Here is a 56,823-nt window from a genome sequence, read left to right as displayed (position 1 = left end):
GAGCTGGTGAAGGTGATGTCACGGACGTGGCTGAAGTTCGACCACAGTAGCCGACCACCCCTGAGGAATCGCATCGGGCGTACCCGCCGCCGTACTTGCGCGAGTTCCAAATCTGTTGCCGGACGGAGAGTTCCCGCTGTTCCGTAGAGCCGCACGCCGGGGGCCGCAGCGAACCGGCCGACCAGCAAAGATCGGAACCAGAACAACGTGCCACGATCGACTGCCATCAGGCAGACGCGAGGGTTCGTATCGAGATTGCGCGCGAGCGCGGATGTGTACTGGTCGAAGTAGAACGCGGTGCGATCTTCGCGGAGGAAGACCGTGCCGACCGGTGTGATGTTCGGAACGCCATCGCTGTCTACCGATGCGATCGCGAAATGCCCAGTCGCTTTGCGACCCCGGTCCAAGATGTCACGGATCTCGCGCCACTGCTCGTATAGATCAGTCACAGTACAGTCGCTCCGGAACTGATCTCACACTCGGCACGACGACAGTCTTTCCCCCACCGCATCATGCTCTGGACGCTAACAGCCCTGATCTACTGCTGCCACAGAACCGCACTGAATTCGGCAGATACGGACGTTCGTGACCGCGCGCCCAGCAGCATGACACTGCGTTGGGTCGTCAGCTATTCCGGTCCGCCCAGCACGATCGGCCGGTAGGCCAGTGCCTTGTCCACGATCTGTTCAGGAGTCAGCGGAGGATCAGAGAAGTCCCAGAAGATATGGTCGGAGATGTTCGGGTCCGCCACTGAATCTTGTAGCCGAGTAAGCCATTCATTCAGCTGCTCTTCGCTACCTTCGGCGCTTGCGATGCGTGCGACTAGTTCGATGAGTTGCTCGCGCTCGAGCTTGGCCATCCCGACTCCTGTCTCGGTGTGTGTAGCGGACATCTCACCCCGGTGAGCAGGGCCGACTCTGCACTCCCAGGGTCCTGGGCAGCTTGCGCGATCAGCGGCAGAAGAGGATGTTCGGGGTTGTGTGGAGGGACGTCCTGAGTGTCACATCCAAGGTGTGGACGACCAGCCGGTTCGGGTCACGGCCATTACCGAAGGCAACCTGGCTTCTCGATTAGGGTCCCGTCGAACCTCCGCGCGAGTGAGCCGCTGTTGAGAGCGCCTCGCATACGGCCGGAAAGCTCGTCGTGTGCAGGCTGCTGCCGCGGCGATTCAGACCGGGCCGATTCCATACCGCGTCCCAGGCATGCTCGGTGACGAAGCGCTGAAGATCAGCCGATTCGCTGCCCGAGGTGAGGGGCAAGAGCATGGGCAACGTACCCCTCGCCCATGACTTCTTCGCGAGTACGCAGGCCGTTGGTATAGGCAGAGGGCTGCAGGGGTTCGGGATCGGTCATTCGCTACCTGTTCGTCGCGGGAAATCGGAGGAGTCATGGGCTGTAGCTCGTTCGGGCGGATCGGACTGCAACGCGCGGATCACCCGGATGACGTGCTGGTCGACGAATCGTTGGTCCATCGGTTCGCGGGTGAGGAAGTGGCGGAAGTGTATTGGCGCGATGAGGGTTTCGATGACGGTTCGGGTGTCGGTGCCGGCGGGTAGTTCGCCGCGTTCGACCGCCCGGGCGACCATTGCCCGGTTGGCGTCGTAGCGGGTTTCCCAGAAGGTGTTTCGTGCTTGGGCGATGTGTTCGGAGTCGCTGATGAATGCCAGGGCGCGCGCAAGACCTGCACCCAGAGGGGTATCGAGGTAGTTGATGAGCGCGGTGGCGAAGACGGAGAGATCTCCGCACAACGACCCGGTATCCGGTAGCGGCAGGGTGCGCTCGCTCGCACTGAGCATCACATCGAGCACCAGGTTCTCCCGCGTTCCCCAACGCCGGTAGATGGAGCTGTCGCGGACACCGGCGCGGCGGCTGATATCGGGGATGCCGACCTTGTGCACGCCGTGTTCCTCGACAGCTTCGAGCACGGCGCTATGCACGGCTTCGCGGACCTTCGCCGCCCGTCCTCCAGGTCGGCGCAGCGGCTCGACGTTCGCGGCTTCGGGCATAGTTCAATACTAAAGCAGAGATTCTTGCTTTTGGCTATCGCTTGTGCCTACGCTCACAAAAGCAGAAACATCTGCGATTTTTGACGAGAGGCGCAACGATGACATCAGTGCGGGAGATCGGCAAACGAGTTCTCATCAGCGCTCGCGCGATGACTCACACCACCGAGCGTGCGGCCCGGCAGGTCGGCGTAGCGGGATTCCTGCCCCGGTTGTTCGCCGAGCGGTTCACCCACCTCGGCGGGATCGGCACCGAGGAATTTCAGCGTCAGCTGCAGGGTTGCCGGTCCTTCGACGACACCCGCTGGACCGGGTACTGGCAAGACTTCGCCCGCCAACACCTCGCGCGGGCCGACGCAGCGTTGCTGCGCCTCGGCGGGCCGTCGACCGACCAACTGCTCGACCCCGCCGCGTCGTCGGAGCTGCGTGCTCTGGGCGAGTTGCTCACACCCGCGGTGACGATCCTGGCCGACCGAGGACCGGTGGCCGATCCCGAGGCAGTCGACCGATTCTGCGCGGCTCATCCCGACGCCGCCGATGCCGCGATCGCGATCGACGGGCTGATCAAGGCATTGGTGTACGAGTTCATCGCTGCCTGGCCAGGATTCAGCCCGGCCAGGCTCGCTGCCTACGAGCGCTCCCACCGGCTGTGCGAAGTGCTGCTGGGCTCGCTCGACACCGCGATGGGTGTGCGTATCGAAGTGGTGCGAATTCCGGTCGGCGCGCAGACTGTCCGCGGATTGCTGATGCTCCCAGCCGGTGTGGAGTCGGTACCGGCGATCCTGGTCACCAACGGGCTGGAAGGCACCATCGCCGAAGCGCTACTGCCGCTGCTGTCGCGACGCGACGCCGGTATGGGCGTATTCGTGATGGAAATGCCCGGCACCTACTCCTATACCGAACCGCTGAGCATCGACGCCGAGACCATCTACTCGACCGTTATCGATCACCTGTGCGCTGACCCGCGACTGGATGCGCAACGGATCGGCATGCTGGGCTTCAGTTTCGGAGCGTACTGGTCGACGCGGATGGCCGCCGTCGACCCGAGGCTGACGGTAGCGGTATCCAACGGTCCGCTCGCCGACCGCAGTTTCGGGCTGCTCAACTCGATCGGCATGCCCGAGATCATGGTCTCCGCGCTGGTTTCGACCCTCGGTGCTCGAGGCCCCGCCGACTTGTCGAGGAAATTGACGACATTCTCACTAGCCCAGCACTATCGCCAGATCGACATCCCGCTGTTGGTGATCAACGGCGCACGCGACACCCTTGCCTCCACTCAGGACTCGATCGACATCGCCGTCGCCGCACCGGACGCGCAATTGGTGCTTTATGCCGACGACGACCACTGTGCCATGGGCCACGCCGAGGAGTGGACGGCACTGTCGACGAAATTCCTTCGCGATCACCTACGCGTAGGCGTCGAGGTCGCCGCATGACCCACCCACACGATCGGGCCACCGCTGCGTTCCCTCGGATGCGGCGCATCCTCGATCGCAACGCACACCGTATCGATACCCAGATCGACACCGGCACGGGATGGCGCATCGACATCGAATCCGATGGTAGCCAGGGGTTCCCGAGGATCGAGCCCGCCTTCACCCTCGATTTCGAGATAGCGCGCTACGACGCCCTCGGGCTGGGCGACGAGGCCCTCGTCCTGCCGGTGTGTCCGGCCTCGTTCCGCGATTTCATGATCTTCGAAAGGCACGCCGTCGACGCCGCGCGCGGTCTGGCCCGCCGGTTCTTGCCTGTGGGCTCCCGCGTCGCCACCGCTTACGAGACACTGACCCGGCGCGTCTTTCCGCCGTTCCGGCCGCATGCGCTGTGGTATCGGCAGCCGATCTACTACATGTCCAACGCCTTGACCATCGTCCCCTCCGGGGTGCCGGTTGCTGCCCCGAACTACACGCGGGCATTGGATTTCGAACTCGAACTCGGCGTCGTACTCGGCGCTCCGCTGCGCGACGCCACCGTCGAACAGGCGGCCGCCGCGATCGCCGCAGTGGTGGTGATCAACGACTTCTCCGCCCGCGACGTCCAACTGGCCGAAATGCGTTCGGGGTTCGGCCCGCAACGATCCAAACATTTCCTCACCTCGATGTCGGCGACCGCGGCCGCCGGGCCCGCGCTCATCGATCGGCTCGACCGGTTGACCGCCACGGTCACGATCAACGGAGAGACTGTGGCACGCACCGGAACACACAATGCCCGGTACTCGATGGCCCAAGCCATCGCGCACGTGTCCTGCGGCGAACAGCTCTATCCCGGCGAACTGCTGTCGACCGGCACCTTGCCCGGTGGAAGTGGGATGGAACTGGGCCGCTGGCTCGCCCCCGGCGACCATCTGCGTCTGGAAATCGACGGCATCGGGATCATCGAACACGACATCCAGAAGTAGGTCCGAGATGAAAATCGATCAGGTTTCCGACTCCGTCCATGTCGTAGCCGGCACCAACGTCAACTGGGCACTGATCAGCGACGGTTCCGGGATAACCGTGATAGACGCCGGATACCCCGCTGACGCCGCCGACGTGCTCGGCTCTATCCGCCAGATCGGCGGTCGGCTTGCCGATGTTCGGGCCGTGCTGATCACCCATGCCCATCTCGACCACATCGGCGCGATCCCGGCGCTCATCGAGCAGGTCGGCATGCCGGTCTACACCGGCACCGAGGAAGTGCGCCACGCCAAACGCGAATACCTGCAACAGATCACGCCGACCGGAATGCTCAAACAACTCACCACCGAACGCGGCCGCCGCTGGGTCGCACACACCCTGCGCGCGGTCCACGGCCACATCGGCACAGCCATCCCCCAGGTTGAGGCGGTCGAGCCCGCCATCCTGGCGGCACTGCCCGGCGGACTCGTCGCGATACCTACCCCCGGGCACACCAGCGGCCACACTGCGTACCTGCATCCCACCGAAGGCGTGCTGTTCTCCGGAGACGCACTTGTCACCGGGCATCCGCTGCTGCCTCACGTCGGCCCCCAGTTGCTACCGGCGGTGTTCAATCACGACGAAGCGCTCACCTTCGACACCGCTACGAATCTCGCAAGGGTGCACGCCCACACCCTGGTTCCAGGACATGGAGTGCCGAGCAGTTTCGACGGACCATCCATCGCCGCAGCCTTGGCCGCGACCACCGAATAGATGGAACCGATGAGGCACCTGCGCAGCACCGTGTACAGATCTTTCCGCCCTCTGGCCCTGGCAGCAGCGTCCATCGCGATCGTCAGTTGCTCCATGCCCGGACAGGAGAGCGACACGCTCGACCGCTCGACCGAGATCACCGCGGACTTCGAGAACATCGCGGGTATGTACGAAGGCAACGAGGTCATGGTCCTGGGCCTGGCTGTGGGCACGGTCGACAAGATCGTGCCCAAGGGCACCTACGTCGAGGTCCACATGACCATCGACGCCGACGTCAAGATCCCGAAAGACGCGATCGCCGCGATCATTTCGCCCTCGATCGTCACCGACCGCCACATCGAGATCACCCCGCCCTACACCGGCGGCGACGCCATGGAGTCCGGCCGACATCTGACCAAGGCCAACACCAGGACCCCGATCGAACTGGACACGATGATCAAAACCATCGACCAGTTCGCCGCCGCACTCGAGCCCGAACCCGGCCAGGAAGGCCTCGGCCCGCTCTCGGGCCGGGTGTCTTACCCGGTGGTCAACGGCAACGGCCAGAAGATCCGCGAAACCCTCGACGCGCTGTCATCGGTGCTCGAGGTCGGTGTCGACAACAAGGACGCCATCGCCGTCATCATCATCAAGCTCAACGAGCTCATGACGATGCTGGCCGACAACGACCAGTCGGTACGCGATTTCAGCAACCGGATGACCGCGACGTCGGAGTTGCTGGCTGAGCAGGGCCCCGGCCTGCAGGCCACCCTCGATCAGCTCAACGCGTTCCTGGCCAACACCTCAACAACGTTCGGTGAGCACGCGGACACCCTGTCGGAGTCGCTGACGGGACTGACCACCGTCACCAACCAGCTGCGCGCCAACTCCGGTGCGATGGTCGAGATCATCGACATCCTGCCGCTACTGATGCAGAACGTCGACGGCGCGATGAACAAGGAGGACGGCTTCGTCCGCATACACGCCCTGATCGGCACCGTCCTTTCCGGCGAGATCGTCAGCGTGTTCTGTGAGCGGATCCAGATGAAGTCCGATGGCTGCCGCTCCGGAAATATGCAGGACTTCGGCCCCGACTACGGGCTCACCGCCGCACTGCTCGGACTGACGAAATGACCGAACGAAGAATCTACCGTTCTCGACGGGGACCGACTCGGTCAGCGTGGCATCCGGCGTTGTGGCGCCGAGGCACGGCAAAGGATTGCGGCAGAGCAACTCTCGTTGCGGGACTGTCCGTCCCCGCCGCTACTCCTCCGCTCGAGTCTGCGGCGGCCAGTTTCGTTGCCGAATTGGTACGGTCGTGCCTGGAATCCCTGGATACTCGAAGGGGTCACCCGCGGATCGCGTGCGGGAGAGCAGGGGAGAGGACTCGGGATGGCCCTGGTTGTGCAGAAATTCGGCGGTTCGTCGGTCGCCACCGCGGAGCGGATTCGGCGGGTCGCCGAGCGGATCGTGGAGACGAAGAAGCAGGGGCACGATGTCGTGGTGGTCTGCTCGGCGATGGGCGACACCACCGATGAGCTCCTCGAATTGGCGGGGCAGATCGCCCCGGCGCCGGAACCGCGCGAGCTGGATATGCTGCTCACCGCGGGGGAGCGTATCTCGAATGCCTTGGTAGCCATGGCGATTCATGCGCTCGGCGCGGAGGCTAGATCGCTGACCGGCTCCCAAGCCGGCGTGATCACCACTGGCGCGCACGGCCGCGCCAAGATCATCGAGGTCGATCCGGGCCGGGTGCGCCGCGCGCTCGACGACGGCGAGGTGGTGCTGGTCGCCGGGTTTCAGGGCGTGAGCCAGGACAACGACGATGTGACCACGCTCGGGCGTGGTGGTTCCGACACCACTGCCGTCGCGTTGGCCGCGGCACTGCGTGCCGACGTCTGCGAGATCTACACCGATGTCGACGGGGTCTTCACCGCCGACCCGCGCATCGTGGCCGACGCCCAGAAACTCGACCAGATCTCCTACGAGGAGATGCTGGAAATGGCGGCCTGTGGTTCGAAGGTGCTCATGCTGCGGTGCGTCGAATACGCGCGCCGCTACCAGGTTCCGGTGCATGTGCGCTCGTCCTACACCGACACGATCGGTACGACCGTCTTCGGCTCGATGGCCGACATCCCCGCCGACCAGGCGGTGCTCACCGGTGTCGCGCACGACCGCGACGAGGCCAAGGTGACCGTCGTCGGTCTGCCCGACGAGCCGGGCTACGCGGCGAAAGTGTTCCGCGCGGTCGCCGACGCTGAGATCGGCATCGACATGGTCGTGCAGAACACCGGTACCGGCCGCACCGATATCACCTTCACCCTGCCCGCCGCCGACGGCGCGCGTGCGGTCGAGTTGTTGCGTGAGCGCCGTGCCGAGATCGGCTTCGCCGATGTCCGCTACGACGACCGCGTGGGCAAGGTCTCGTTGATCGGCGCGGGGATGCGCAACAATCCGGGGGTCACCGCGAGCTTCTGTGAGGCGCTGGCGGCGGCGAATATCAATCTCGACCTGATCGCCACTTCGGAGATCCGCATCTCGGTGCTGGTCCGCGACACCGACCTCGACGAAGCCGTGCGTATCCTGCATCGGGCCTTCGATCTCGGTGGCACGGAAGTCGCCGTCGTGCACGGTGGCACAGGGCGATGAGCGGTGTTGACGCCGCGCGCGAGCCCGGAGTAATTTACCGGTAAGTAAGTTACCGGATCGGAGGGGTTCGTTGACCACGCAGTTGACCACCTTCACCCGGGCGGGACTGGAGTTCGACGTCGTCGACTCCGGTCCGTCCGACGGGCCCGTCATCGTTGCGCTGCACGGCTTTCCGCAAACCGCCACCTCGCTACAGCCGCTCACCGCGTTGCTCAACGCCCGCGGCTACCGCACCGTCACCCCGAATCAGCGCGGCTACTCACCGGGCGCCCGACCGGCCGGTCGCCTGGCCTATCGGGTGCCCGAACTCGTCGACGACGTAGTCGCGCTGATCGCTGATATCGACCGCGGCCCGGTACATCTGGTCGGGCACGACTGGGGCGCGATGGTCGCCTGGTCGCTGGCCGCGGCCCGCCCCGAGCTGGTGCGCACACTGGTGACGGTGTCGGTGCCGCACCCCGGCGCCCTGGCGCGGTCGATGGTCAGCAGCGATCAGCTCCTTCGCTCGTACTACATGGCCTTGTTCCAGCTTCCCGTGTTGCCCGAACGCGTACTTCGCGCCCGACCCGCGCGGCTCGACGCAGCGCTGGCGAAGACTGGCATGAGCGCCGAAGCCATCGCCCGGGTACACAGCGAGATCGTCGACTCCGGCGCGCTCACCAGCGCGCTGAACTGGTATCGCGCGCTGGCGTTCACCACCCGGCGGACGGTGACAAAGCGGGTCACGGTTCCGGTGACACATGTGTGGAGCACCGGTGATACCGCCCTGAATCGGCGGGGCGCCGAATTGACCGGCGATTACGTCACCGGCGATTACCGGCTGGCCGTGCTCGACGGCTCGCACTGGCTCCCCGAGGAGCGCCCGGACGAACTCGCCACACTGATCGCCGACCGCGTCGAATCGCTGCCGGGCTGAGTCCTCAACCGATCGGCGAGGAGGCCAACGGCCGCAGCGCCGCCACGGTCGCCGGAATCAACGGCGCTCGTCGCAAGGCTGCGCGAGCGGCCAGTTGCTCGATGATCCGCCCGCGCACCCCCGGCCATTCGTCGCGCAGGATCGAATAGAACGCGGTATCGCGCACCGCGCCGTCGAGCCCACGCGAATGTGCCCGGCGCACACCGTCACTCACCGCGCCGAGGCGCTCGATCGCCGCCCGGGAACGCAGGTTGCGGGCGTCGGCGCGCAGGGTCACCCGGCGCACGCCCCAGCTGTCGAAGGCGTGGGTGAGCAACAGCAATTTGGCGTCGAGATTCACCTGACCGCCCCGGACCGCGGGGGTGAGCCAGGTGTTGCCGATCTCGACGGCGTCGGGGATGGCCCCGCCCGGCAACGAGGTGACCGGTTCGGCGGACAACGGCCAGTTCAGCGGGCCCTGCCAGTAGTCGAGCCGGGTGAATCTGGTCGCCCCGACCACGCATTCGTCGGCGATGGTGACGATCGCGAAGGCCAGTGCTGTGCCTGCCAGTTGCGCCGCCTCGGCCTGGAAGACATAGGTGCGCGCCTCCTGTTCGCCGTGCGGGACGACCGTGAAACCGGCCGGTCCGTCGAGCGCGGCGGACGCCGCGCTCAGCCCGGGGACGTGGTGAGGTGCGAGCGGTTCCAGCCGTGCGATGCGGCCGTGGAGGATAACGGGTGCGGGCATGGTGACCGGCGTCCCTTCGTCTGAGAGGGTCGCCGACAGCGCGAGGGCGTGGATCTCACGCGGCACGCGATTTCGGCGAAGCGACACGAACGATCCAGCAGCATCGAAAAACTAGCTCAAGATAGCCGACGCGGCGCGTTCCCCCGGTTCGAACGCCGCGGATGTCGCGGGCCGGAAATTTCGGGTCGCGACGCGGTGATTCGGGGCGTGGACGATGGTGGGAGAACGTCCGCGTCACGGCACGGTTTCCGCGCGGCGTCGGCGCCGAAGCGGTGCGGAGCGTGGCCGTCCAGGGCGTCGTGGGGGTTCGTCGAGCGGATTCCGTCTCGGTGCCGTGTCGGTGGCTCAGGCAGGTACCAACTGGATCGCGGTACGTGCCATGGCCTGTTCTCCCACGTCAGGGCCATAACGGTTCGATAAATGACACGTATGTCGAATTCTTGGTCGAATGTCCAGTTAAGCGGAGGTTTCGCCAGTTCCGGCCGTGGTTCTTCCCGTGATCTCAGGCGTGTTATGAATCCGTGTCGTACATGTGTTCTATGTGATGCAGATCACATCGCCTGTCTCCCCACTGCCCTTCCTGGCAAGCTCTTAGTAGCTGAACGTTAACCGTTCGTGATCATCGACCGGGTCGATACGGATCCGGAGTCACGAATGGCCCGCATGTCCGCCGGTGCGACGGCCATCGGTAGATCCGGTATGGATCGTTGATAGGCCGTTTCGGGGCGGCCGTCCGGAAGGGGAGTGATCGCTATGAGCAGCATCTACTTCGAATCAAACGGCAAACAATCAGTTACTGGTCGTGGTCGACGCGCCACCGCGGCCCCGGTTACCGAATCGGACATCGCACCGCTGGCGACGCCAGGTCTGATCCTGGGTCTGATTCTGCTCGGCCTCGGTGTGACCGCGCTGCTGCGCCTCGGTGACTGGGCGGGCAACTACGGGTCCGTTCTGGTCGTGCTCGCGTACGTCCTGTACATGGCCGCGGCCCTGCGGCTCGTGCTCTGGGGTGCGACGACTGTCTGGTCACTGCACAGGCGATAGTCGTGCGGCGGCCCTACCGGCGACGCGGAGAGTCGAAGAGTTACGCCAAGCCGAGTAGTCCGAGGGCGAAATCCGCGTAGGTGGTGGCTATCTGTTCGGGGGAAGACGGTCCGTCGAGCCGGAACCATTGGGGCAGTGCGGTACACATCGTCGCGATCGCGCGCCCCGCGTCGCGCGCGTGGGCGGTCGAGCGGTTCGACTCGGTGAGCGCGGTGTCGATATCGGCGTCGAGAATGTATTGGATCTCGTTGCGGGAGCGCGTGATTCGATCGCGATCGGTCGGGTTCAGGCTGCGCATCTCGCTGGCGCCGATGAAGGCGAGTTCGCGGTGGTGTGTGTGGAACAGGGCGAGCGCTTCGACGACGCGGGTCACTCGCTCGCGGCCGTTCGCGCCGTCCAGGCGTGCCGCGCGGATCCGCCGGTGCAATTCGTCCATGGTCAGGTCCAGTGCGCGGACCAGCAGGTCCTGTTTGTCGCGGTAGTGGTGGTAGACGCCGGGCACGCTCATGCCCGCCCGCGCCGCGATCGAGCGCATCGTGGCGCCGTGATAGCCGGTTTCGACGAAGGAGTCGATGGCTGCGGCGAGTACGGGATCGATATCGAGCGGCGGGAACTCGCGCCAGGCATCTGGTGCGTCGGCGCCGGGTGCGGGGCTCTTGGTGGGGAGTGAAGCGGTCGCGCGGAGTTCGCTGGAGGCGGTGGTGCGCTGGTCGCCGATCAGCCAGGCCACTGTCGTGCCCAGTTCGGCGGCGAGGGATCGCAGGCGCGCGACCGAGGCGCCGGTCTTGCCCGTCTCGATGGCGCTGAGCGTGGCGGCGCTGACGCCGATCCGCTGCGCGGTCGTCCGCAGCGACATTCCGGCCGCGGTCCTCGCCTGGCGTACCCGTGCCCCCATCGCGCGCTGTTCGGCTACCGTCGATTCCATGTTGTTCAGAATAGCTGAACAAACTTGGTGGATCGACCAGGGCTGTTGACAGCATGAATCCGCGCGTGCCACTGTCGTAACAGTCAATGTGCCGAACGATCGTTCGGCAACCGAGCCGAGGAGTGCGATCCGTGCCGATCGACCTGTCCTATCCGTCCGAGGTGCAGAGCCTGGCCGACCGCACCCGCGCCTTCGTCCGCGAACATGTGCTCGCGGTCGAGGACGCGCACGATGGTGACATCGCCGCTGCCGGCGGTGAGAAGCTGCGCATCGAGCTTCAGCAGGCCGCCCGTGATGCCGGTGTCTTCGCCCCGCACGCGCCGCTGGAATACGGTGGCCACGGTCTCGACATGTCGAACCGCGCGCCGGTGTTCGAGGAAGCGGGCTACTCGCTGTTCGGTCCGACCGCCCTCAATATCGCCGCCCCCGACGAGGGCAATGTGCACATGCTCGCCCACATCGCCGACCCGGAGCAGAAGCAGCAGTTTCTCGCCCCGCTCGCTCGCGGCGAGGTGCGCTCGGCCTTCGCCATGACCGAACCGGCCCCTGGTGCGGGGTCGGACCCCTCCGCGCTGAGTACCCGCGCGGTCCGCGCCGACGGTGGTTGGCGGATCAACGGACGTAAATGGTTCATCACCGGTGCCGACGGCGCGGGTTTCTTCATCATCATGGCCCGCACCTCCGGCGAGCCGGGCGAACGCGGCGGCGCCACGATGTTCCTGGCACCCGCCGACAGCCCGGGCATTCGCGTCGGTCGCCATCTCGACACTCTCGACAAGTCGATGATCGGCGGTCACTGCGAGGTCTTCTTCGACGACCTGCTCGTTCCGGAGTCGGCGATCCTCGGTGAGGTCGACCGCGGTTTCGAATACGCCCAGGTGCGGCTGGGCCCGGCCCGCATGACGCATGTGATGCGGTGGCTCGGCGCCGCCCGTCGCGGCCATGACGTCGCGGTCGCACACGTGGCGGATCGCGCGGGCTTCGGTTCGCGCCTCGGCGACCTCGGCATGGTTCAGAAGATGATCGCCGACAACGAGATCGACATCGCGGCCACCCGCGCACTGCTGACCCGTGCCTGCTGGGAACTCGACCAGGGCGAGCCCGCCGCGAACGCCACCTCCATCGCGAAAACCTATGCCGCCGAGGCGATCTTCCGCATCGTCGACCGGAGTATGCAGATGTGCGGTGGTCTCGGTGTCTCCGCCGATCTGCCGCTGGCGCGACTCTCGCGCGAGGTGCGCCCCTTCCGGATCTACGACGGCCCCTCCGAGGTGCATCGCTGGGCCATCGCCAAGCGTGCGGTGGGCGCCGCCAAGCGTGCGAAGCGAGACTCCGAATGACATTGCCCGGCATGGATATCGCCGCACTCGAACAGTTCCTGCGCGCCAACGGCGTCGAGGTGCGGGGCGAGCTGCGTGTCGAACTGATCAGTGGCGGCCGGTCGAATCTGACCTTCGCCGCCGCCGATGACGTCTCGCGCTGGGTGGTGCGCCGGCCGCCGGTTGCCGGGCTCACTCCGTCCGCGCACGATATGGCCCGCGAGTACACCGTCACCAGCGCGCTGCAGGGATCGGCTGTGCCCGTGGCGAAAACGATCGCCTTCGACGCGACCGGATCCGCGCTCGGCGCGCCGATGACTGTCGTCGAATTCGTCGAAGGGACGGTGTTCCGGGACCAGGACGAGCTGGCGGCGCTCACCGATGAGCAGGTGAATTCGAGTGCGCGCGAACTGGTCCGCGTCCTCGCGGACCTGCATGCGGTGGAGCCGGTCGCCGTCGGGCTCGGATCATTCGGCAGGCCGGCCGGTTTCGTGACCCGGCAGGTCGATCTCTGGGCCTCCCAGTGGGAGCGGGTCAAAACCCGCGAGCTCGCGGATGTGGCGGCCCTGCACGCCGCGCTGTCCGCCGCGATTCCGCCGGAGGCCTCGGCCTCGATCGTGCACGGCGACTTCCGGATCGACAACACGATCCTCGACAGCGCCGACCCGGAAAGGGTTCGTGCCGTGGTCGATTGGGAGCTGTCGACCCTCGGTGACCCGCTCACCGACGTCGCCCTGATGTGCGTCTACCGGTCGCCGAGTTTCGACATGATCCTCGGGGCCCGTGCCGCGTGGACCAGCCCGCGCCTGCCGAGCGCCGATACCCTCGCGCAGGCCTACGCCACCGCATCCGGGCGTGAGCTCGACAACTGGGGCTTCTACCTCGCGCTGGCCAACTTCAAACTCGGCGTCATCGGCGAGGGCATCACCCACCGCGCCCGCCAGGGTTCCGACTCCGGTTCGGCCGCCGATCGGGCCGCCGAGGCCACGCCGGAATTCATGGCGGCCGGCTTGCGCGCGCTGAAAGGTTCGGTGTAGTCCGGGGGAGCGGGCTATCCGATGATCTCCGGGGGTAGGAACGTCGCGCCGAGTTGCATCGCGATCGCGGTGCTGTGCTCGGCGATCCGCTCGGGTTCCACATCGAGCACACCGGTACGCCACGCGGACAGCAGCTCGATGAAACCGCCGATGCCTGCCAGTGTGCTCATGCGCATGGCGGTTTCGTCGATGCCGGGACGCAGATAGGGCCAGGCGAGGGCGATGAGTCCGTCGGTCGCGTCGGTGAGCATGGTCTTGCGTCGCTGTTCGAGTACGGCGCTGCCCGCGTGATCGGCCAGCAGAATCCTGGCCCGCCCGCGCAGATCGGTCTGTAACTCGACCGCCCGGGCGATGGTCGCGCGGGTGATCTCGAGTGGGGTGCGGTCGGCTTGCTCGACGACAACGCTCGCCAGCTCGGCGAACACCTCGGTGCACACCTCATCCCAGACCGCGGCGAGCAGCTCGTCGCGGTCGGCGAAGTGCTCGTAGAAGTAGCGGTCGTTGAGTGAGGCACGCTGGCAGACCCCGCGCATGGTCACCGCGGCCCAGCCGTGGTCGAGCCAGATATCGAGGGCGGCGTCGACCAGGTCGGTCCGCCGCCGCGCCCTGCGCTCCTCGGCGGTCCGACCGCCCCAGGTCCGTGCCGGTGCGCGCACATCCATGGTTGACAAAGTACTCCTTCGCGCGCCTAATTGGTGTCAGGTGCGGCCAATGGTGGCAGATGCCACCAGTTTGAGTCTCGCCGGGTCGATCCGGGAGTTGCCATGCGATTGTTCCCCTTCGGCGGACACCGCCGAACCACTGCGGCCGACGCCGTGGTGACCGGCGCGGGTAGCGGAATCGGACGTGCGTTCGCTGTCGAGTTGGGTCGTCGGGGCGGGCGCGTGGTGTGCTCCGATATCGACCCCGACCGTGCGGCCGAGACCACCCAACTGGTCGAGGCGGCGGGCGGTGCGGCGCTCGGCACCCGCTGCGATGTCACCGTGATCGACGAGGTGCGACAACTGGCGGCCACCGCGCGGGACTGGTTCGGCGGCTCGCCGACTGTAGTCGTCAACAACGCGGGTATCGGCGCGGGCGGCCCGGTGGTCGGTGAGTTCGCCATGGATGACTGGCATCGCACGCTCGGGGTGAATCTCTGGGGCGTCATCCACGGCTGCCATGTCTTCGCGCCGATCCTGCGCGCGGCCGGGCGCGGGTCGCTGGTGAACGTCGCCTCGGCGGCCGCGTTCGGCGCGGCGCCGCGGATGGCCGCCTACAACGTCAGTAAAGCGGGGGTGTTGGCGCTGTCGGAGACGATGTCGGCCGAACTGGCCGGCACCGGCGTCGGCGTGACGGTGCTGTGCCCGACCGGCGTGAAAACCAATATCATGGCCGCGGATTCGCCGATGGACGACACCGCCGAGCACCTCGGCGGGCTGCTGCTGCGCTGGACCGGCCGTTCGCCCGCTGCCATCGCCCGCACCACGCTGGACGCGGTGGACCGGGGCGACCTGTATGTGGTCCCGCAGCTGGAGGCCAAAGTGCTGTGGCAGGCCAAACGCTGGCTGCCCGCGACCTACACCCGTTCGGCGGGCCTGCTGGAGCGGGTCGTGCGCTGATCCATCCCGAAGGAGATCGAACAATGACGTTCGCCTACCCCGATATGCTCGCCACGATTCGCGCCAAGCAGTGGGCACTGGCCGATATCGAGTGGGACGCGCCCGGCGCCGACACCATCACCGACGAGCAGCGCCCGCGATTGGCCACTTTCATGGCCGATCTGGTGTGGATCGAACACGTCGGCGCCCGAGGTTTCGCCGCCCTGACCCGCCAGGCGCCGCCCGGTCCGTTGCGCGAGATCTACCGGTACTTCCACGCCGAGGAACAAAAGCACGCCAATGCCGAACTGGCGTTGATGCGCCGCTGGGGCATGCTCCCCGATGGCGAGGCGATGCCGTTGCCCAACAAGAACATTCGCCTCGTCATCAGCTGGCTCGATCGCTACGCCGATCAGCTCACGCTGCCCGTGCTCGGCACCGTCATCCCGTCGCTGGAGACCGCCCTGGACGGCGCGCTGGTGAAGTTTCTGCTCGACGAGGTCGAGGACCCGGTATGCCATGAGGTGTTCCGGCATATCAACAGCGACGAATCGCGGCACCTGGCCGTCGGTTTCCAGGTTCTCGAACAACTCGGTGCGGGACCGATACGCCGAACCGTGATCGAGACCGCCGGTTTCGCGGTGCGCCCCTCGTTCGTGCTCGGCGCGTTGCTCTACGCGCCGCTGCTGTCGCGGATGTCGACCAACATCATGGCGCTCGGCCTGGACGAGGAGAAGCTGTGGCAGGCGGTGCGCCGTTTCGAGAATGTGGGCGAGCGCAGCCCGGCCATCCGCAGGCTCCCGCTCTATCACGTGGTGAAGATGCACGGAAAGGCCACTATTCACCGCCATCAGCCGTTCCAGCTGCTGGCCGACGTATCGAATGCCTGCATCGATCGGTTCCCGATCCGGGTGCTGGGCCGCAGGCCGTCCTGGTCGGACGAGCTCACCTACGAACCGGTGGCGAAATGACGACGCCACGGTTCGCCGAGACTTTCAGCGGCCCTCAGGTGCACCACACGGCCTTCGTGCCCCGGCACGAATTCACCGGTCAGCGGGTCGCGATCATCGGCGGTGGGGCGGCGGTTGCGCGGCTGCTGCCGGGCATCGCCGCCGAGGCAGCTCGGGTGACGGTGTTCCAGACCGAAGCGGTGTGGGTCCTGCCGCGTGTTCGACTGCTCGCCGCGACGACAGCTCGTCGGGCGCCACAGCGGCTCCTCGGGCTCGTCGCTCGGGCCAATCTCTATGTCCAGGTGCATGATTCGTGGCTGCGACATCGTCTGACGCCGGATGACACCGCGGGTGTCGCGGTGCACAACAGCTATTACCGCACCCTGCGGAAACCGCACTGCACCCTGGTGACCTGGCCGATCGCTCGGCTGTCGCCGATGGGGGTGCGCACTGTCGACGGGATCGAGCATCAGGTGGACAGCATCGTCTACGCCGACGACGCGGGCCACGTGGTGCGCACCCTCGCCCGGCCCCGCCGCCTGCATCGGTCGGCGGCACTTGTGAAGGAGATCGCGTGAGCACCAAGGGAATCGACCACGAGATCGTGATCGTGGGCGCCGGTTTCTCCGGCATCGGCGTGGCGATCGAGTTGCGCAAGGCCGGGTTCGACGACTTCGTGATCATCGACGAGGCCGACGGTGTGGGCGGCACGTGGCACTGGAACACCTATCCCGGTGTCGCCGTGGATATCCCGTCGTTCAGCTATCAGTTCTCCTTCGAACAGCGCACCGACTGGTCGCGGGTCTACGCGCCCGGTCGTGAACTCAAGGCCTACGCCGAATCGTGCGTGGACAAATACCGGCTCCGCTCGCGCATCCGCTTCGGCACCACGGTGGTCGGCGCCGATTTCGACGAGCGCGCCGACCGCTGGGTATTGCACACCACCGACGGCGACGACCTGACCGCGCGGTTCGTGATCAGCGCGACCGGTGTGCTCACCCGACCCAAACTGCCCGAAATACCCGGGATCGAAAGCTTCTCGGGTATGACCATGCATACCTCGCGCTGGGATCATCGCCAGGACCTTCGGGGTAAACGCGTGGCGATCATCGGCACCGGCGCCTCCGCGGTTCAGGTGATTCCGGAGATCGCGTCGCGGGTGCATCATCTGACGGTGTTCCAGCGCACGCCGATCTGGTGCCTGCCGCGGCCCGATCTGCCACTGCCACCGGTGGCGCGGCTGGCGCTGAAGGTTCCCGGCGGACGGGCGGTGACCCGGCTGGTGAGTCAGACCTATGTCGAGGTGACTTTCCCGCTCGCCGCCCACTATCACCGCTCGCTGCCCACCGCGGCGATCGGGGAACGCGCCGGCCTGGCCCACCTGCGGCGTCAGGTGAAAGATCCCACGGTCCGGGCCGCGCTGACCCCGCGCTACGCCCTCGGGTGCAAGCGGCCCAGCTTCTCCAACGACTATCTGTCGACCTTCAACCGTGCGAACGTCACCCTGGAGACCGCGGCGATCAGCGAGATCACCGCCACCGGCGTTCGCACCGCCGCGGGCGCCGAACATCTCGCCGATGTGCTGATCCTGGCCACCGGATTCAAGGTCATGGAATCGGGCAATATGCCCACCTACGACCTGCGCGGCGTCGGTGGCCGCGACCTGGAGACCTGGTGGGACGAGAACCGGCTGCAAGCCTACGAGGGTGTCAGCGTCCCTGGGTTCCCGAACTTCTTCTCCATCATCGGACCCTACGGCTACAACGGCGCCTCCTACTTCACGCTGATCGAGAACCAGGCGCGCCACATCCTGCGCTGCCTGCACCACGCCAGGACCAGCGACGCGGACCGCATCGAGGTCACCGAGGAGGCCAACGACCGCTACTTCCGGGAGATGCTGGCCCGGCGCGGCGGCCAGGTGTTCTGGGACGACAGCTGCGCCACCGCCAACAGCTACTACTTCGACAAACACGGCGACGTGCCGCTGCGGCCCGCCTCGACACTCGAATCCGCCTGGCGCAGCGGGCATTTCCCACTGACCGACTACGTCTTCACCTGACCGGCGATCGCAGCAGCGCCGCGTCGAGGTCATCGAGGTGGGCGCGAACCGGGCCGATGCTGAGAAGTCCGCTCTGCGCGGTGGTTTCGGCCGCGGCCGGGGCCAGCTGGGTCCGGGCTCGACGCATGGTCTCCCGATCGCCGACGGCCACGGCCGCGTGCGCCACGATGGCCCACAGTGCTTCGAACAGCAGGTCGCGCGGCGGGGACGTGATGGTGCGCAGGGCCTCTCGCGCACCATCGAGCTCGTCCCGGGCGACGAGCAGGGTGGGTTCGACCCAGGATCTGTAGGGACCCCAGTCGGTCTCGGGGTCGAACGCGGCGATCGTCGCGGTCTCGTGCTCGCGCAGCGCCAGACTCAGCTGGGCCAACGGCAACAGACCACCGTCGAGTCCCGGCATGCCCGCTCCGGTGAGCACGTCGGCGGCCGCCGTATAGGCGGCTCGCGCGGCCGCGAGGTCTGGCGTCGCGGCGGTGCGCATGGCGCGATACCAGGTGGTGAATACCTCGACCAGCGGCAATTCGTACCGCCGCGCGAGCGCGTCCGCGACGTCGGCGTGCTGGTCGGCGCCCGGGTAATCGGCGCGGGCACAGCATGTTTGGATGAGGATAAGGTGGCCGAGGACCTGGTAGGTCGCGAGTTTTGCGTTCGTCGCGACGGTGAGGATCTCGGTGGCTACGGCCTCGCGCCGGGGCGCCAGACCTGCTCGTCGGAAGCTCTGCATGAACACACCGTTGAGGGCGAAAGCCAGCAGCGCAGGGTCGTGTAGCCGTCGCGCGATTTCCTCGGCCGCGCCGGCGGCGCGCAGCGGGCGTAGTCCGGCCTCGGTCACAGTGTGCACCGGAAGGGCGCCGCGCGATTCGACCGCGATGGTCGCGAGCAGCCTGGCGCGGTCGGCGTCATCGTGGGTGGGTAGGCGCAGGAGTGTCCGCTCGGCGATTTCCACAAGCCGTCGATCTTGCACCGGGTCGTCGGAGCGGGTCCAGATCGCGGGGACGTCGTAGATCCCGATCACCCGCGCGGTCAATTCGGCGTCGCCGAGATCGTCGGCGGCGATGACTGCCGAAATGCGATGCGCGCGTGCGGCTGTGAGGCCGCCGCCGCCGGTCACCGCGAGGTCGCGCATGAGGCCCGCGGTCGACTCCAGCCGCGTCCTGGTGCGCGGCGCGACGGCGCTGTCGTAGGCGGCGCGCGCCTGTTCCCAGACCCGGACCGTGGGGTCGGTCGCGTCCGGGTCGAGGTACTCGGCCTGGCGGAGCAGGTCGTGTTCGAGGCGGCGCAGCGCCGGTCCTGGATCGATGCCCAGATCCTCGGCGAGCATCCGCCGGGCTCTGGCGAGGACGGCGAGCGCGTCGGCTTGGCGGCCCGAGCGGTACAGGGCGGTGGCCAGCAGCCCCCACGCGTCCTCGCGCCATGGATGCTCGGCGACGTGCGCGTCGAGGCCGGGAACCGCTGCCGCGGCGGCACCCAGTGCCAGCTGCGCCGTGGCGCGGCGTTCGACGGCCAACAGCCGCTGCTCGGTGAGCCGCGCCCGTTCGGCGCGCGCCCACCCCGCGTCGGCGACATCGGTGTAAGCAGGACCTTGCCACCAGCTCAGTGCTTCGGTGAGCAGGGAGAATGCCTGTTCCGGTGGAAGGCTCGCGGCCGATCGCACCGCGTCATCGAACCGCCACGCGTCGACATCGGCCTGGTCGGGTCGCAGCGCGTAACCGAGCCCTTCGGTGACGAGCAGACGTGGCGGTGTGCGAGGCGCGCGATCGGGTTCGAGCGCGCGGCGCAATCCGGCGACGAAGGTGCGGACCGCACCCACCGCGTTCGGGGGCGGCTCGTCCCACAGATCCTCGACCAGACGGCCGACCGGAACGACCCGCCGGTGCGCGAGGATCAGCCGTGCGAGGACTTCGCGGTGGCGCGGACCGCGCAGCGCCACCGGGGTGCCCCGGTCGTCGTGCGCGAGGATCGGTCCGAGCACCTGAAACCGCATCATGCCAATGTAGTGCGCGTTCATCGGTTGCTCATCGCTACACCGCAGGCTCGAACTCGCTCCGCACGGACCCCGCGGAACAACCCACGAACGAGAGAGCCACCGCGATGACCCGCACCATTTCCGGTTTCGACTACCACCGCGTCCCAGTCGCCGACGATGTCGCGCTCCATGTCGCCGTCGGCGGTACGGGAACCCCGATCGTGCTGCTGCACGGGTTCCCACAGACCCACCTGATGTGGCGTCACGTGGCCGCCGACCTGGCCGCCGACCACACGGTGATCGTCCCTGATCTGCGCGGCTACGGCGCCAGCGACAAACCCGCGGACACCGGGGCCGACACCTATTCCAAGCGGCGAATGGCCGCCGACATCGTCGCCGCGGCGGCTGCCTTCGGTCACGACCGCTTCGCGCTGGCCGGTCACGACCGCGGCGCGCTGGTGGCCTTCCGCGCCGGGCTCGACCACCCCGACGCGGTCACCCACCTCGCGTGCTTGGACGTGTTGCCCACCCTGGACATGTGGGAAGCGCTGCGCGGCGCCACCGCCGCTGTCGGATTCCACCTGTATCTGATGGCGCAGCCGCCCGGACTGCCCGAACAGATGATCTGCGCCAGTGCCGACGCGTTCTTCGCCCACTTCCTCGACCAGTGGGCGAAAGATCCGGCCGCGATCCCCCCGCCCGTGCGCGCCGCGTACCTCGACGCCTGCCGCGACGCCGTCCCATCGATTGTGGCCGACTATCGCGCCTCGGCGACCGTCGATATCGACCACGACCGCGCCGACCGGGCGGCCGGCGCCGGCCTGTCCATGCCTGTCACCGTCATACAGCAGAACTGGGGCGCCGCCCTCGGATTCGACGCGGCGGCACTGTGGTCGAGCTGGGCGCGCGACCTCGACCACCGCATCGTCGACGTGGGTCATTTCATGGCCGAAGAGGACCCCGAGACCGTCGCCACCGCCCTTCGCGAGCTGGTCCAGCGCTGAATCGGCGCCGCCCGACCGGGGTCGAGGAGGCGGACGGAGGCGCCCGGGATGCGCGGCCACCGTCGCTGTGACAGTGGGTAGGGGCGCCTCGCGAGACCATCGCCCGATGCCGCGGGGAGTCAGGTTTCGCAGGCTCGCTGTGCGGCGCGGTGGATGAGCGCGTCGACAATGCGCTGCCAGGCGGGGGAGGACTCCGCGATGCGGGAAGCTACGAGTGCGGTCGAGCGGGTGGTGTCGCGGGTGTGGGCGATTTCCCACGCATCGAGGTCGTCGATGAGGCGGTCGAGGCGGGGGTCGTTCGGATGCCAGTCGACCGAAGCATCGACCGCGCGGTACAGGCGGGTGGTCTCCGGATCGTCGAATTCGGCGTTCTTCTCCTCGATCCGCCGTGGGATCGCCTCCGCGTCCAGTGCACGCAACAGGACCCAGGCGTCCCGCTCGAGCCGCACGCGCTGTTCGCTGATGCCCAGACCGCGCATCCGGTCCAGTAGGGCGACGACCTCCGCGGGTAGGAAAAGACTTTCGCCGCTTGCCAATTCGGCGATCCGGTGGCGGTACTCGGCGAGCTGATCGATCTTGCGCTCGAGCTCTGCGTCGATATCGCCGATGGCCGTGGCGAATTCGGCCGGTTGAGCGTGGAGCAGCGCATCGACGCGCGACAAGGGAACGCCCGCGTCGGCGAGGGTCTTGATCCGGATGAGATCGACCGCCGCCTGCGCGGGGTAGCGGCGATAACCGGAGGCGTCGCGCTCGGGCTCGGGCAACAGCCCGACCTGGTGATAGTGGCGCACAGCACGCACGGTCACGCCCGCGGTCGCCGCGAGTTGGCCGATGGTGAGCACCGCGCCGATCCTAGCGGTGACGAACCCGCTCGATGACGTCGCGGATAGCCTCGACCACGGCATCGGGGCGGTCGAAGCACAGCCGGTGGTGCGCGGTGTCGGTGAGAATGCGCTGTTCCCCTCGCGAAACCCCCTTCGCCACGGCAGCGTCCATTCGCCGCCTGCCGTGATGGACCTCGGCCAGCGCCTCGGGTGGCAGGTCGGGGTCGGCGCCGAGCACACTGAGCACCACCAGCGCGACGTCGGGAATATTCGCCCCGGCGTGCAGCTCGGCGGCCAGTTCGGGTAGCCGGTCGCGCTCGGCGAAGCCCGCCCGGATCCATTCGTCGCTCGCCTTGGCCTCCGTCAGTGCGCGCCGCATCGGTGCCGGGTAGTTCGCGAGCAGTTCGTCGCGCAGCCCACGAAGGGCTGTACGCAGGTGTTCGAGCTGCTCGGCGTCGGGTGCGGGCGCCGCGGCCGCGGCCAGGCGCATCGCCGGTGGCATGTACTCGTCCCAGTCGCGGTGTAAGCCGTCCATCCAGACCAGTCCGGCCACGTCGCCGGGATACAGCTGCGCGAACCGGTGCGCGTAGAGGCATCCCAGTGAGTGAGCCGCGAGAACATAGGGGCCGCAGAGGTTGTCGACGGACTCCAGTAGTGCGTGCAATTCTGTCGCGACGGCTGTGGCGGTGCGGGGCAGGGGTAGTCGATCGCTGTAGCCGGTGCCGCCGCGGTCGTACACCACGGCACTGGTGAACTTCGAAACCTGTTGCTGTACGAGGAAATAGTCGAGTCCGACCGCGCTCGCGCCGGGCAGGAAGACCACGGTCGGTCCACCACTGCCCATCCGGTGCGCGTAAAGACGATTGCCGTCGACTTGGATGAACCCGCCGACCGGCGGCGCGTGCCTCGTCGAGGGTGTGGTGTGGTTGGTCATGCGACAAGGGTGCAACCCTGACGCTGCGTCAAGGTCAACCTGCGTGTCGGCTAGAACGCGAGGGGCGGCGCGGTGGTGGTGGGTGTGGTCGGCGGGTGGTAGCCGCGCCATGCCTCGGCGAGGCGCTCGGCTGCGGCGGTGAGGGTCTGCAAGGGATGCAGGAAGTGGATCCGTAGGTACTGTTCGCTGCCGCCGGTCGGGTCGAGGCCACCGCCCGCGAGGATCGAAACATGGTGTCGCAGTGCGGCTTGGGTGAAGGAGGCGCCGTCGCCGCGCGGCAGCCGGATCCAGAGGGTCTGTCCGCCCAGGACCGGTGGCACGTCCCATTCGGGGATGCGGCGCGCGAGTTCGGCGCGCAGGTGGTCGTGGCGACGTTCGCGTTCGGCGGACTGGGTGCGCAGCAGGCCGTCGAGGCGGGGGAGCAGCTCGGCCGCGGCCAACTGGGCGGGCAGGTTGCCGCCGAGATCGTGCACCGCGCGCAAGCGGGCGAGCTTGGCGACGACGGGGATCGCCGCGCGGATCCAGCCGATCCGCAGCCCGCCCCAGACGCTCTTGCTGAGCGAACCGATGGTGATCACGGTGTCGGCGAACAGGGCGAGGGGGCGCGGGGTCTCGTGACCAGGGAAGCCCAGCTCGGCGAGCACCTCGTCGTCGATGAGCGTGATTCCCTCCGTTGCCGATGTTCGCGCGAGTTCGCGCCGCGCGAGCGTGGTCAGGACCGCGCCTGTCGGGTTCTGGTAGGTGGGGATCACATAGGCGAGGGTGGGCCGCCGGTCGCGGATCGCAGTCGCGAAGCGTGTCAGTCCGGGCGGCAATCCGGACACCAGCGCGGCTTCCGCGCGAAAGGCTTCCAGCGCACCCGGGTAGGTCGGCGCTTCCACGAGAACGCTGTCTCCGGGGCGGAGCAGTGCCCGGGCGAGCAGCGACAGCGCCTGTTGTCCACCGGTGGTGACGAGGATCTGCCCGGCCTCGGTCGGCAGTCCGCGCCCCCGGTAGTACTCGGCGACCGCCTCCCGAAGCGCGGGATGCCCCGACGGGTAGTAGCCGATGTCGTCGGTCGTCGCGGCCAGTGCGGGCAGCATCGCCGCGTAGGACTCGGTCAATTCGCCGGGCGGCCGGTCCGGCGCCGCACACGCCAGCGAGATCACCTCCGACCGGGGTTCGAGCAGGTCGAGAAACATCGGCGCACTCGTGGTCTCCGGCGGATCGACCCGCGGCGTGCCCGCCACCCGGGTGCCGCTGCCCTGCCGTCGCACGATCCGGCCTTCGTCGCGCAGCAGGTCGTAGGCCGCGACCACGGTGCTCCGTCCGACCGACAACGCGACGGCGAGGGTCCGATCCGGCGGCAGTAGCGCTCCCGCCGGCAGCTCGTCGTCGTCGATCAGCCCGCGCAGCCCCGCCGCGATCAGCGCGTACAGCGGCCCGCGCCCCGCCGACCAGCGACCGAGCCGATCTACCACATCAATTGGTTCCATTGGCAGACCAATTATGCTCGATTGGCGCTGGATCGGCGCTGCGAGCGGGCCGACGATGATCTCCATGACAGCCTCGAGCATCTCCGGTTCCGTCTCGATCCCCGCGTCCATCGCCGCCCTGCCAGGCCCGTTCCAGCAGCACGAGCTGGCCGTCGTCAACGACACGGTCGTGCGCGTCGCGCGGCTGGCGGGTGAATTCCCCTGGCATCATCACGACGAAGACGAACTCTTCCTCTGCTGGGACGGCACGTTCCGCGTCGAATTGGCCGACCGCGACCCGGTGGTTCTGTGCCCCGGCGAATTGTTCGTGGTGCCCAAGGGCATCCGGCACCGTCCGGTTGCCGACGATGTCGCCCATGTGCTCTTGATCGAGCGCCCGGAGACAGCGCAGTACGGCAATCGGGATGTTCCGGCTGAAACGAAAACGGCACGGCGCGCGGAGGGAATGCGCGCCGTGCCGTTGACGAACGGGAAATTTACGCCGAGGCCTGCTCATAGGCCGAAATGACGTCCGCCGAGATCCTGCCGCGGCTGGACACGGTGTGCCCGTTCTGCGAAGCCCACGCCCTGATCTCGGTCAGATCGTTGCGGCGGGTGGATTCGGCCGCCGGTGCCACGCCGAGGCGACGTGCGGCGCCCGCCTTCGCCCGCCCGGTGCGGCGCGCGTACGGAACCCACTGTTCGAACACCTCACGCAACTTCGCCGCGTTGGCATCCGACAGGTCGATTTCGTAGGCCGCCCCGTCGATTCCGAATGTGACAGTCGCATCGGCAGCGGACGTGCCATCGAAATCATCGACAAGTGTGACAACGACTTTGCGCGCCATAGGGGTCCTGTTCGTTCGGGTGCCGAGAATTACCGTCGTTGATGGTAGATGACGACGGTGCAGGTTATTCGCTCGGCATCGGTCGCGATCAGCTCGCGCGGCGTCGGTTGCCTCGGGGCGGCAATACCGGAATTCACCGCGATCAGTCGGCGCGCGGGATACGGCCGTCGACGTCGGTGAACCCGTAATCCTCGGCGAGGTCGGCGACTTTCCAGGACTTCCCGGATCGAGTCGACCGCCCCGGATCGGCGGCCAGCGCCACGACCGCGCGCCCGGGGAAGCGCGGGGTCTCGGCGGCGTCGAGGTCGAAGGAACCCTCACCGGGCAGGGTGACCCGGCGTCGGCCCTGCTCGTCGGCCGGAACAAGTTGCAGCAGTTCGGTATCCACGATTCCGGGCCAGATCGAGACCGCGGTCGCGCCGGTACCGGTGAGGTCGTGGGCGAGGTCGGCGGTGAGGCGGTCCAGCGCGGTCTTGGCGACGCCGTAGACGGCATTGTGCATGTACCGGCGCGCGCCGGGCGAGGACACGTTGACGATGAGCCCAGCCGACTCGATCAGCAGCGGCGCGGCGAAAACGCTGGCCACATAGTGCGAGCGCACACCGATTTCGAAGGTCTCGTCCCAGGCCTTGGGCGGCACGTCCCAGAACTTGCGGCCCAGCCAGCGGGCGGCGGCGGGGGAGTTGTAGACGTTGTTGACCAGTACGTCGAGGCGGCCCTGTTCCGCGCGGATCCGGGCGAAGAGCTGCTCGACCGCACCGTCGTCGCGGTGATCGCAGGCCGCCGCCACTCCGTGTCCACCGAACTCGGTGACCATCGCGGCGGTTTCCCCGACGGTGCCGGGCAGCCGTCCCGGCTCGGTGGTGCGGCCGGTGACGTACACGGTCGCGCCTGCCGCGCCCAGTTCGAGGGCGATGCCTTTGCCGATGCCACGACTTGCGCCGGTGACGACCGCGACGCGCCCGGCAAGAATCTTGGGTGTTCCGCTCATGACCTCAGGACACTACCGTCAAATCAGAACACGTTCTAGAAATTGGAGGCGGTAGTGGAGCAAGGATTCCTCGACACGGGCGAAATCCGGATGCATGTCACCGAGCAGGGGCAGGGGTACCCGGTCGTGTTCTGTCACGGCTTCCCGCACACCGGGTTCATCTGGCACCGGCAACTCGACGCCGTCGCCGAGGCGGGATTTCATGCCATCGCGCCCGACCTTCGCGGGTACGGTCGCACCGAGGCGCCCGCGGACGTCGCCGCGTATACCAATGCGGCGGTGATCGGCGACCTGCTGGCGTTGCTCGACGACATCGGCGCCGAGAAGGCGATATTCGTCGGCCTCGATTTCGGTGCCCAATTGGTATGGGAACTGTCGTTGCGCGCTCCCGAGCGGGTCGAAGCCCTTGTGGTGCTGAATAATCCCTACGCACCGCGCCCACCCCGCCCGCCCTCTGCCTTCTGGACCAAGGCGGCCCAGCGGCACTTCTTGCACCTGTCCTATTTCCAGGAACCCGGCGTCGCCGATGTCGAGCTCGCCGCGCGGCCCAGGGAATTCCTGTCCCGCGTCTACTTCTCCCTTTCCGGCGACTACCACTATCTCGACACCTGGAAGAACCCGCCGGGCCTCGGGTATCTGGATGTGCTGCCCCAGGCGCCCGCGCTGCCGTGGACGTGGCTCACCGAAGCGGAATTCGACACCCTCGCCCTCGAATTCGAACGGACCGGCTTCACCGGCGGCTTGAACTGGTATCGCAATCTGGATCGCAACTGGGAACTCGCCGAGCCTTTCGCCGATGCGCGAATCGAGGTGCCGACGTACTTCCTCTACGGCGAGAACGACCCCGACATGGAGGGCTTCAGCGGTCGTGACCCGCTCGCGACGCTGCGCGCGAACGTCACGGATCTGCGTGCGGTAGTGGAACTTCCGGGCGCGGGTCACCTCGTCCACCTCGAGCGAACCGACGCGGTCAACGATTTCCTGATCGGTGCGCTCCGTGAAATCGGCGTGGATCGGCGCACCGGGTCGTAGGTCGGGTCCGGCTCAGCTCGCCGACCTCGCAAGCTGGGCGAATTGCCCTCGGGCAACGACCGCGGCCGATTGTCGGACCCCTGGCATACGGTGACGGGAGATATGCCACGTCGTGCTGTTCGATCGCTATGAACGGAGTACTGATGAGCCGCCATATTCAGATCACCTTCGACGCGCACGATCCAGCCGCGCTGTCGACCTTCTGGCGGGATGCGCTGGGGTACGTGTATCCGGGGCCGCCGGGAGTCGAGGTGCCCGACGGAGTCGACCCGCTCGTCGTGTGGGATCAGTTTCTCGCGCGGATCGGGGTTCCGGAGCAGGAGCGGAATTCGAAATCGGCGATCGAGGATCCGCAGGGCCACGGCCCACGGGTGTTCTTTCAGCGGGTGCCCGAAGACAAGGTCGCCAAGAATCGGGTGCACCTCGATGTCCGGGCGGCGCCCGGGTTGCAGGGCGAGGAGCGGATGGCGGCGTTGGAGGCGGAGTGCGCGCGACTGGTAGCGCTGGGTGGCACGCGGATCGAGCGCTTCGAACCCGAGCCGCCGATGAGCGCCGGGTGGATCGTGATGACCGACCCCGAAGGTAACGAGTTCTGCCTCGACTGAGCAGGCAGGCGTGAGTTTCGCCGTGCGGAGGGGGAGGTCGGCGCTACCGTGGATCGACCACGACGGCGTGGTCATGTGGCTGCCACCGGAAGGAAGCCAGGGGATGCGGTATTTCGACTTTCGCGGAACCTCGATCGCCTACGACGAGGCAGGCACCGGGCCCCCGATCGTCTTTCTGCACAACCTCGGCGGCGACCGCCACATCTGGCGCGCGCAATACGACGCACTGCGGCAGACGCATCGAGTGTTCGCGATCGACCTCATCGGCTACGGCGATTCGGAGGCCCCCGACGACGGGTATACGGTCGAGAACTATCTGGCCATGGTCACCGCGTTCGTCGAGCAGCGAGATCTGCGTGATGTGACGCTGGTCGGGCACTGTTTCGGCAGCGCCCTGTCACTGCTCTACGCCCAGCGTCATCCCGAACGGGTACGAGCACTGGTACTCAGCAGTCCGCTGACCCCGGCCACCCTGCGGCCGACGCGAACCGCGTGGGCGGCGCGACTCGGCCGGGCCGTGCACATCGACGCACTGCTCGCCCGTGTCCGCGTGCCCGGCCCGCTGGCGGGATTGATCGTGGCGGAACAACTGGGTTCGGAGAAGGCGCCGCACGCCTCGGAGATGGTCGAGCACCTGCGTGAGAGCTGGACCGAACCCCGGCGACTGATGGTCACCGCCGCGATCTCCCGCCAGATTCCGCTGCTCGGCGAATTGGACGACTTCGTGCCGCCCCACGACTTTCCGCCCATCACCACGGTCTGGGGTAGCCGCAATCGGGTGCTGTGCGCCCGCGCCGGCGCCACGCTGAACCGCACCCTGACACCGTCGCGGGCGGTAGTAGTCGAGGGTGCGGGGCATCTGGTGATGGTCGAGGCACCCGATCAGGTCACCGCCGTGGTGCGCGCCGCGATGACGGGCACCCGCGTCGTCGATTCCTAGGACGGACTCGGCTACGACATGCGGTGGAGCGGGCGCTGTTTCCCGGTGAACCGGACTTGTCGGTGCGCGCCTCTAGTCTGCTCTCATGGACGGACCGGACTCTGCGCTACGCCGCTTGACCCGCGAGGCGGGAAAGCTGTTGCGGCCATACGGCTTTCACGGAACGGAAGCATCCTGGACCCAGGTCACCGGGGGCGGGGTCGCCTCGATCCGCCGCACCCGCGTCCAGCGGACCTGGACAGACGGTCAGCAGGCGCTCGGATTCGGCCTCGAACTCAGCGCGACGCCGACAGCCTGGTGGGAATACCGCGCGTGGTGCGACGCTGAGCGAGACCTCTCGCCGACCGCGCTCGACCGTGCGACCGGCCCCGGACTGATCGACAGCCACGGTCTGAGCGCGGACCTGACCGAGCTGTGGTCGCTGCGCGTCGACCCGGCCCACCGGGAGCGTCCCGCGCTCCAGTCCGACGTCGACGCCGTGCGCGCCGACCTGCCGGTGCGAGTGCACGCCTACGCGCGCCGCGCGCTACGCCTACTCGAGCCGGATGCCTATCTGGACGAACTACTGGCGCAGGCGAATCCATCGCCTGCCGTACTGGAGGCGATCGTCGTTCTGCTCGCCGAGCACGGACCCGGACCGCGACTCGACCACGCGCTCACCCTGTTGTCCGTCGCCGACCCCGACGAGCCGGGCGCTGACAACGTGATCGCCTACCTGCGCGGCCGCGCTGTCGCGGTCTGATCCCACTGCCTGAGCAGTCGAGTGCGGCACAACGTCTCGTCGCGCTGGTGGGAGACCGATCCCGAATCCGCAAGGGATGAGGTCACGCGATACCCGAAGGCGCCGCGAAATGTGAGAATTTCGCGATGAAATCCTTTGTGTGAATCCATGATGATTGCGCTGAAAGGGAATTGGAACGTCAAAAACTGTGCGCGATGATAGCGGCCGGGGTGGTGACCGTGATCTGATCGAGATGTCCCGAAACTGGGATGCTTCACACAGTGTAAATAAGGATGACCGTATGAAATCCAGAATTTCCCGCCCGCTCGCCGTCGCCGCGATTGTGCTGTCCGCCGGGGCGATCGGCGCGGGCACCGCCACGGCCGCCGCGCCCGCGCCGGTCGCGGGCTCGGTGGAAGTGTGTGTCCCACTTCCCATCCCGATGCTCGAGGTCAGTCTCTGCCTGTAACCGGCTGACACGGCAAAATGCGGCGGTGGCGACACCGTTCTCGGAGTGAAGATGTGCGCGGCTCCGGTTCGGATCCGCCACCGCCGCACCGCGGTGGATCCGCAGGCCCGCGGGTTTCGTTGTCGGAAAGCATCAGCGATCCAAGCTTCTCTTGCTCTTTCTCACAAGTGTTGTCACAAGTGAAGGTTGGACGGGGGATTGTCGTTCACGGTAGTTTGGGGCCTTGCCCAGTGATCTGGGTGGGAAGGATTCATCATCATGGCTGGCGCAACGTCCATCGAACCGTTCCTGACCGTTTCGGGGCGGCCCGTGTCGAACCCCTTGAAGGATGTGCGGACGATATCGCGCCAGATGGTGCTGCATTTCATCGAGAATGTCGTGCCGTGCGGCACGCTGCCCGGCGAAGCGCTCGACGGAGACGTCACCACCGTGACCCGCGTCTGTCTGGAACTGACCAGGAGCATGCTCGACGGACGCGATATCCCGGGGCGGGTGGAGCGAGTCCAAGCCGCCGCCGCCGATTGGGCGCGCGAGGGAATCCCGATAGACACCATTCACGACGCCGTGCACGAGGGCTTCAAGCTCGGCTTCGATCTCGTCATCACCAACGTCACCAATCATGACTACGACACCGTGGTCGGGGTGGCCCGACGGCTGATGGACGCCCAGAAGATGATCACCTCGGCGGTCTCGGTGGCCTACGTCCGCGAATTGCGATCGGTGGACAGCGAGCATCACACCGCGGTGCACACGCTCACCTCGGCGCTGCTCGGCGGTCAGAACACCGCGACGATGGCGCGCGAGTGCGGCATCGAGGTCGCCGATCGCTATCACGTGATGGCACTCGAACTACCGCCGCACGCGGAGGAATTCGATCCCGCCCTCGATGCCAAAGTCGTCGCTCGACGCAAATTGCGCCGTGTGCAGGCCGAACTGGCGGACCGATGCGATGGGAAGGTGCTGTCGCTGTTGAGCGTGGACGGCGGCACACTACTGCTGCCCGCGCACGAGTTCTCCCAGCCGGAATTGGACGAGTTGATCGTGCACCTGTCCGCCGCGGCACAGGTGCCGGTGCGCGCGGTGGCCACCACGGCGACGCCGGCCGAGATCCCGCCCGCCGCCGAGCAGGTCCATGAGCTCGTCGAAATCGTGCACCGGTTCGGTGGTCCGAGCAAGGTATATCGTCCACACGAATTGGCTTTCGAATATCAACTGACCCGGCCCGGTCCCGCGCGTGACTATCTGAGTTCGATCGTGGATTCGCTGGAAGCGCATCCGGAGCTGTTACGGACGCTCGAGGTGTACATGTCCACGAATATGCAGCGTTCGCGGACCGCGCGCGCCATGTTCATCCACACCAATACCGTGGACTACCGATTGAAACGGATCAGTCAGATGACCGGGTTCGACCTCAATGACGTTTCCGGGCTGTGCCATTTGCGCGCCGCTCTGTTGATCCGGGCCCATCGTGGGTCCGGATCAACAGAGCTCTATCGAAATCCTGGCGAAACCAGTTCTCGCGCGGGCTGATCACATCGGATATACCGAATGCTTGCGCGGGTTGAATTCCGGCGTGACCGGCGGCTTGTCGCGCAGCAAACGCAGTGCGTGCCGGATCTCGAGGCGGGTGCGTGAGGGTTCGATGACCGCGTCGATATAGCCACGCTCGGCAGCGATCCACGGGGTCGCGATGGTCTCGTTGTACTGGTTGATCATGAACTCGCGAGCCGCGGCGCGATGTTCCTCGGGGATGGCGGCCAATTGGCGTTTGCCCGCGAGGTCGACCGCGCTCTCGGCGCCGATCACCGCGATCCGGGCAGTCGGCCAGGCGAAGCTGACATCGGCGCCGACCTGACGGCACCCCATCATCCCGTAGGCCCCGCCGTAGGACTTGCGCACCACGAGGTTGATGATCGGCACCGTCGCCTCGATGATCGCGCGCGGAACCCGACCACCGCGGATGATCACGCCCGCGTCTTCCTGGTCGAGCCCGGGCAGCACGCCGGGGGTATCGGCGACGAAGATCAGCGGGATGTTGAAGGCGTCGCAGAGCCGGATGAAATAGGTCGACTTGTCGGAGCAGGCGGCGTCGATGGAACCACCGAGCACCAGCGGCTGGTTGGCGATCACGCCGACCGGATAGCCGTCCACCCTGGCGAATCCGGTGATCAGGTTCGGGGCGAAAGCGGCTCGGATCTCATGGAATTCGCCGTCGTCGAACAGCCGGAGCAGGATGTCGTGCATGTCGTAGCCCGCGCGATCGGAATCCGGGATGATCGTCTCGAGTTCCAGGTCGTAGGCGGTGATGTCGGGCTCGAGGCCGGGATTGACGACCGGCGGCTGTTCCAGGCAGCTCGACGGCATGTAGCTGAGGTAGCGCCGGGCCCAGTCGAAGGCGTCCTGCTCGGTGTCGGCGACGTGGTGCAGGGTGCCGCGTTTGGCCTGTACCTCGGCGCCGCCGAGGGCCTCGGCGCTGACGTCCTCACCGTTGACGGCCTTGATCACATCGGGCCCGGTGACGAACATGTAGGAGTCCTTCGTGCCGATGAGCACGTCGGTGTTGATCGGCCCGTATACCGAACCGGCGGCGCATTTGCCGAGAATGATCGACACCTGCGGCACGTAACCGGACAGCTTCTCCAGCACCCGGGTCATATCGCCGAACGAGGCGATCGAACCGACCGCGTCCTGCACCCGCGCGCCGCCGGAGTCGTTGATCGTCACCACCGGGCAGGCGTTGTCGAACGCGAGCTTCAACGCCCGCATGAACTTGCGGGCCGCGGCGACACCGACCGAGCCGCCGTACACGGTCTGATCGTGGGCGATCACCACCACCGAACGACCGCCGATCAATCCACGGCCGGTGACCAAGCCGTCACCGTAGAGGGCGTCGGGCTGATCGGGCTGACGAACCAACGCCCCGATCTCGATGAATGTCCCGGGGTCGAGCAGCATGTTCATCCGCTCGCGAACGCTCGGAATGCCCTTCTTCGCCCGCTTGGCAACCGCGGACTCACCCGCTGGTTCCGCGGCGATCGCCTGAATCTCGGCGAGTCCATCGAGCTTCGCCTGGGTAGTTACCACGCCTACTGCCACCTTCCAACCAACGCCTAGTGCTCAGCGCGACGGTAGTCGAATCACCGTCGCGCAGCGTGGTAAGCGAGAGAGGCGGGAGAGGTCACAAAGTCTCGACCAGCTATCTCATCGCATTGTCTACCCGCCCTCAGTGATCCTCGCGGGTGGACGTGGATACCGGCCAGATCGGCAGGCGCAGTGCCGCGGCGGCGGTGGCGGGGACGACGGGGGCGTTCGGCGCCACCGCGGCGATCCGCTCGTAGGGATCGCCGGGTGCCGGGCGCGGATCCGGTTCGCCCCTGTTGGGCCACAGCGCGGCGGCGCGTTCGGCCTGGGCGGCAATCGTCAGTGACGGATTGACGCCCAGGTTGGCCGAGATCGCCGAACCGTCCACGACGCTGAGGCTGGGGTAGCCATGAACGCGGTGATAGGGATCGATGACGCCGGTGCTCGCATCGGCACCGATGACGCAACCGCCGATGAAATGCGCGGTCATCGGCACATTGAACACATCGGGCCAGGTGCTGCCCGGGGTGGCGCCGAGCTTCGCGGCGACGTGCCGGGTGGCCTCGTGCCCGGGCGGAATCCAGGACGGGTTGGGTTCACCGAAACCCTGCTTGCTGGTGAACCGGCGACCGAACACCCCGCGCCGGGTGTAGGTGGTGATCGAATTGTCGAGGCTCTGCATCACCAGCAGGACCAGCGTGCGCTCGCTCCACCGGTTCGTCCGGAGCAGCCGCACAGTCTGTACCGGGTGTCGCCCGGCGATGAGCAGCACCCGCGACCAGCGCGGCAGCCGGTGATCGCCGTCGACCAGATAGGTGTTGAGCAATCCCATCGCATTGGATCCCTTGCCGTAGCGCACGGGTTCGACGTGGGTGTTCGGCGTGGGATGGAACGAGGACGTGATCGCCACGCCCCTGGTGATGTCGACGGCCGGGTCGACCTCGGTGCGGCCCGCGCCGAGGATGGCCTCGGAGTTGGTGCGGGTGAGTACGCCGAGTCGCGGCGAGATCCCGGGAAGTGTCGCGGTGTCGCGCATCCGGAACAGCAGGTGCTGGGTGCCCCAGGTGCCCGCGGCCAGCACTACTCGGCGCGCCGACAGGGTGGTGCGGTGTTTGCGGACCCAGCTTCCGGTGCGCTCGGTGTCGACCAGCCAACTGCCGTCCGGTTGCGGCCGGATCGCGGTCACGGTGGTCATCGGCGAGACCACGGCGCCCGCCCGCTCGGCCAATCCGAGATAGTTCTTGACGAGGGTGTTCTTGGCGCCGTGACGGCAGCCGGTCATGCATTCGCCGCACTCGACGCAGCCGGTGCGGTCGGGTCCGACGCCGCCGAAGTACGGGTCGGCGGCGGTCCGGCCGGGTTCGCCGAAGTACACCCCGACCGGGGTCGGCACGAAGGTGTCACCGACTCCCATCTCCTCGGCCACCGACTCGATGATGGTGTCGGCCGGCGTCATGTGCGGATTGCGCACCACCCCCAGCATGCGGCTCGCCTGGTCGTAGTGGGGGCTGAGCTCGGCGTCCCAGTCGGTGATGTCGGCCCACTGCCGGTCGCCGAAGAACGCCGCTCCGGGTTTGTAGAGGGTGTTGGCGTAGTTGAGCGAACCGCCGCCGACCCCGGCGCCCGCCAGGATGAAGCAGTCGCGCAGGCGGTGAATGCGCTGGATGCCGTAGCAGCCCAATCGAGGGGCCCACAGATACCGGCGCAGATCCCAGTTGGTCGCGGCGAAGTCCGCGTCGGCGAACCGGCGACCGGCCTCGAGGACACCGACCGTGTATCCCTTTTCGACCAGGCGAAGGGCAGTGACACTGCCGCCGAATCCCGAGCCGACGATCAACACGTCGTAGTCGTAGGAGCGGGCGGCGTTACCGGGGGATTGTGCTGACACGGACCCGACGGTAGAAGCCCGCGTGCCCAAGCGACCGGTTCGACGCGCCCGCTGGCAGAACTCACGAACTCGGGCGCGTACTTATGGCACGGATGACAGTCGACGGTCCGGCCATGGGGTCGCTTCGGAAGGAGTCTGGATGGCACCTCGAATATGTTGTAGGTCAACATGATTGATAGGATTTCGAATCGAGTGGATGGCCGGGGACCGCAGACCTTGGCCGTCCACTCGCTTCGGAACGTACTTGTTCAGCCTGCGGGCATCGCGTCGCCCGCCAGCCGTCATCTCGGCGTCTTCGCCCGCTCGTGTTCGTCGGGTTGGGTAGTGCACGGCGGCCGGTCATCAGTTGGCTACGTGCCGGTAACCGTCACACGGTGCTTGTATATCTGGCACGGGGGTGCAGACTGCCCACGGACCGGGAGTTGCAAATCTCACCCGCAGGACGATGTCCTGGGTAAATGGAAGGAGTCGGCGAGTGTTCAGCCGTATCGCCATCGTGAATCGGGGCGAGGCCGCTATGCGCCTCATCCATGCCGTCCGTGATCTGGCGGCGGCAACCGGGCTACCGATCGAAACCGTAGCCCTGCACACCGACGTCGACCGGAACGCGACCTTCGTCCGGGAAGCCGATATCGCCTACGACCTCGGCCCGGCATCGGCCCGGCCGTACCTCGACCTCAAAGCCCTCGAGAACGCCCTCGTGGCCACGAAGGCCGACGCGGCCTGGGTGGGCTGGGGTTTCGTCGCCGAGGATCCCGCGTTCGCGGAGCTGTGCGACCACATCGGTGTCACCTTCGTCGGGCCGAGTGCCGACGCGATGCGCAAGCTCGGTGACAAGATCGGCGCCAAGCTGATCGCCGAGGAAGTCGGCGTGCCGGTGGCGCCGTGGAGCCGGGGCGCGGTCGACACCGTCGAAGACGCCATCGAAGCGGCCACCGAGATCGGCTACCCGCTGATGCTGAAGGCCACCGCCGGCGGCGGCGGTCGCGGTATCCGCGTGATCACCAACGAGGCCGAACTCGTCGACGCCTACGAGCGCACCAAGCAGGAGGCCGCGCGCGCCTTCGGCAGCGGCGTCGTCTTCCTGGAGCGCCTGGTCACGGGTGCTCGCCACGTCGAGGTCCAGGTGATCGCCGACGGTCAGGGCACCGCGTGGGCACTGGGCGTGCGTGACTGCTCGGTGCAGCGACGCAATCAGAAGGTGATCGAGGAATCCTCCTCGCCCGTGCTGAGCGCCGAGCAGACCGCCGAACTCAAGGGCTCCGCCGAGCGCCTGGCGATCGCGGTCGGGTACTGCGGCGCGGCGACCGTCGAGTTCCTCTACCACCCCGGTGACCAGCTGTTCGCGTTCCTCGAGGTCAACACCCGCCTGCAGGTCGAGCACCCGATCACCGAGCTCACCACCGGATTCGACCTGGTGCACGCGCAGTTGCGGGTGGCATCGGGCATCAAGCTCGAGGGGGAGCCGCCGGTCGAGCGCGGCCACGCCATCGAAGCCCGCCTCAACGCCGAAGATCCCGATCGTGACTTCGCGCCCGCCCCCGGCCGCATCGTGCGCCTCGACCTGCCCGCCGGACCGGGCATCCGTGTCGACACCGGCGTCAGCCAGGGTGACACGATCCCCGCCGACTTCGACTCGATGATCGCCAAGATCATCGCCTACGGTCGCGATCGCGACGAGGCCCTCGGCCGACTGCGCCGGGCCATGGCCCAGACTCGCGTCGTCATCGCGGGTGGCGCGACGAACAAGAGCTTCGTGCTCGACCTGCTCGACCAGCCCGAGGTCATCGACGCCAGCGCCGATACCGGCTGGATCGACCGGGTGCGCGGTGAAGGCCGTCTGGTGACCCATCGGCATTCCACTGTCGCGCTGGCGGTGGCCGCGATCGACGCCTACGAGGAAGACGAGCGGGTCGAGCGGCATCGACTGCTGTCGACCGCGTCCGGCGGGCGTCCGCAGGTACAGCACGAGAGCGGGCGGCCACTGGATCTGAAGCTGCGCGGCGCCGGGTATCGCGTGCGCGTGGCCCGGATCGGCGCGCATCGCTTCCGCGTCGGCATCGAGGCCGGTGGTGATCTGCGCACCGCCGATGTCGATCTGGAGCGTTTCGATCACCACACCGGCCAGATCGTCGTCAACGGCACCCGCTACCGCCTGATCACCGGCACGCACGGGCCCACCCACGTGGTGGATGTCGACGGCGTGACCCACCGGATCAGCCGCGACGAGGGCGGTGTCGTCCGCTCGCCCGCTCCCGCGCTGGTCGTCGGCACGCCGCTCGAGGTCGGCGCCGAGGTCGAGGCAGGCGCACCCGTGCTGGTGCTCGAGAGCATGAAGATGGAAACGGTGCTGCGCGCACCCTTCCGGGCCCGATTGAAGGAATGCGCGGTCTCCGTCGGCACCCAGGTCGAGGCGGGCGCGCCGCTGCTGCGTCTCGAGCCGCTCGCCGACGAGGACGAGACCGCCGAAACCGAGACCGCGGGCACAGTCGAGCTCGACTTGCCCAGTGCGACAACGCCTTTGCGCGCACACGAGCGCGTGGCCCGCGGCCTGCAGGACCTGAGCAGCCTGCTGCTCGGCTTCGATGTGGACCCGCACGACGACCGTCGTGTCCTCGACGACTACCTCGCGGCTCGTCGCGAAGCCGTCGCCGACAGCCTGCGCCCGCTCGCCGAAGAGCTCGAACTGGTGCAGATGTTCGCCGACCTCGCCGAACTGAGCAGCAACCGCTCGGCCGACGATGATCACGGCCACGGACATGTGCACAGCGCGCGCGAGTACTTCCACACCTACCTGCAGAGCCTCGACGTCGAGCGGGCCGGGCTCCCCGAGTCGTACCAGGACAAACTCGGTACGGCGCTGCGGCACTACGGGATCACCGAGCTGGACCGCACGCCCGATCTCGAAGCGGCGGTCTTCCGGATCTTCCTCGCTCAGCAGCGGCCCACCGACACCGTCACCGTCGTCACCGCGCTGCTGCGCGAATGGCTGACCGAGCCGATGCCCGACCAGGTGCTGCGCGAACCCGTCGGCCTGGCGCTGGAGCGTCTCGTCGCCGCGACGCAGGTACGTTTCCCGGTGATCGCCGATCTCGCCCGGGGTCTGGTCTACGCCTGGTACGGCCAGCCGCTGCTGCGCCGCAACCGCGCTCGCGTGTACACCAACGTCCGCAAGCACCTGAGCTACCTGGACGCGAACCCGCAGGCCGACGATCGCGGCGAGCGGATCGCCGAAATGGTGCGCAGCACCGAACCCCTGGTTCGCCTGCTCGGCCAGCGGCTCGAGCGTGACAAGCCCGACCACACCTCGATGCTCGAGGTGCTGACCCGGCGCTACTACGGCAACAAGGGTCTCACCGGCGTTCGTACCGAACAGGTCGGCGAGACCACGTTCGTCGTCGCCGAACGCTACGGTTCGACGCTGGTCTCCACGGCCGTGAGCTTCGACGAGCTCGACGCGGCACTGGACGGGCTCGCCGAATTGGCGACGGGCGCTGTCTCCATCGACGCCGATATCTACCTCAGCTGGGAATCGCAGCCCGAGGACTTCGACGCGATGGCAGCGGCCCTGCAGGATGTGCTCGGCGCGCACCCGGTGCCGAATCAGGTGCACCGGATCACCGCCACCGTCGCGGGCAGCGGCGGCTCGGTCATGCACCACCACTTCACCTTCCGTCCGTCGGTGACCGGCATGGCCGAGGAACGGCTGATCCGCGGGCTGCACCCCTACATCGCGCAGCGGATGCAGCTCGAGCGGTTGCGCAAGTTCGACCTCACCCGGTTGCCGTCCTCGGACGAGGAGGTCTACCTGTTCCGCGGCGTGGCCAAGGAGAACCCCTCCGACGAGCGCCTGATCGCCTTCGCCCAGGTCCGTGACCTCGCGGCGCTGCGCGATCACGACGGCAGGCTGGTCGCGCTGCCCACCGCCGAGAGCGCCATCGCCACCTGTGTCGACTCGATCCGGCGGGCCCAGTCGCGGTTCCCCTCGGCCAAGCGGCTCAACACCAACCGCATCGTGATGTACATCTGGCCGCACATGGATGTCACCCGCGCGGAGCTCGAGACCATCGGCGGCCACGTGCTGCCGACGGCCGCGGGCGCCGGGCTCGAGGAAATCCTGCTCATCGCCCGCCAGCGCGATCCGGAGACCGGCGAGCTCACCAAGGTCGGCGTGCGCATCTCGTTCCGTCCCGACGGCGCATCCGAGGTGACGGTCGGCGAACGGACCGACGATCCCGTCGAGCCGTTGGACGAGTACCGGCAGAAGGTGCTGCGCGCCGCGGCCCGCAACACCGTGTACCCGTACGAATTGACCTCGCTGCTGGGCGATTTCGCCGAATACGACCTCGACGCGAACCACGCGCTGGTGCCGGTCGATCGCCCCAAGGGCCACAACAGCGCGGCCATCGTCGCCGGTGTGGTGACCACACCGACCGTCCAGCACCCGCAGGGCGTCACCCGGGTGCTGCTGCTCGGTGACCCCACCAAGTCCCTCGGCGCGCTCTCGGAACCGGAATGCCGTCGGGTGATCGCCGCGCTGGATCTGGCCGAGAGCCTGCAGGTGCCGCTCGAGTGGTACGCGCTGTCCTCGGGCGCCCGGATCTCGATGGCCTCGGGTACCGAGAACATGGACTGGGTCGCGGCCGCGCTCAAGCGGATCGTCGAATTCACCCAGGACGGTCGTGAGATCAACATCGTGGTCGCCGGGATCAACGTCGGTGCGCAGCCGTACTGGAATGCCGAGGCCACCATGCTGATGCATACCAAGGGTGTGCTGGTCATGACGCCCGACTCGGCCATGGTGCTGACCGGTAAGCAGTCGCTCGACTTCTCCGGCGGCGTCTCGGCCGAGGACAACTTCGGTATCGGCGGCTACGACCGGGTGATGGGCCCGAACGGGCAGGCGCAGTACTGGGCGCCGAACCTGTCCGCCGCCCGCGATGTGCTGATGGCGCATTACGACCACACCTACGTCGCCCCGGGGGAGCAGGCGCCGCGTCGTGCCGCGACCGGCGATCCGGTCGACCGTGATATCTCGGGCTTCCCGCATGTTTTGGCGGACAGCACCTTCGCCACCGTCGGCGAGATCTTCTCCGCCGCCGCCAACCCGGACCGCAAGAAGCCCTTCGACATTCGCACGGTGATGCGGGCGCTGGCCGACCAGGACCACCCGGTCCTGGAGCGCTGGGCCGGCATGGCCGACGCCGAGACCGCGGTGGTGCACGACGCGCACCTCGGCGGAATCCCGGTGTGCCTGTTGGGTATCGAGTCGCGCAATGTGGCGCGACGCGGCTTCCCGTCCACCGACGGCCCCGACACCTACACCGCGGGCACGCTGTTCCCGCGTTCGTCGAAGAAGGCGGCACGGGCCATCAACGCCGCCAGTGGCAATCGCCCGCTGGTGGTGCTGGCCAACCTGTCCGGCTTCGACGGCTCGCCCGAATCGATGCGCAAGCTGCAACTCGAGTACGGCGCCGAAATCGGCCGCGCCATCGTGAATTTCGACGGCCCCATCGTGTTCTGCGTGATCTCGCGCTATCACGGCGGTGCGTTCGTGGTGTTCTCGAAGGCGCTGAACCCGAACATGACGGTGCTCGCGCTGGAAGGGTCGTTCGCCTCGGTGCTCGGCGGCGCGCCTGCCGCGGCGGTGGTGTTCGCCGGTGAGGTGAAGTCCAGGACCGCGGCCGATCCGCGCGTGCGGGAGCTGGAGAGCCGGGTCGCCAATGCTGTCGGCACCGACCGCGCGACGCTCAGTGCCGAGCTCGACGAGACACGCTCCTCGGTGCGCGCGGAGAAGCTGGGCGACGTGGCCGCGGAGTTCGACCGCGTCCACAACATCCAGCGCGCGGTCGAGGTCGGTTCGGTGGACGCCATCGTCAGTGTCGCGGATCTGCGGCCGCGGATCATCGGTGCGATCGAGGCGCGCCTGCCCGCGTAGTTCTCGACTGACCGGGCTCGGATCACCGAGCCCGGTCAGCTCGCCGACCGCTATGACCCCGAAGTCATGGGAGTGGTCCGGACCACATCGAACGCACGTATACCCTGGTTGGGTCATCACAGGTAGGAGCGTTCCGATGGCCTTGGCTCGACACTGCGACCGCGAAGGTTGTGACAGCTGGCAGCGCATCGATCACGACGCCGACACTCGATGGATCACCGTCGACCTCGGTGGCGGCGATGTGCGGCATTTCGATACCCGCGACTGCCTGTTGCACTGGGCGGCGGCCACCAGCGTACCCACCGAGGTCTATCCGGCTGTGTGATCGACGTCATCGATACACGCTGAATCGCCTGGTCAGGGGTGTGCCGAGCTGATCGGCGCGACGGGCGGCTGATTGACGCGCCGGTTTGCGGGCATGTCCACGCCAGGGCGGTCTCGTCCGCGAAAGGAGCGTGCGCGATGAATCAGACAGAGAAGCAGTTTCCCGATGACGCTCGGACCACGCGAACTCATGCGGGGGAATCGATCGAGGACACTCGGAATTGGCCCGGATTGATTCTCGCCGCTATCGGGCTGGTGCTGCTCGGCCTCACCCTCACTGCGGCCGGATACGGCTTCGGTGGCTGGGCGGTGATCGCGGGTGTCGCGTGCGCGGCGTGTCTGCTGGGGGGAATCGGGCTGGTGATCCTGGAGCATCGAAGGGTGAAGGCGCAGGAGGGTCTGCCCTTGACCGAGCCGAGGGGCCACTGAGGTGGTCGTCCTCCGGGCGCCGCGTGTCTATCGGCCGCAGGCCGACACGTGGCTGCTCGCTCGGACGTTGCGGGAGGTGTCGTCGCTGCCCGGCGGACGGGTGCTCGACGTGTGCGCGGGGACCGGCGCGCTCACCATGGCCGCCGCCGCGGCGGGTGCGGGAAGTGTGACCGCGGTCGACCTGTCCCGGTCGGCGCTGATGTCGACGTGGATGAACTGCCGGTTGCGCGGTATCGCGGTGGAGCTGCTGCACGGCGATTTCGGATCCGCGCTGCGGCTGCCACGCTTCGACGTGGTGGTCGCGAACCCGCCCTATGTGCCCGCGCGGCGGGCGGCCGGGCGGGGTGCGTCGCTGGCCTGGGACGCGGGGCACGACGGCCGCAGCGTGCTCGACCGGTTGTGCGCGATGCTGCCGGACCTGCTCACCGAGCGCGGCGTCGGGTTGATCGTGCATTCCACGCTCAGCGACCCCGAGCGCAGCCTGTCCCAGCTGCGCGGGCTGGGCGCGAACGCACACGTGGCGGCCACCGCGACGGTGCCGTTCGGTCCGGTCATGCGCTCGCGTGCCGGGTGGCTGACCGCCAACGGCTTCATACGGTCCGGCCAGCGCGAGGAGGAACTGGTGGTGATTCGTGTCGACCGAACATCGTCTCCCGTCGTCGCCGACCCCGCCTGAGCCGCGGCGCGTCGTGCTCACCGATGACGGACCCGCTCTCATCGACGGGCCGGTCGACCTGGTCACCGCCGACGGCACGATCCTGCACTGCGACCGTTTCGTGGTGGCACTGTGCCTGTGTCGGCGGTCGGGCTCCTACCCGCTGTGCGATACGAGCCATCGCCGACGACGTCCACCGAGGAGCGACTGATGACGCCGAGGTCACTGCCGCGACCACGCGGTGAGTTGTCCGCCGCGGTCGCTGACGTACTCACCCGGACGCCGGGTTCGGCGGTTCCCGACCCCACCGGACTCGACCCCTACGGTGAGGATCTTCTGCTCACCCTGCACACCTGCTACGAACTGCACTATCAGGGATTCGCCGGGGTCGACGAGAACTGGGAGTGGGACCCCGACCTGTTGCGCTTGCGCCGCGACCTGGAGCACGAGCTGCTCACGGCATTGCACGCCGATGTCGCGGGCGGCGACGACGTCGACGCGGAACTCGACCGCCTGCTCGAACCGACCCGTGATACCGACGGTATCGCCGGCTTCCTCGCCGAGCGAGGGACCGCCGATCGGTTGCGCGAGTACTTCGTCCACCGCTCGATCTATCACCACATCGAAGCCGACCCATACGCCTGGGTGATCCCGCGTCTGCGCGGACAGGTGAAAGCGTCGCTGGTGGCGGTCGAGTTCGACGAGTTCGGCGCCGGTCGCGGTGAGCGCGTGCACGCGCGCCTGTTCGCCGACCTGCTGTCCGGCGCCGACCTGGAGCCGGGCTACCTGCACTACCTCGACACGGTGCCCGCACCGATGCTGGCACTGGTGAACATGATGTCGATGTTCGGTCTGCATCGCGGTCTGCGCGGCGCGCTGGTCGGGCATTTCGCGACGGTGGAGATCACCTCCTCGCCCGCGTCACGCCGCCTCGCCGAGCTCGCCCGCACACTGCTCCCGCATCCGGCGTGCGCTCACTTCTACACCGAGCACGTCGAGGCCGACGCGGTACACGAACAGGTGATGCGTCGCGAGGTCATCGCCGGGTTGCTGGAAGCCGAACCCGACGTCGCCGCCTCGATCGTGTTCGGCATCCAGGCGACGAACCTGCTCGAAGACCGCTTCGCCGATCACGTCCTGACATGCTGGAACGAGGATCGCGGTTCGCTGCGTGCGGCGCTCAGCGCACCCGCCGCACCTGCGTGAACGTGATCGTGACGGGATAGCCGCCCTGCTCCCGGCTATAGGCCCGGTGGTCGGCGGTGAGGTGGTCGGTGATCGAATTCAGCACGTGCCAGCCGAATCCGGTCGTGTCCATCGGGCCGGTGGTCGCGCAGACCGCGTCGACCTCGACCCGGATCCGGAACCCATCGGCGATCACTTCGCAGTGGATCTCGGATTCGGGTATCGCGTCGAGGATCAGGCAGGTTGCCGCCTCGTCGAGCGCGACGCGAATATCGGCTACTTCGTCCATGGTGAAACCCGCGATCAAGGCCACCGTTTCGGCGACCGCCCGGAGCATGACGACCTGGCCGAGGTCGGCATCGACCTGAACACGGGTCGATGTCGCGGGTGTGGAGTCGGTGATGATCCGGTTGCTCGAATCCACGATGTCCTCCTCCCGAGCTCGCGCCCCAGTGGTGGTCTCATCGAGCGCTTACCCAGGATGTGGGGGAGCGAAACGACTTCTCAGCGGTTCGGTTCCGAGACCGAGGCTTCGTCGATCGACAGGTAATAGCGGAACAATGGTCGCACCCCGACCAGATCCAGCGCCCGCTCCACCTCACGGGTACCGGTGAGCAGCCGGATATCGACCCCGTGTGCCCACGCCTGCGCCTTGGCGGAGCGCAGCATCGCGGCGATGCGGATGCTCAGGAACTCGGTACCGCGCAGATCGAGCACCACTACACGCGCGCCCGAACGCACCGAGCGATCGAGGAGCGCGCGGAATCGCGGCATCCGAGCCGCGTCGAGCTCGAGGCCGCCGCGCAGTACCCAGCAGCCGGGTCGTCGCGGGTCGAGCAGTGCCAGCTCGGCTGCGGTGTCCGCCGAGCATCCGCGGTACCAGCGCAGCTGACTCGAGTGCCGACGATCCATGACGACAGGCATAGAACCTCCCGCGCGACAGGAATTTCCGATCTTCGGTGCCGAGGAGGCATCGGCCGACACGGTGGCGGCGACTGACGAGGACCGGGGTCGGCTGGAGGTCTCAACCTGGAACAATTTTGGCACGCGCGGGCGCCGCTGTCACTGAGTCGGCGTCGGTTCGGCGAGTGCCTGATCGCGCAGCAAGGACAGGGTCCGCGACAGAATCCGCGAGACCTGCATCTGGGAGACGCCCAGTTGAGCCGCGATCTGGCCCTGCGTCTGGGACTCGTAGAACCGCATGATCAGCACCTGCCGTTCCTCGGCGGGCAGCGCGGCGATCAGCGGGCGCACCGCCATCGCGTCCTCGGTGAGTTGATAGCAGGGCTCGTCACTGCCGAGCGTGTCGGTGATCGGCTGGGTGGAGTTGTCGCGGCCGTCGTGGGTGATGCCGTCGATGGAGTTGGTCTGGTAGCCGTTGCCCGCGACCAGCGTGCGGGTGACCTCGACCAGGTCGACGTCGAGTTCGTGGGCGAGTTCGTGCGCGGTGGGGAACCGCCCGAACCGCTGCGACAGTTCCTCGGTGGCCGGCCCGATTCTGAGCTGGATCTCCTTGAGCCGTCGGGGCACCCGCACCGCCCACGTGCGATCGCGGAAGTGCCTGCGCACCTCACCCATGATCGTCGGGATCGCGAAGGACAGAAAGGAGGAGCCGCGGGTCACGTCGTAGCGGTCGACGGCGAGCACCAGTCCCACCCTCGCGGTCTGCTCGAGGTCGTCGAATTGTTCGCCTCGGCCGTTGAACTTGCGGGCGATATGGTCGGCGAGCGGCAGACACAGTTCGATGACCTGGGCGCGCAGCAGGTCGTGGTGCGCGTCGCCGGGCGGGAGCGCCCGCAGCTTGTCGAACCACGGTTCGATGTTGTCGTAGCTGTCGCCGTCCGAACGGGATCGCCGGGCGGTCGTGCGGTCGTCCGAAACTGTCGTTGATTCCCATGTCATCGCTACTTGCCTCACTTCCAGGCGGTTGCGGATGTGTTCATGGGGTACCCACCGGGACCCGGGGCTATGCCCTATCCACGAGGCTAGTGCGCGATGGTCACGACTTGGTAGGTCCGTGCAACCGCCGGATCCAGCCGAATTCGACCGTGGTCGGGTAGCCGCCGCGGGCCGCGTCGAATCCCGCGTAGTCGGTGCGCAGCGCGTCGGTGAGCGTCGCGACGACGTGCCAGCCGAAGGATTGCTCGTCGAGGGCGGCGGGCTCGCGTGCCAGGGTGCTCACGCGGGCGCCGAGCACGCCGTCGGCACCGGTGAACGAGCAGTCGAGCAGTGAGTCCGGTGTCGCGACCAGCATCAACGCGGTGGCGACCTCGTCGAGGGCCAGCAGCAGATCGGTGACCTCGTCGAGTGCGAAACCGCCGACGAGCAGCACCGTCTCAGCGAGTGCGTGCACCATACTCAGCTGGTCGATCTCGGCGGGAACCTGGAACCCGACAGTTCTCGAGCGGGGAGCGGTGTCGCGATCTCGAGCCCGCACGCCACCTCCCTCGTCCACCACTGTTTGTGGGAGGTTACCCCGTAACCGCCGGGTCACGCCTCGAGCTCATTTCGGGTTATCGCCGGGCCACTCGTTATCGCTCCTATTTCCATAGGTGCCGCCTACCCGTCGAGCCGAGACCGAACCGCTGTTTGCGCGGCCGATAACGCGGTAGTCCCTCGGAGAGCTGGCAGGCCGATTCCCCGAATTCCCGAGTGCGACGAAGGGACGACGAAAACCATGACCGACCACGATATTCCGCCCGAATTCACGCATCCGCCGACTCCCCCCGACGAGGACGCCGGAACACCGTGTGAGCAGGCGGGTCCGGCGGCCGATCAGGAAGGGCCGGCGCTGCGCGGTCCCACCGGCGCGCCGATTCCCGGTGACGCGAGCGTGCGCGCCCAGCAGGGCCCCCGGCTGACCACTCCGCAGGGTGCGGGCGTGGCCGACACCGATCACGCGCTCAAGGCGGGTCCGCGCGGCCCGACGTTGCTCCAGGACTTCCACCTGCGCGAGAAGATCACCCACTTCGATCACGAACGCATCCCCGAGCGGGTCGTGCACGCGCGCGGCACCGCAGCTCACGGTGTGTTCGTCGCCAATGGCGCCGCCGCGTCGCTCACGCGCGCGAAGTTCCTGGCCGCCGACGCGCGCACCCCGGTCTTCGTCCGGTTCTCGACGGTGCTGGGCTCTCGCGGGTCGGCCGACACGGTGCGCGACACCCGGGGTTTCGCGGTGAAGTTCTATACCGGCGAAGGGGTCTATGACCTGGTCGGCAACAACATTCCGGTGTTCTTCATCCAGGAAGCGATCAAATTCCCCGATGTGATCCATGCCGGGAAGCCGGAGCCGGATCGGGAGATCCCGCAAGCGCAATCAGCGCACGACACCTTCTGGGATTTCGTCACGCTGCACACCGAGGCGACCGCCCACACCTTCTGGAATATGTCGGATCGGGCGCTGCCGCGTTCGCTGCGGATGATGGAAGGATTCGGTGTCCACACCTATCGTCTGGTCGCCGAGGACGGCACGACCAGTCTGGTGAAATTCCACTGGAAGCCGCGTCTGGGCGTGCATTCGATGCTGTGGGAAGAAACACAGCTGACGGCCGGATTCGACCCGGATTTCCATCGCCGGGATCTGGCCGACTCGATCGCGGCGGGACTGGCACCGGAATGGGATTTCGGTGTGCAGGTATTTCCTGATACTCCCGACCAGCTCTTCGAGGGCATCGACCTGCTCGATCCGACCAAACTCGTCCCCGAGGAACTCGCGCCGGTACAGACGATCGGCACCTTGCGGCTCACCGCCAATCCGGAGAACTTCTTCGCCGAGACCGAACAGGTCGCCTTCTGCCCGACGCACCTGGTTCCTGGCATCGAGGTCACCGATGACCCGCTGCTGCAGGGCAGGTTGTTCTCCTACCTCGACACCCAGATCAGTCGGCTCGGCGGCCCGAACTTCACCCAGCTGCCGATCAACACCCCGCACACGGACGTCAACGACCTGTTCCGCGACGGCATGCACCAGGGTGCGGTGCATCCCGGAGTCGCTGCCTACAAACCCAATTCGCTGGGCGGTGGGTGCCCCTACGCGGCGAGTTTCGCCGGCGAGGCCTACGTCGAGTCGCCGACGCCCATTCCGCCGCCGACCGCGAAGCTGCGGACGTCGGCCGACAGCGCGGGCTCGGTGTCGTTCGCCGACCACTACTCGCAGCCCCGCATGTTCTATCGCAGCCTGAGCGCCGGTGAACAGCGGCATCTGGCCGACGCGTTCTCGTTCGAACTCGGAAAGTGCCAGTCCGAGACCATCCAGCAGCGTGCTCTGCAGATGCTGGTCAATGTCGACGACGAGCTGGCCGTCTACGTCGCCGGGCAACTCGGGCTCGACAAGCCCGCCCCGAACAGCGACACCGTCGACCTCGCGCCGAGTCCGGCGTTGTCACAGCGACACGGCAGTTTTCCGGTGGACGGGCGGGTGGTCGCCGTGCTGGTCGACGACACCACCTCGGGCGATACGGTGCGCGAGGTCTCGACCGCGCTGGAAGAAGCAGGCGTGCGGCCGATGGTCGTCGCGGCACGTGGCGGCGTCCTCGACGGTGTACCGGTGGCACGGACTTTCGCCACGATGCGCTCGGTCGAGTTCGACGGTGTGCTGTTGCTGGCCGCCGCGGCGGATCCGAGAGTGAACCTGCTGGTCGAGGAGATGTGGCGACACGGCAAGGCGATCGCCGCGGTCAGCGCCGCGGTCTCGGCGCTGGCGCGCAACGACATCGACTCCGACGCACCGGGCGTCACCGTCGCCGATTCCAGCGCGGCCACCAGCGGACTGCTCACCGACTTGGGCGAGCATCGCGCGTGGGCGCGTCTGGAAGGCGACTCCTGATCGGTGTCGTGTCGCCGTTTCGACTGCGAGGTTGCGGGCATCCTCCGACTGTGGCGATCGGCCGAATGCGGAACGGGCGCCGAAGAACCGGCTCAGCCACGCTTTCGCAGGACGGTGTCGACACCGGAGTTACCTCGACGCAGGTCGAGCGCACTGTCACGATGCCAACGACGTCATCGCGGTGCGCGCTCGACCTGCGTCGTGGCCTTTCATGGGTGCCCAACGTCGTGCGCCCATCGCAACACCGAGAACAGGAGGCGATGATGTTCGCGATCGAGCGCACCGAGTCGGCCACGGTGCCCACACCCCCGGACCCCGCACCGCCGGGCCCCGCACCGGACCCGTTCCCACCGAACCCCGGCGACCCGGTGCCCAGCCCGCCCGGTCCGGATCCGATTCCTCGGCCGCCGAGTCCGCCCGGTCCGGACCCGGTGCCCCCGCCGCCGAGTCCGCCCGGTCCCGATCCGGTACCCGCACCGCCGACTCCGCCCGGTCCCGGTGATCCCGTGCCCGCCCCGCCGGGCCCGCCCGGACCTGATGTCGTGCCCCCGCCGCCGATCCTTCGGGGTACCCTCGCTCCGCTCGATTCCGGCTGGGCCTGCCGGACCGCTGTGTCACCGCGCCCCGCACTCGCATCGCGTCGATAGGGCGCAGCCCTGCTGTGCTGACCGGCCTCGACCGTGCAGCCGCGGTCGAGAAACGATCGACAGCGCGAATGTTGTGCGGGAGCACGATTATCGGCATCCAGTCTGTGGTCGAGATCCGGTCGGTCGACCGCGGGGGATCGGCGAGCTACCCTATGACCGACCGGTCGGTCATAGAGCGCCGATCTGTGGATGAATCAGGAGCACACATGTCAGGCTGGCCAGCTCGAATCGCCGTGTCGGTGGCGGCGATCGTCTCGCTGTCGAATCCTTCGCCCGCCGTCGCCGAACCGGAACCGGCGCCGTCCTACAGCTACCTCGGCGGGCTGGCGGCCCAGTTCCTCGCGCCGGACACCGCACCACCCGGCGCGAACGACTGGCATTGCCGCCCCGATCCGGCGCACCCGGAGCCGGTGGTCCTGCTGCACGGTCTCAGCAACCAGACCGTCACCTGGAACACGCTCGCGCCTGTTCTGGTTTCCGAGGGCTACTGCGTTTTCAGCACCACCTACGGCACGGGACAGCTCGGGCCGGTGGGCGCCGTGACGCCGATCGAGGAGAGCGCCGTTCAGGTCGGAGCGTTCATCGACCGAGTCCTGGCCGCCACCGGTGCTGCCCGAGTCGACCTCGTCGGCCATTCGATGGGCGGCGCGATCCCGTTCTACTACATCAACCATCTGGGTGGCGCGTCCCGGATCGATGACTACGTCGCGATGGCGGCCCCGTTCCACGGCACCACACTCAGCGGGATCCAGTCGATGTTCGCTCAGGTCCTCGCTGCCGTTCCCGCCCTGGACGAGGCGATCACGCCGCAGTGTGGTCCGTGCCAATTCACCTACGGCTCACCGTATCTGCGCAAGATCAACCCGGACCCCGCCGTGGCGCCCGATGTCGACTTCACCACGATTGTCACCCGCTACGACCAGATAGCGACCCCCTACGAGACCGGGATGCTCGCGGGCCCCAATGTTCGCAATATCCTGCTACAGGACCTGTGTGCCCAGGACTACACCGAACACTACGAACTCACCGCGGACCCGGTGGCGATCGGCGTGGTGGTCGCGGCCTTGGCGGGGCGCGACATCGCGCCCGCGAGTTGCCGCCCGGTGCTTCCGTTCGTGGGTCCGGTCTCGTAGCGAACTCGCGGGCGGCTACTAACCGACAGAGTCCACCTGGGCGCCTTCGTGCGCGGTCAACAGGACGTGGTCGAGCCGGGTGCGCAACCGCACCTCGTCGCCGGCCACGGTCGGCAGTTCGGCCACCACGCGTTCGGCGATGGCGCGCAGCTTCACGTTGGTCTCCTGCGAGCGCCAGCGCAGCACCCGGAACGCCTGGTCGGCGTTGACGCCGTAGGCGAGCATCAACGCGCCCTTCGCCTGCTCGATCACCACGCGCGCCTCCAGCAGTCCCGGCAGGGTGGCGTCGAGCGCTTCGCGCCGGTATTCGGCCGCGGTGTCGGACAGGTCGATGTAGTAGCCCTCGGTGCCGATCACCGTCCCGTCCAGGTCGGTGATCGGCTCGGAGACGACCAGCACATCACGGACGAGGCCACGCGTGTCGATGATGCGGTGGTGGCTGGAGAACGCCCCGCTGTCTTCGACCGAGGTGATCATCGCCGCGACCCGATCTCGATCGTCAGGGTGCTTGTGCGACACCAGCATCTCGGTCGTCGGCACCGTGCCGGGCTGGTAGCCGTGCATCCGCGCGACCTCGTCGGACCATTCCCATTGCCGGGTGGCGAATCGAAACCGGAAGCGGCCGACGGTCAACGAGTCGCCCACCCCGATCACGCGCTCGACAAGAGCGCGCTCGGCCCTGGATGCGTCGTCCCGTTGGATCATGCGCTCGATTATTCACCCAGGGCGCCGCGCCTGTTTGCACCTGACGGACCCGGGTAGGCCGTCAATGGGTCCCCAGGACGGCCCGCGACCACCAGATGGTCGAGAAACAGCCTGAAAGGAATGACATGGGTATCGCTGACAAGGCGAAGAACAAGGCCGATGAGCTGGCCGGCAAGGCCAAGGAAGCGACCGGCCGTGCCACCGACGACCGCGATCTCGAGAACGAGGGTCGCGGCCAGCAGACCAAGTCGAACCTGAAGGACGCGGGCGAGAAGGTCAAGGACGCTTTCCGCGACTGACCGGCCATGCCGCACGGGTCATCGGTCCTTCATCGGACCGATGACCCGCGGTCGTTTCACAGGCGGCGGTGGCTGTGCCCGTCGCGCCGCCGCCGCCGTCACCGGCTGCCACTGACCGCGACTCCACGCGCATCGGATGCATCACAATCGGTGGCACTCTCGATGCGCTCGTGTTGAAATGGAGCCACCAGCCGATCTTGAGCCACCAGGATCGGTCGGCGCAGTGTGTATGCCTGCCGGTGTCGAGGATCGGGCACTCGTGAACACCCATTCCAGCCATGGCGATCAAATCTCGCGGGTCGACCAAACCAACTGCGCGCTGCGCGCCGAGGTCACCCGTCGGCACGCGGCGACTGTCGTGCATGTGCGCGGCGAGATCGACGCCTGCAACCTGTCCCAGTGGCGTGGCATTCTCGACGATGCCGTCCTCGCGGCGGCGGGGTCGGACCATCTGGTGATCGACCTCAGGGACGTGACGTTCATGTCCTGCCGGGCGATCCTCGACATGGCGACCCGCGCTCAGCAGAGCGAGCTGCGCATGAGCGTGGTGAATCCCGTTCCCTCGGTCACCAATCGGATCATCGTCGCCGCCGGCCTCACCGAGTGGCTGCCCGTCTACTCCAGCCGGACCGATGCTCTGGCCGCCGCAGGTTCGCTCCCGCGATCCATCCCGACGGTCTCCTGGACAACTATGTAGACAGGGGAGAACCCGGATTCATTCGGGGGGAACGGGATTCGTCAGAACGGGCAGCAGCGTTTTGGCGCTGACCATGTGGTCCTGCCCCGACAGCACCTGATGGCTCGCGTGGGGAATCGCCGCGGCGAGTTCCCGGGCAACCTGATGCATGCCGGGTGGGTTCTTCTCTCCGACAACGACATTCACCGACACCTGGATGCGCTCGAACCGCTCCACCGGGGGACGTGCCTCGGTGATCGCGATGTCGTACATCAGGGTGGGAGCGAGCGCCTTCATCGTTGTCCAGCCGGGGAACAGCGGTAGCAGCGCGACGAACACGCTCGGCATTCCGATCCCACGCAGAAATGTCTTCAGCGCTCGTGCGTTCTTCGCCTCGGCCAGCAGCGCGCGTACCGTCGCGGCCAGCTCGGCATACGACGCCCGCTCGACCTCGTCGTGCACATAGGCGGCGTCGTAGATCACGACCCTGTCGATCTTGTCCGGCATCCGGGCCGCTGCCTCGAGCGCCAGCGCGGCGCCGGAGGAATGCCCGTAGAGAATCGCGCGCCCACCGGCGGCGTCGACCATCGCCTCGATGTCGTCGATTTCCCGCTCGATCGCGTACGGCCGCACGTCCCCGCTGTCGCCACGTCCGCGCCGGTCGTAGTTGTAGACGGTGAAACGGGTCGCGAACACCCGCACGTCGCCGACAATCGGCCGAAACCGCCGGAAACACGTCGCACCGGTGATGTACACCAGTGCCGGACCGTCACCGCAGACGTCATAGGCCAGTTCGGTGCCATCCTTCGAGGTAGCGATCCGCACAGCTGGTTCCTCCCGGGTGCCTGGCGCGGCGGATCCGGATCGATCCGCCGTCTACCAGTACGACGACGTCGCGCCCGGAAATTCATCGGTGCGGCCGAGGAGCCCTGTCGGCCCGAGACGCTCACATGCCGGGTAGCGGTTTCGTGTCCGCCGGTACCTTCATGAAGGCCGAGAACACGTGATCGCTGAGGTAGAGCCGTAAATCTGAACGCCACTGCGCGGGGATATCCGCCGGAACCAGGTCGAGCGCGTCTTCGACCTCCTCCCAAATGCGGGGAAAGGGGATCCCGTTGCGCGTGCAGGATTCGACGGCGACCATCAGCTGTTGCGTCAGGCAATCCATCTGCGCGGTCGGGCTCATGGTGAATTCCGCGCCGAGTAGGAGCTCGAGATCGTCCATTGTTCTCCCCTTGCCGGTGTCGCACTCCTGCTGTGCGCTCAACGTAGGTGGCCGATTCGCGGGGTGGGAAATCGTGCGGGGGTTACTGGTCGTTCGGATATCTTTCGGCCGTCGGTTTGTGATCCGCACCGACCGGCCGGTGTAGGTTCGACCGATGATCTCCACGGCCCTGTACTGCGGCACTCGCTGGGACGAGCAGGGTCGATGGTGCTACGAGCTGCGTGCCGACGACGGGACCACCGAACTGCTGCCCGGCATCGGGACGCGACTGGCGTTCCGGATCACCGATTCGGGGCGATTCTGCTTGGGCTACAACGGGTTCGGCGGTGGTCGTCGCGGTCGAGTGGCTTGTCCTCGTCGTGCCAGGGTCGAGACCGGGCGTCAGTGCGAACAGTGCCGGATCACCGAGGGGTGGTCGGTGGTGCACAGCCACCGAGGTCCGCTCACGGCGCTGCCCGAACAGGTCCGCGACTACATGTCGCAGCCACACCACCTCTATATCGCGTATTTCGGCGACGGCATGACCAAGGTCGGCACGGCCTCGGCGGCGCGGCGCGGTCGCCGTCTCTTCGAACAGGGTGCGTTGGTCGCTCGATTCATCTCCGACTCCCCGGACGGACTGCATGTTCGAGATCTCGAACGGACAGTCACCGAGCGTGCCGGGATCGGGCAGGCGGTCGCCGGTGTCACCAAGACCCGCATCCTGACCAAACCGTTGCGGCCGTGGGAGGTGCTGGAATCCGCCGTCGCCGACGCGGCCGAGCACGCCGCCGAAGCCCTGCCCGCCGACATCGCGCGTACCGACATCGCGTGGTCGGGCGGGCGCGACTTCTACGCCACCATCCTGGCACACGGCCGATTCCCGGTCGCCACCGAAATTGCTGGGGAGACAGGCGAATACGTCATCGACGCGGTGACCGCGCACGGCCACACCATCGCGTGCCGCGACCCCGCGGGCGCCAGCGAACTCGTCCTGGTCAACGACACCCGCCTCGTCGGTCGCCGCATCGAACTCGACCCCACGATCACCGCGACGCCCGAACCCACGCAGACCAGCCTGTTCTGACGACTTTCACGCCACGGCGAACAGCCGTTCGAGAACCGTTCCGTTCCATCGCGAGTGTGGAAGTCCTTCGCATCGAGCGACCCGCCCGCGCCTTCTGGTCTACCGCTCGACGGTGACCATCATGCGTCGGGTCCGGTCGAGGTGCCCGGTCCGAGTGTGCGGGAGAACACCGCGACCAGGAAGTCGGAGTCGTCGGTGAAGGGCCGAAGATCCCAGGTCGACAGCAGTAGGTCGATGGTGAGTCCGGCGGAGTCGGCATCGGTCAGGAATTCGGCGAACTCGTAGCCGCGGTCCGCGCCGAAGCCGATGATCGCCCGCCCGCCCGGCGCGAGATGCTCGGCGAACCCTGCCAGCACCGCCGGCCGGGTGGACGGAGCGAGGAAGGTCATCACATTGCCCGCGCACACGATGGCGTCGAAGTCGGTGACCGGCAGGTCCAGTTGGGCGAGGTCGCCGACGAGCCACTCCGGACCGGGATGATCCGCGCGCGCCGCGTCGATCAGCACCGGATCGACATCGACACCCACCACCGTATGTCCCCTGTCGTGCAGGTATCCGCCGGTCCGGCCCGGCCCGCACCCCGCGTCGAGTACTCGGCTACCCCGTCCGAGCATCGCGTCGATCAACCGCGCCTCACCCACGATGTCGGTTCCCCGCGCGGCGAGCGCCCGGAACCGTTCCACATACCGGCTCGAATGCGTCGGATCCGCGGCGGTGATGTCCTCCCACCCGCTGGGCGTGCGCTCGTTCGCCGTGTTCATGATGTGCCTCCTCGACTCGGCCGCCGTGACCAACGGTGCCGACCCTAGCCGCGTGGGTGCGCGGCGGAGCCGAGTGGTGGCCACGAGGCGATCGGCCACCACTCGTGACCCACTACGGCGTCGAGTAGCCGATGAGGGCGCCGATGCCCGCACCGATCGGAATGGTCACCAGCGCGCCGACTCCACCGAGGAAGAAGCCGAGCACCGCGCCGATGCCGGCGCCGATGAGCGCGCCGATGCCCGCGTTGTGCTGTTTACGGGCCTCGACGTCGCCGGCCGCGTCGATGAATTCGGCCATGTTGGCGGTGACGACGGCCGGTGCGGCGGTGGGGGTCAGCGTCGCTGACCTACCGTCGGCGGAGATGCCCGCGACCAGGTCGAAATCGCCCGCGCCGGTGATGATGCGGGTCGGTACGGCCGCGACCACGATGCCGTCGCGGTTCGTGAGCGTGACCGCACCGCCGACGACCCTGAATGTGGCGTCCGGCGCGGACACGGTGAGCCCGGAGCCATCGGCCAGCGGGCTCGCGGTGAACGCCACACCGCGGTCGATGCCCTGCACGATCGGCGCCGCGACCGATGGTGCGGCCTGCGCGGTGGCCGCGAGGCCGATCGCTCCTGCCGCGAGAACGGCGATCGCGCCGAGTCGTTGTGCGCCCGAAGTCGTTCGAGACGAGAAATGCATCCTGCCCCTCCAGTCTGCCCGCCAGATCCGGCGGAACATCCTCTGCCGGACCGGATCTCGGTCCGAGGACATTTTCGCATCGACGGCGTATCCATGGAACCCACCAGCGGTGATACCGGAAAAACATCATCACATCGACACAAATGACGAATTACATTGCAACACCATAGATATCGGTATGGTCTCCGGGGGTGCCGCCGACGGCCCGGACGCCAGGCGGTCCCGCCGGAGATTTGCCATGTGCGCTGCCCGAATTCCGTTGGCAGGATCGAGTGGTTCGACGAACCGAAACGGAGGCAAACCCATGACGATTCTGGTTACCGGGGCGACGGCCAATATCGGCCGCCTGGTCGTGGATCAGTTGATCGCGCGAGGTGCGACCGACATCCGCGCGCTGACCATCAACCCCGCCGAGGCGGCGCTGCCCGCCGGTGTTCAGGTGGCGCGGGGGCATCTCGGGCGATCGTCCGGCTTGGCCGCGGCGTTCGAGGGCGTCGACCGGATGTATCTCGCGCCGTCGCCGGACACTGTCACCGAGGTGCTCGAGCTGGCGCGGGCAGCCGGAGTGCGCCACGTTGTCGATCTGTCCGGTGAACCCGAAAGCTGGTGGGGCAGTGTATGTAACGCCGTCGAGGGCAGCGGTATGGACTGGACCCATCTGTGGCCCGCCGACTTCATGGAGAACACCCTGACGTGGTCGCACCAGATCAGGGAAACCGGTGCTGTCCACGAGCCGCTGCCCGACACCGCCAGTGCGCCCATTGCCATGAACGACATCGCCGCGGTAGCGGCTACCGCGCTGCTGGACGATGGTCATCTCGGCCGCGCGCACTCCCTCGCGGGCCCTGAGATCCTCACTCGCACTGACCTGGTCACCCACCTCGCCGATGCCCTCGATCGCGACATCGCCTTCCAGATCTCCACCCGTGCGGAAACCGTCGCCGCACTGCAACCCACCATGGGCGAGACCACGGAGTGGTATGTCGACAATGTCCTGCTCGGCGTCGCACCGTCGCCGGAATCACTACCCACCACCAGCGTCGAAGACATCACCGGCCGCCCCGCCACCACATTCAACCGCTGGGCCCACGCGAACGCCGCCCGTTTTCTCGCTGACTGACACCTCGGTCGGCGATGCGGAAAACCGCTCAGGGAAACGATGCGGAGGTGGTGTGC

General features: G+C 67.4%; 56 protein-coding genes (1 of these 56 cut by a window edge). 33 read left to right on the top strand and 23 right to left on the bottom strand.

The window, feature by feature from the left end; all coding sequences use genetic code 11:
* The 3 genes from NA12_RS27975 to NA12_RS27965 form a co-directional block, all read right to left on the bottom strand.
* On the bottom strand, positions 1-407 hold the 5' portion of the coding sequence (locus NA12_RS27975) for a pyridoxamine 5'-phosphate oxidase family protein (protein WP_243655153.1). 79 nt of this gene lie to the left of the window's left edge; 407 of the gene's 486 nt are visible here — the first part of the coding sequence; its start codon is at positions 405-407; its stop codon lies off the left edge, out of view.
* Between the two features lie 221 nt (positions 408-628).
* Entirely contained in the window at positions 629-859 is a 231-nt protein-coding gene (locus NA12_RS27970) for a bacteriocin immunity protein (RefSeq protein WP_067457893.1), read from the bottom strand.
* Between the two features lie 490 nt (positions 860-1,349).
* Positions 1,350-2,006, bottom strand: a complete 657-nt coding sequence (locus NA12_RS27965; RefSeq protein WP_067457891.1) for a TetR/AcrR family transcriptional regulator — start codon at positions 2,004-2,006, stop codon at positions 1,350-1,352.
* A 98-nt stretch (positions 2,007-2,104) separates the two neighbouring features.
* Here NA12_RS27965 and NA12_RS27960 point away from each other — a divergent pair, with 98 nt between their 5' ends.
* The 6 genes from NA12_RS27960 to NA12_RS27935 all read left to right on the top strand — a co-directional run bounded on the left by NA12_RS27960 (position 2,105) and on the right by NA12_RS27935 (position 8,696).
* Complete coding sequence (locus NA12_RS27960; protein ID WP_067457887.1) at positions 2,105-3,439, top strand: alpha/beta hydrolase family protein; 1,335 nt, start codon at positions 2,105-2,107, stop codon at positions 3,437-3,439.
* On the top strand, positions 3,436-4,401 hold the full coding sequence (locus NA12_RS27955) for a fumarylacetoacetate hydrolase family protein (protein ID WP_067457884.1): 966 nt from the start codon (positions 3,436-3,438) through the stop codon (positions 4,399-4,401). Before NA12_RS27960 ends, NA12_RS27955 begins: the two co-directional genes overlap by 4 nt.
* Positions 4,402-4,408: 7 nt before the next feature.
* Positions 4,409-5,152 (top strand): MBL fold metallo-hydrolase, encoded by a 744-nt coding sequence (locus tag NA12_RS27950; RefSeq protein WP_067457881.1) that lies wholly within the window; start codon positions 4,409-4,411, stop codon positions 5,150-5,152.
* Positions 5,153-6,265, top strand: a complete 1,113-nt coding sequence (locus tag NA12_RS27945; RefSeq protein WP_084473155.1) for an MCE family protein — start codon at positions 5,153-5,155, stop codon at positions 6,263-6,265. It abuts the gene before it with no gap.
* 258 nt (positions 6,266-6,523) lie between these two features.
* Positions 6,524-7,780, top strand: coding sequence for an aspartate kinase (locus NA12_RS27940; protein ID WP_067457879.1), 1,257 nt, complete (start codon positions 6,524-6,526; stop codon positions 7,778-7,780).
* A gap of 70 nt (positions 7,781-7,850) precedes the next feature.
* Positions 7,851-8,696: an alpha/beta fold hydrolase gene (locus NA12_RS27935; RefSeq protein ID WP_207905683.1), complete on the top strand. Its 846-nt coding sequence runs from the start codon at positions 7,851-7,853 to the stop codon at positions 8,694-8,696.
* A 4-nt stretch (positions 8,697-8,700) separates the two neighbouring features.
* Here NA12_RS27935 and NA12_RS27930 read toward each other — a convergent pair whose 3' ends face one another.
* Positions 8,701-9,423: a GNAT family N-acetyltransferase gene (locus tag NA12_RS27930; RefSeq protein WP_067457991.1), complete on the bottom strand. Its 723-nt coding sequence runs from the start codon at positions 9,421-9,423 to the stop codon at positions 8,701-8,703.
* A gap of 753 nt (positions 9,424-10,176) precedes the next feature.
* Here NA12_RS27930 and NA12_RS27925 point away from each other — a divergent pair.
* Positions 10,177-10,467 (top strand): hypothetical protein, encoded by a 291-nt coding sequence (locus tag NA12_RS27925; protein ID WP_067457876.1) that lies wholly within the window; start codon positions 10,177-10,179, stop codon positions 10,465-10,467.
* Between the two features lie 40 nt (positions 10,468-10,507).
* On the opposite strand, the gene NA12_RS27920 is transcribed toward NA12_RS27925, so the two are convergent.
* Entirely contained in the window at positions 10,508-11,392 is an 885-nt protein-coding gene (locus tag NA12_RS27920; RefSeq protein ID WP_067457873.1) for a TetR-type transcription factor C-terminal domain-containing protein, read from the bottom strand.
* A 131-nt stretch (positions 11,393-11,523) separates the two neighbouring features.
* Here NA12_RS27920 and NA12_RS27915 point away from each other — a divergent pair, with 131 nt between their 5' ends.
* Positions 11,524-12,732 carry an acyl-CoA dehydrogenase family protein gene (locus tag NA12_RS27915; RefSeq protein ID WP_067457988.1) on the top strand — a complete coding sequence of 403 codons (1,209 nt, stop codon included), beginning with the start codon at positions 11,524-11,526 and terminating at the stop codon, positions 12,730-12,732.
* Positions 12,733-12,743: 11 nt separating this feature from the next.
* Positions 12,744-13,748 (top strand): phosphotransferase family protein, encoded by a 1,005-nt coding sequence (locus NA12_RS27910; RefSeq protein WP_174551141.1) that lies wholly within the window; start codon positions 12,744-12,746, stop codon positions 13,746-13,748.
* A gap of 14 nt (positions 13,749-13,762) precedes the next feature.
* On the opposite strand, the gene NA12_RS27905 is transcribed toward NA12_RS27910, so the two are convergent.
* The gene (locus NA12_RS27905; protein WP_067457867.1) at positions 13,763-14,410 is read right to left on the bottom strand and encodes a TetR/AcrR family transcriptional regulator; all 648 of its coding nucleotides are present in this window, start codon (positions 14,408-14,410) and stop codon (positions 13,763-13,765) included.
* A gap of 102 nt (positions 14,411-14,512) precedes the next feature.
* Between NA12_RS27905 and NA12_RS27900 the strand changes: the two genes are divergently transcribed.
* Genes NA12_RS27900 through NA12_RS27885 form a run of 4 tightly spaced genes read left to right on the top strand, consistent with a single transcriptional unit; the run spans position 14,513 to position 18,337 of the window.
* A complete protein-coding gene (locus tag NA12_RS27900) occupies positions 14,513-15,349 on the top strand; it encodes an SDR family NAD(P)-dependent oxidoreductase (protein ID WP_067457863.1) in 837 nt (278 codons plus the stop codon).
* A 23-nt stretch (positions 15,350-15,372) separates the two neighbouring features.
* On the top strand, positions 15,373-16,299 hold the full coding sequence (locus NA12_RS27895) for a reductase (RefSeq protein ID WP_067457860.1): 927 nt from the start codon (positions 15,373-15,375) through the stop codon (positions 16,297-16,299).
* Positions 16,296-16,856 (top strand): NAD(P)/FAD-dependent oxidoreductase, encoded by a 561-nt coding sequence (locus NA12_RS27890; RefSeq protein ID WP_067457856.1) that lies wholly within the window; start codon positions 16,296-16,298, stop codon positions 16,854-16,856. Before NA12_RS27895 ends, NA12_RS27890 begins: the two co-directional genes overlap by 4 nt.
* Entirely contained in the window at positions 16,853-18,337 is a 1,485-nt protein-coding gene (locus NA12_RS27885; protein ID WP_067457851.1) for a flavin-containing monooxygenase, read from the top strand. Before NA12_RS27890 ends, NA12_RS27885 begins: the two co-directional genes overlap by 4 nt.
* Here the strand turns inward: NA12_RS27885 and NA12_RS27880 are convergent.
* Complete coding sequence (locus tag NA12_RS27880) at positions 18,330-20,345, bottom strand: AfsR/SARP family transcriptional regulator (protein ID WP_243655155.1); 2,016 nt, start codon at positions 20,343-20,345, stop codon at positions 18,330-18,332. The genes NA12_RS27885 and NA12_RS27880 overlap by 8 nt on opposite strands.
* A gap of 83 nt (positions 20,346-20,428) precedes the next feature.
* On the opposite strand from NA12_RS27880, the gene NA12_RS27875 reads away from it, so the two are divergent.
* Positions 20,429-21,307 carry an alpha/beta fold hydrolase gene (locus tag NA12_RS27875; protein WP_067457848.1) on the top strand — a complete coding sequence of 293 codons (879 nt, stop codon included), beginning with the start codon at positions 20,429-20,431 and terminating at the stop codon, positions 21,305-21,307.
* A 119-nt stretch (positions 21,308-21,426) separates the two neighbouring features.
* Here the strand turns inward: NA12_RS27875 and NA12_RS27870 are convergent, their stop codons facing one another.
* From NA12_RS27870 to NA12_RS27860, 3 genes are read right to left on the bottom strand one after another with little or no spacing between them, the layout of a single operon-like run.
* A complete protein-coding gene (locus tag NA12_RS27870) occupies positions 21,427-22,149 on the bottom strand; it encodes a MerR family transcriptional regulator (RefSeq protein WP_067457846.1) in 723 nt (240 codons plus the stop codon).
* Positions 22,150-22,159: 10 nt separating this feature from the next.
* Positions 22,160-23,065, bottom strand: coding sequence for an alpha/beta fold hydrolase (locus NA12_RS27865; RefSeq protein ID WP_067457843.1), 906 nt, complete (start codon positions 23,063-23,065; stop codon positions 22,160-22,162).
* 50 nt (positions 23,066-23,115) lie between these two features.
* Positions 23,116-24,540, bottom strand: coding sequence for an aminotransferase-like domain-containing protein (locus NA12_RS27860; protein ID WP_067457841.1), 1,425 nt, complete (start codon positions 24,538-24,540; stop codon positions 23,116-23,118).
* 64 nt (positions 24,541-24,604) lie between these two features.
* Between NA12_RS27860 and NA12_RS27855 the strand changes: the two genes are divergently transcribed.
* A complete protein-coding gene (locus tag NA12_RS27855) occupies positions 24,605-25,048 on the top strand; it encodes a cupin domain-containing protein (RefSeq protein ID WP_243655156.1) in 444 nt (147 codons plus the stop codon).
* Here NA12_RS27855 and NA12_RS27850 read toward each other — a convergent pair.
* Together NA12_RS27850 and NA12_RS27845 are read right to left on the bottom strand one after the other, a co-directional pair.
* A complete protein-coding gene (locus tag NA12_RS27850; protein ID WP_067457839.1) occupies positions 25,017-25,367 on the bottom strand; it encodes a histone-like nucleoid-structuring protein Lsr2 in 351 nt (116 codons plus the stop codon). The genes NA12_RS27855 and NA12_RS27850 overlap by 32 nt on opposite strands.
* A 142-nt stretch (positions 25,368-25,509) precedes the next feature.
* Complete coding sequence (locus NA12_RS27845; RefSeq protein WP_067457837.1) at positions 25,510-26,358, bottom strand: SDR family NAD(P)-dependent oxidoreductase; 849 nt, start codon at positions 26,356-26,358, stop codon at positions 25,510-25,512.
* A 90-nt stretch (positions 26,359-26,448) separates the two neighbouring features.
* On the opposite strand from NA12_RS27845, the gene NA12_RS27840 reads away from it, so the two are divergent.
* From NA12_RS27840 to NA12_RS27820, 6 genes are all read left to right on the top strand, one after another.
* Positions 26,449-27,390: an alpha/beta fold hydrolase gene (locus NA12_RS27840; RefSeq protein WP_067457981.1), complete on the top strand. Its 942-nt coding sequence runs from the start codon at positions 26,449-26,451 to the stop codon at positions 27,388-27,390.
* 143 nt (positions 27,391-27,533) lie between these two features.
* Positions 27,534-27,995 carry a VOC family protein gene (locus NA12_RS27835; protein ID WP_067457980.1) on the top strand — a complete coding sequence of 154 codons (462 nt, stop codon included), beginning with the start codon at positions 27,534-27,536 and terminating at the stop codon, positions 27,993-27,995.
* Between the two features lie 103 nt (positions 27,996-28,098).
* Positions 28,099-28,935, top strand: coding sequence for an alpha/beta fold hydrolase (locus NA12_RS27830; protein WP_165914884.1), 837 nt, complete (start codon positions 28,099-28,101; stop codon positions 28,933-28,935).
* Positions 28,936-29,020: 85 nt separating this feature from the next.
* A complete protein-coding gene (locus NA12_RS27825; protein ID WP_067457826.1) occupies positions 29,021-29,677 on the top strand; it encodes a hypothetical protein in 657 nt (218 codons plus the stop codon).
* 280 nt (positions 29,678-29,957) lie between these two features.
* A complete protein-coding gene (locus NA12_RS34235; RefSeq protein ID WP_165914885.1) occupies positions 29,958-30,125 on the top strand; it encodes a hypothetical protein in 168 nt (55 codons plus the stop codon).
* Between the two features lie 258 nt (positions 30,126-30,383).
* On the top strand, positions 30,384-31,655 hold the full coding sequence (locus NA12_RS27820) for a PucR family transcriptional regulator (protein ID WP_067457824.1): 1,272 nt from the start codon (positions 30,384-30,386) through the stop codon (positions 31,653-31,655).
* Here the strand turns inward: NA12_RS27820 and NA12_RS27815 are convergent, their stop codons facing one another.
* Together NA12_RS27815 and NA12_RS27810 are read right to left on the bottom strand one after the other, a co-directional pair.
* A complete protein-coding gene (locus NA12_RS27815) occupies positions 31,656-33,209 on the bottom strand; it encodes an acyl-CoA carboxylase subunit beta (RefSeq protein WP_067457822.1) in 1,554 nt (517 codons plus the stop codon).
* Between the two features lie 139 nt (positions 33,210-33,348).
* Complete coding sequence (locus NA12_RS27810; RefSeq protein ID WP_067457816.1) at positions 33,349-35,094, bottom strand: FAD-dependent oxidoreductase; 1,746 nt, start codon at positions 35,092-35,094, stop codon at positions 33,349-33,351.
* Positions 35,095-35,569: 475 nt separating this feature from the next.
* Here NA12_RS27810 and NA12_RS27805 point away from each other — a divergent pair, with 475 nt between their 5' ends.
* The 6 genes from NA12_RS27805 to NA12_RS27780 all read left to right on the top strand — a co-directional run bounded on the left by NA12_RS27805 (position 35,570) and on the right by NA12_RS27780 (position 43,646).
* Positions 35,570-41,032, top strand: a complete 5,463-nt coding sequence (locus tag NA12_RS27805) for an ATP-binding protein (protein ID WP_067457813.1) — start codon at positions 35,570-35,572, stop codon at positions 41,030-41,032.
* 136 nt (positions 41,033-41,168) lie between these two features.
* The gene (locus NA12_RS27800; RefSeq protein ID WP_067457810.1) at positions 41,169-41,357 is read left to right on the top strand and encodes a hypothetical protein; all 189 of its coding nucleotides are present in this window, start codon (positions 41,169-41,171) and stop codon (positions 41,355-41,357) included.
* A gap of 137 nt (positions 41,358-41,494) precedes the next feature.
* The gene (locus tag NA12_RS27795; protein ID WP_067457808.1) at positions 41,495-41,785 is read left to right on the top strand and encodes a hypothetical protein; all 291 of its coding nucleotides are present in this window, start codon (positions 41,495-41,497) and stop codon (positions 41,783-41,785) included.
* 1 nt (position 41,786) lies between these two features.
* Complete coding sequence (locus NA12_RS27790; protein ID WP_067457806.1) at positions 41,787-42,461, top strand: HemK2/MTQ2 family protein methyltransferase; 675 nt, start codon at positions 41,787-41,789, stop codon at positions 42,459-42,461.
* A gap of 13 nt (positions 42,462-42,474) precedes the next feature.
* A complete protein-coding gene (locus NA12_RS27785; protein ID WP_067457797.1) occupies positions 42,475-42,651 on the top strand; it encodes a CDGSH iron-sulfur domain-containing protein in 177 nt (58 codons plus the stop codon).
* Complete coding sequence (locus NA12_RS27780; RefSeq protein ID WP_067457794.1) at positions 42,651-43,646, top strand: iron-containing redox enzyme family protein; 996 nt, start codon at positions 42,651-42,653, stop codon at positions 43,644-43,646. The genes NA12_RS27785 and NA12_RS27780 overlap by 1 nt, the downstream gene beginning before the upstream one ends.
* Here the strand turns inward: NA12_RS27780 and NA12_RS27775 are convergent.
* The 4 genes from NA12_RS27775 to NA12_RS27760 all read right to left on the bottom strand — a co-directional run bounded on the left by NA12_RS27775 (position 43,621) and on the right by NA12_RS27760 (position 46,062).
* Positions 43,621-44,049, bottom strand: a complete 429-nt coding sequence (locus NA12_RS27775; protein WP_084473154.1) for an ATP-binding protein — start codon at positions 44,047-44,049, stop codon at positions 43,621-43,623. The two genes, NA12_RS27780 and NA12_RS27775, sit on opposite strands and share 26 nt — an antisense overlap.
* Before the next feature lie 80 nt (positions 44,050-44,129).
* On the bottom strand, positions 44,130-44,537 hold the full coding sequence (locus tag NA12_RS27770; protein ID WP_165914886.1) for an STAS domain-containing protein: 408 nt from the start codon (positions 44,535-44,537) through the stop codon (positions 44,130-44,132).
* 150 nt (positions 44,538-44,687) lie between these two features.
* On the bottom strand, positions 44,688-45,527 hold the full coding sequence (locus tag NA12_RS27765; protein ID WP_067457792.1) for an RNA polymerase sigma factor SigF: 840 nt from the start codon (positions 45,525-45,527) through the stop codon (positions 44,688-44,690).
* A 97-nt stretch (positions 45,528-45,624) separates the two neighbouring features.
* Positions 45,625-46,062 (bottom strand): hypothetical protein, encoded by a 438-nt coding sequence (locus NA12_RS27760; protein ID WP_067457977.1) that lies wholly within the window; start codon positions 46,060-46,062, stop codon positions 45,625-45,627.
* Positions 46,063-46,302: 240 nt separating this feature from the next.
* Between NA12_RS27760 and NA12_RS27755 the strand changes: the two genes are divergently transcribed.
* Both NA12_RS27755 and NA12_RS27750 read left to right on the top strand, forming a co-directional pair.
* On the top strand, positions 46,303-48,450 hold the full coding sequence (locus tag NA12_RS27755; RefSeq protein WP_067457789.1) for a catalase: 2,148 nt from the start codon (positions 46,303-46,305) through the stop codon (positions 48,448-48,450).
* A gap of 853 nt (positions 48,451-49,303) precedes the next feature.
* Entirely contained in the window at positions 49,304-50,230 is a 927-nt protein-coding gene (locus tag NA12_RS27750) for an esterase/lipase family protein (RefSeq protein WP_067457971.1), read from the top strand.
* An 18-nt stretch (positions 50,231-50,248) separates the two neighbouring features.
* Here NA12_RS27750 and NA12_RS27745 read toward each other — a convergent pair whose 3' ends face one another.
* On the bottom strand, positions 50,249-50,935 hold the full coding sequence (locus NA12_RS27745) for a PAS and ANTAR domain-containing protein (protein WP_067457788.1): 687 nt from the start codon (positions 50,933-50,935) through the stop codon (positions 50,249-50,251).
* 125 nt (positions 50,936-51,060) lie between these two features.
* Here NA12_RS27745 and NA12_RS27740 point away from each other — a divergent pair, with 125 nt between their 5' ends.
* Positions 51,061-51,234 (top strand): CsbD family protein, encoded by a 174-nt coding sequence (locus NA12_RS27740; RefSeq protein WP_067457787.1) that lies wholly within the window; start codon positions 51,061-51,063, stop codon positions 51,232-51,234.
* A 259-nt stretch (positions 51,235-51,493) separates the two neighbouring features.
* Complete coding sequence (locus NA12_RS27735) at positions 51,494-51,931, top strand: anti-sigma factor antagonist (RefSeq protein ID WP_165914887.1); 438 nt, start codon at positions 51,494-51,496, stop codon at positions 51,929-51,931.
* A gap of 18 nt (positions 51,932-51,949) precedes the next feature.
* Here the strand turns inward: NA12_RS27735 and NA12_RS27730 are convergent, their stop codons facing one another.
* A complete protein-coding gene (locus NA12_RS27730; RefSeq protein WP_067457782.1) occupies positions 51,950-52,735 on the bottom strand; it encodes an alpha/beta fold hydrolase in 786 nt (261 codons plus the stop codon).
* 121 nt (positions 52,736-52,856) lie between these two features.
* Positions 52,857-53,135, bottom strand: a complete 279-nt coding sequence (locus tag NA12_RS27725) for a hypothetical protein (RefSeq protein ID WP_067457781.1) — start codon at positions 53,133-53,135, stop codon at positions 52,857-52,859.
* A gap of 154 nt (positions 53,136-53,289) precedes the next feature.
* Between NA12_RS27725 and NA12_RS27720 the strand changes: the two genes are divergently transcribed.
* Positions 53,290-54,201 (top strand): DUF2797 domain-containing protein, encoded by a 912-nt coding sequence (locus NA12_RS27720; RefSeq protein ID WP_067457780.1) that lies wholly within the window; start codon positions 53,290-53,292, stop codon positions 54,199-54,201.
* 119 nt (positions 54,202-54,320) lie between these two features.
* Here the strand turns inward: NA12_RS27720 and NA12_RS27715 are convergent, their stop codons facing one another.
* Positions 54,321-54,962: a class I SAM-dependent methyltransferase gene (locus NA12_RS27715; RefSeq protein WP_067457779.1), complete on the bottom strand. Its 642-nt coding sequence runs from the start codon at positions 54,960-54,962 to the stop codon at positions 54,321-54,323.
* Positions 54,963-55,074: 112 nt separating this feature from the next.
* The gene (locus NA12_RS27710; RefSeq protein ID WP_067457772.1) at positions 55,075-55,647 is read right to left on the bottom strand and encodes a DUF8020 domain-containing protein; all 573 of its coding nucleotides are present in this window, start codon (positions 55,645-55,647) and stop codon (positions 55,075-55,077) included.
* Between the two features lie 304 nt (positions 55,648-55,951).
* On the opposite strand from NA12_RS27710, the gene NA12_RS27705 reads away from it, so the two are divergent.
* Positions 55,952-56,767 carry an NAD(P)H-binding protein gene (locus NA12_RS27705; protein ID WP_067457770.1) on the top strand — a complete coding sequence of 272 codons (816 nt, stop codon included), beginning with the start codon at positions 55,952-55,954 and terminating at the stop codon, positions 56,765-56,767.
* Positions 56,768-56,823 lie beyond the last annotated feature (56 nt).

It is taken from the genome of Nocardia alba NBRC 108234 (assembly GCF_001612665.1).
Classification (GTDB): Bacteria; Actinomycetota; Actinomycetes; order Mycobacteriales; family Mycobacteriaceae; genus Nocardia; species Nocardia alba.
This window is presented reverse-complemented; position numbering and strand designations above follow the sequence as displayed.

Coding starts and splice junctions, on each gene's coding strand:
- NA12_RS27965 (WP_067457891.1), bottom strand. CDS start 2,006: ATGCCCGAAGCCGCGAACGTCGAGCCGCTGCGCCGACCTGGAGGACGG.
- NA12_RS27880 (WP_243655155.1), bottom strand. CDS start 20,345: ATGAACGCGCACTACATTGGCATGATGCGGTTTCAGGTGCTCGGACCG.
- NA12_RS27710 (WP_067457772.1), bottom strand. CDS start 55,647: ATGCATTTCTCGTCTCGAACGACTTCGGGCGCACAACGACTCGGCGCG.
- NA12_RS27875 (WP_067457848.1), top strand. CDS start 20,429: ATGACCCGCACCATTTCCGGTTTCGACTACCACCGCGTCCCAGTCGCC.
- NA12_RS27860 (WP_067457841.1), bottom strand. CDS start 24,540: ATGGAACCAATTGATGTGGTAGATCGGCTCGGTCGCTGGTCGGCGGGG.
- NA12_RS27960 (WP_067457887.1), top strand. CDS start 2,105: ATGACATCAGTGCGGGAGATCGGCAAACGAGTTCTCATCAGCGCTCGC.
- NA12_RS27740 (WP_067457787.1), top strand. CDS start 51,061: ATGGGTATCGCTGACAAGGCGAAGAACAAGGCCGATGAGCTGGCCGGC.
- NA12_RS27910 (WP_174551141.1), top strand. CDS start 12,744: ATGGATATCGCCGCACTCGAACAGTTCCTGCGCGCCAACGGCGTCGAG.
- NA12_RS27835 (WP_067457980.1), top strand. CDS start 27,534: ATGAGCCGCCATATTCAGATCACCTTCGACGCGCACGATCCAGCCGCG.
- NA12_RS27920 (WP_067457873.1), bottom strand. CDS start 11,392: ATGGAATCGACGGTAGCCGAACAGCGCGCGATGGGGGCACGGGTACGC.
- NA12_RS34235 (WP_165914885.1), top strand. CDS start 29,958: ATGAAATCCAGAATTTCCCGCCCGCTCGCCGTCGCCGCGATTGTGCTG.
- NA12_RS27850 (WP_067457839.1), bottom strand. CDS start 25,367: ATGGCGCGCAAAGTCGTTGTCACACTTGTCGATGATTTCGATGGCACG.
- NA12_RS27780 (WP_067457794.1), top strand. CDS start 42,651: ATGACGCCGAGGTCACTGCCGCGACCACGCGGTGAGTTGTCCGCCGCG.
- NA12_RS27855 (WP_243655156.1), top strand. CDS start 24,605: ATGACAGCCTCGAGCATCTCCGGTTCCGTCTCGATCCCCGCGTCCATC.
- NA12_RS27795 (WP_067457808.1), top strand. CDS start 41,495: ATGAATCAGACAGAGAAGCAGTTTCCCGATGACGCTCGGACCACGCGA.
- NA12_RS27865 (WP_067457843.1), bottom strand. CDS start 23,065: ATGACCAACCACACCACACCCTCGACGAGGCACGCGCCGCCGGTCGGC.
- NA12_RS27825 (WP_067457826.1), top strand. CDS start 29,021: ATGGACGGACCGGACTCTGCGCTACGCCGCTTGACCCGCGAGGCGGGA.
- NA12_RS27940 (WP_067457879.1), top strand. CDS start 6,524: ATGGCCCTGGTTGTGCAGAAATTCGGCGGTTCGTCGGTCGCCACCGCG.
- NA12_RS27720 (WP_067457780.1), top strand. CDS start 53,290: ATGATCTCCACGGCCCTGTACTGCGGCACTCGCTGGGACGAGCAGGGT.
- NA12_RS27945 (WP_084473155.1), top strand. CDS start 5,153: ATGGAACCGATGAGGCACCTGCGCAGCACCGTGTACAGATCTTTCCGC.
- NA12_RS27905 (WP_067457867.1), bottom strand. CDS start 14,410: ATGGATGTGCGCGCACCGGCACGGACCTGGGGCGGTCGGACCGCCGAG.
- NA12_RS27800 (WP_067457810.1), top strand. CDS start 41,169: ATGGCCTTGGCTCGACACTGCGACCGCGAAGGTTGTGACAGCTGGCAG.
- NA12_RS27840 (WP_067457981.1), top strand. CDS start 26,449: ATGCATGTCACCGAGCAGGGGCAGGGGTACCCGGTCGTGTTCTGTCAC.
- NA12_RS27895 (WP_067457860.1), top strand. CDS start 15,373: ATGACGTTCGCCTACCCCGATATGCTCGCCACGATTCGCGCCAAGCAG.
- NA12_RS27950 (WP_067457881.1), top strand. CDS start 4,409: ATGAAAATCGATCAGGTTTCCGACTCCGTCCATGTCGTAGCCGGCACC.
- NA12_RS27925 (WP_067457876.1), top strand. CDS start 10,177: ATGAGCAGCATCTACTTCGAATCAAACGGCAAACAATCAGTTACTGGT.
- NA12_RS27770 (WP_165914886.1), bottom strand. CDS start 44,537: ATGGATCGTCGGCACTCGAGTCAGCTGCGCTGGTACCGCGGATGCTCG.
- NA12_RS27705 (WP_067457770.1), top strand. CDS start 55,952: ATGACGATTCTGGTTACCGGGGCGACGGCCAATATCGGCCGCCTGGTC.
- NA12_RS27820 (WP_067457824.1), top strand. CDS start 30,384: ATGGCTGGCGCAACGTCCATCGAACCGTTCCTGACCGTTTCGGGGCGG.
- NA12_RS27765 (WP_067457792.1), bottom strand. CDS start 45,527: ATGACATGGGAATCAACGACAGTTTCGGACGACCGCACGACCGCCCGG.
- NA12_RS27890 (WP_067457856.1), top strand. CDS start 16,296: ATGACGACGCCACGGTTCGCCGAGACTTTCAGCGGCCCTCAGGTGCAC.
- NA12_RS27715 (WP_067457779.1), bottom strand. CDS start 54,962: ATGAACACGGCGAACGAGCGCACGCCCAGCGGGTGGGAGGACATCACC.
- NA12_RS27845 (WP_067457837.1), bottom strand. CDS start 26,358: ATGAGCGGAACACCCAAGATTCTTGCCGGGCGCGTCGCGGTCGTCACC.
- NA12_RS27750 (WP_067457971.1), top strand. CDS start 49,304: ATGTCAGGCTGGCCAGCTCGAATCGCCGTGTCGGTGGCGGCGATCGTC.
- NA12_RS27900 (WP_067457863.1), top strand. CDS start 14,513: ATGCGATTGTTCCCCTTCGGCGGACACCGCCGAACCACTGCGGCCGAC.
- NA12_RS27930 (WP_067457991.1), bottom strand. CDS start 9,423: ATGCCCGCACCCGTTATCCTCCACGGCCGCATCGCACGGCTGGAACCG.
- NA12_RS27970 (WP_067457893.1), bottom strand. CDS start 859: ATGGCCAAGCTCGAGCGCGAGCAACTCATCGAACTAGTCGCACGCATC.
- NA12_RS27955 (WP_067457884.1), top strand. CDS start 3,436: ATGACCCACCCACACGATCGGGCCACCGCTGCGTTCCCTCGGATGCGG.
- NA12_RS27830 (WP_165914884.1), top strand. CDS start 28,099: ATGCGGTATTTCGACTTTCGCGGAACCTCGATCGCCTACGACGAGGCA.
- NA12_RS27725 (WP_067457781.1), bottom strand. CDS start 53,135: ATGGACGATCTCGAGCTCCTACTCGGCGCGGAATTCACCATGAGCCCG.
- NA12_RS27755 (WP_067457789.1), top strand. CDS start 46,303: ATGACCGACCACGATATTCCGCCCGAATTCACGCATCCGCCGACTCCC.
- NA12_RS27745 (WP_067457788.1), bottom strand. CDS start 50,935: ATGATCCAACGGGACGACGCATCCAGGGCCGAGCGCGCTCTTGTCGAG.